Source organism: Paraburkholderia sp. CHISQ3 (assembly GCF_030464945.1).
Lineage (GTDB): Bacteria > Pseudomonadota > Gammaproteobacteria > Burkholderiales > Burkholderiaceae > Paraburkholderia > Paraburkholderia megapolitana.
Genome location: NZ_JALPRG010000004.1, coordinates 1 through 57,671, shown reverse-complemented (window position 1 = coordinate 57,671; position 57,671 = coordinate 1). Strand labels below are relative to the sequence as shown.

Annotated in this window: 43 protein-coding genes and 2 pseudogenes (1 of these 45 running past the window's edge); 27 read left to right on the top strand and 18 right to left on the bottom strand. The window is 61.2% G+C overall.

Annotated elements, in window-relative coordinates:
• The 7 genes from M0D65_RS10160 to M0D65_RS10130 all read left to right on the top strand — a co-directional run.
• Positions 1–361: the 3' portion of a hypothetical protein gene (locus tag M0D65_RS10160; protein ID WP_266252557.1), read on the top strand. It extends 50 nt beyond the left edge of the window; only the last 361 of its 411 coding nucleotides appear in the window; its start codon lies off the left edge, out of view; its stop codon occupies positions 359–361.
• A gap of 271 nt (positions 362–632) precedes the next feature.
• Positions 633–1,886: an NHL repeat-containing protein gene (locus M0D65_RS10155; RefSeq protein WP_266252556.1), complete on the top strand. Its 1,254-nt coding sequence runs from the start codon at positions 633–635 to the stop codon at positions 1,884–1,886.
• 282 nt (positions 1,887–2,168) lie between these two features.
• Positions 2,169–4,589, top strand: coding sequence for a GH92 family glycosyl hydrolase (locus M0D65_RS10150; RefSeq protein WP_266252555.1), 2,421 nt, complete (start codon positions 2,169–2,171; stop codon positions 4,587–4,589).
• A 164-nt stretch (positions 4,590–4,753) separates the two neighbouring features.
• Positions 4,754–6,682: an SPFH domain-containing protein gene (locus tag M0D65_RS10145; RefSeq protein ID WP_266252554.1), complete on the top strand. Its 1,929-nt coding sequence runs from the start codon at positions 4,754–4,756 to the stop codon at positions 6,680–6,682.
• A 62-nt stretch (positions 6,683–6,744) separates the two neighbouring features.
• Entirely contained in the window at positions 6,745–7,788 is a 1,044-nt protein-coding gene (gene hflC / locus M0D65_RS10140) for a protease modulator HflC (protein WP_266252553.1), read from the top strand.
• On the top strand, positions 7,785–8,927 hold the full coding sequence (locus tag M0D65_RS10135) for an SPFH domain-containing protein (protein ID WP_266252552.1): 1,143 nt from the start codon (positions 7,785–7,787) through the stop codon (positions 8,925–8,927). Before hflC ends, M0D65_RS10135 begins: the two co-directional genes overlap by 4 nt.
• On the top strand, positions 8,924–10,918 hold the full coding sequence (locus M0D65_RS10130; RefSeq protein ID WP_266252551.1) for a cation-translocating P-type ATPase: 1,995 nt from the start codon (positions 8,924–8,926) through the stop codon (positions 10,916–10,918). The genes M0D65_RS10135 and M0D65_RS10130 overlap by 4 nt, the downstream gene beginning before the upstream one ends.
• A 45-nt stretch (positions 10,919–10,963) precedes the next feature.
• Here the strand turns inward: M0D65_RS10130 and M0D65_RS10125 are convergent, their stop codons facing one another.
• Genes M0D65_RS10125 through M0D65_RS10115 form a run of 3 tightly spaced genes read right to left on the bottom strand, consistent with a single transcriptional unit; the run spans position 10,964 to position 14,435 of the window.
• Positions 10,964–11,938, bottom strand: coding sequence for an alpha/beta fold hydrolase (locus tag M0D65_RS10125; RefSeq protein ID WP_266252943.1), 975 nt, complete (start codon positions 11,936–11,938; stop codon positions 10,964–10,966).
• An 8-nt stretch (positions 11,939–11,946) separates the two neighbouring features.
• Complete coding sequence (locus M0D65_RS10120; protein ID WP_266252550.1) at positions 11,947–13,533, bottom strand: NAD(P)/FAD-dependent oxidoreductase; 1,587 nt, start codon at positions 13,531–13,533, stop codon at positions 11,947–11,949.
• Complete coding sequence (locus tag M0D65_RS10115; protein WP_266252549.1) at positions 13,530–14,435, bottom strand: SDR family oxidoreductase; 906 nt, start codon at positions 14,433–14,435, stop codon at positions 13,530–13,532. The genes M0D65_RS10120 and M0D65_RS10115 overlap by 4 nt, the downstream gene beginning before the upstream one ends.
• Before the next feature lie 169 nt (positions 14,436–14,604).
• Between M0D65_RS10115 and M0D65_RS10110 the strand changes: the two genes are divergently transcribed.
• The 3 genes from M0D65_RS10110 to M0D65_RS10100 all read left to right on the top strand — a co-directional run bounded on the left by M0D65_RS10110 (position 14,605) and on the right by M0D65_RS10100 (position 17,878).
• On the top strand, positions 14,605–15,636 hold the full coding sequence (locus M0D65_RS10110; RefSeq protein WP_266252548.1) for an AraC family transcriptional regulator: 1,032 nt from the start codon (positions 14,605–14,607) through the stop codon (positions 15,634–15,636).
• A 103-nt stretch (positions 15,637–15,739) separates the two neighbouring features.
• Positions 15,740–17,041 carry an MASE1 domain-containing protein gene (locus tag M0D65_RS10105; protein WP_266252942.1) on the top strand — a complete coding sequence of 434 codons (1,302 nt, stop codon included), beginning with the start codon at positions 15,740–15,742 and terminating at the stop codon, positions 17,039–17,041.
• Between the two features lie 21 nt (positions 17,042–17,062).
• Positions 17,063–17,878 carry a carboxylesterase gene (locus tag M0D65_RS10100; protein WP_266252547.1) on the top strand — a complete coding sequence of 272 codons (816 nt, stop codon included), beginning with the start codon at positions 17,063–17,065 and terminating at the stop codon, positions 17,876–17,878.
• Positions 17,879–17,918: 40 nt separating this feature from the next.
• On the opposite strand, the gene M0D65_RS10095 is transcribed toward M0D65_RS10100, so the two are convergent.
• The gene (locus M0D65_RS10095; RefSeq protein ID WP_266252546.1) at positions 17,919–21,209 is read right to left on the bottom strand and encodes an efflux RND transporter permease subunit; all 3,291 of its coding nucleotides are present in this window, start codon (positions 21,207–21,209) and stop codon (positions 17,919–17,921) included.
• 395 nt (positions 21,210–21,604) lie between these two features.
• Between M0D65_RS10095 and M0D65_RS10090 the strand changes: the two genes are divergently transcribed.
• Entirely contained in the window at positions 21,605–21,910 is a 306-nt protein-coding gene (locus tag M0D65_RS10090; RefSeq protein WP_266252545.1) for a carboxymuconolactone decarboxylase family protein, read from the top strand.
• A 77-nt stretch (positions 21,911–21,987) separates the two neighbouring features.
• Here M0D65_RS10090 and M0D65_RS10085 read toward each other — a convergent pair whose 3' ends face one another.
• The 4 genes from M0D65_RS10085 to M0D65_RS10070 form a co-directional block, all read right to left on the bottom strand.
• Complete coding sequence (locus M0D65_RS10085) at positions 21,988–22,410, bottom strand: EF-hand domain-containing protein (RefSeq protein ID WP_266252544.1); 423 nt, start codon at positions 22,408–22,410, stop codon at positions 21,988–21,990.
• A gap of 37 nt (positions 22,411–22,447) precedes the next feature.
• Complete coding sequence (locus M0D65_RS10080) at positions 22,448–24,199, bottom strand: peptidase S10 (RefSeq protein ID WP_266252543.1); 1,752 nt, start codon at positions 24,197–24,199, stop codon at positions 22,448–22,450.
• Positions 24,200–24,428: 229 nt separating this feature from the next.
• Complete coding sequence (locus M0D65_RS10075; protein WP_266252542.1) at positions 24,429–24,836, bottom strand: EF-hand domain-containing protein; 408 nt, start codon at positions 24,834–24,836, stop codon at positions 24,429–24,431.
• Positions 24,837–24,913: 77 nt separating this feature from the next.
• Positions 24,914–26,497 carry a peptidase S10 gene (locus tag M0D65_RS10070; protein WP_266252541.1) on the bottom strand — a complete coding sequence of 528 codons (1,584 nt, stop codon included), beginning with the start codon at positions 26,495–26,497 and terminating at the stop codon, positions 24,914–24,916.
• A 674-nt stretch (positions 26,498–27,171) separates the two neighbouring features.
• On the opposite strand from M0D65_RS10070, the gene M0D65_RS10065 reads away from it, so the two are divergent.
• Positions 27,172–28,869: a CocE/NonD family hydrolase gene (locus M0D65_RS10065; RefSeq protein ID WP_266252941.1), complete on the top strand. Its 1,698-nt coding sequence runs from the start codon at positions 27,172–27,174 to the stop codon at positions 28,867–28,869.
• A 185-nt stretch (positions 28,870–29,054) separates the two neighbouring features.
• Entirely contained in the window at positions 29,055–30,200 is a 1,146-nt protein-coding gene (locus tag M0D65_RS10060; protein WP_266252540.1) for a dienelactone hydrolase family protein, read from the top strand.
• Between the two features lie 22 nt (positions 30,201–30,222).
• On the opposite strand, the gene M0D65_RS10055 is transcribed toward M0D65_RS10060, so the two are convergent.
• Entirely contained in the window at positions 30,223–31,218 is a 996-nt protein-coding gene (locus M0D65_RS10055; RefSeq protein WP_266252539.1) for a LysR family transcriptional regulator, read from the bottom strand.
• Positions 31,219–31,405: 187 nt separating this feature from the next.
• Here M0D65_RS10055 and M0D65_RS10050 point away from each other — a divergent pair, with 187 nt between their 5' ends.
• The 6 genes from M0D65_RS10050 (at position 31,406) to M0D65_RS10025 (ending at position 38,544) form a co-directional block, all read left to right on the top strand.
• The gene (locus M0D65_RS10050) at positions 31,406–31,612 is read left to right on the top strand and encodes a 4-oxalocrotonate tautomerase family protein (protein WP_091012995.1); all 207 of its coding nucleotides are present in this window, start codon (positions 31,406–31,408) and stop codon (positions 31,610–31,612) included.
• A 114-nt stretch (positions 31,613–31,726) separates the two neighbouring features.
• The gene (locus tag M0D65_RS10045) at positions 31,727–32,569 is read left to right on the top strand and encodes an oxidoreductase (protein WP_266252538.1); all 843 of its coding nucleotides are present in this window, start codon (positions 31,727–31,729) and stop codon (positions 32,567–32,569) included.
• Positions 32,570–32,613: 44 nt separating this feature from the next.
• The gene (locus tag M0D65_RS10040; protein WP_266252537.1) at positions 32,614–33,879 is read left to right on the top strand and encodes an MFS transporter; all 1,266 of its coding nucleotides are present in this window, start codon (positions 32,614–32,616) and stop codon (positions 33,877–33,879) included.
• Positions 33,880–33,904: 25 nt separating this feature from the next.
• The gene (locus M0D65_RS10035; protein ID WP_266252536.1) at positions 33,905–34,975 is read left to right on the top strand and encodes a nitronate monooxygenase family protein; all 1,071 of its coding nucleotides are present in this window, start codon (positions 33,905–33,907) and stop codon (positions 34,973–34,975) included.
• A gap of 72 nt (positions 34,976–35,047) precedes the next feature.
• Positions 35,048–35,458 (top strand): VOC family protein, encoded by a 411-nt coding sequence (locus M0D65_RS10030; protein ID WP_266252535.1) that lies wholly within the window; start codon positions 35,048–35,050, stop codon positions 35,456–35,458.
• A gap of 611 nt (positions 35,459–36,069) precedes the next feature.
• The gene (locus M0D65_RS10025) at positions 36,070–38,544 is read left to right on the top strand and encodes a GH92 family glycosyl hydrolase (RefSeq protein WP_266252940.1); all 2,475 of its coding nucleotides are present in this window, start codon (positions 36,070–36,072) and stop codon (positions 38,542–38,544) included.
• A gap of 29 nt (positions 38,545–38,573) precedes the next feature.
• Here the strand turns inward: M0D65_RS10025 and M0D65_RS10020 are convergent, their stop codons facing one another.
• The 4 genes from M0D65_RS10020 to M0D65_RS10005 all read right to left on the bottom strand — a co-directional run bounded on the left by M0D65_RS10020 (position 38,574) and on the right by M0D65_RS10005 (position 43,555).
• The gene (locus M0D65_RS10020; RefSeq protein ID WP_266252534.1) at positions 38,574–40,148 is read right to left on the bottom strand and encodes a DHA2 family efflux MFS transporter permease subunit; all 1,575 of its coding nucleotides are present in this window, start codon (positions 40,146–40,148) and stop codon (positions 38,574–38,576) included.
• Between the two features lie 46 nt (positions 40,149–40,194).
• Positions 40,195–41,421, bottom strand: coding sequence for an efflux RND transporter periplasmic adaptor subunit (locus M0D65_RS10015; RefSeq protein ID WP_266252533.1), 1,227 nt, complete (start codon positions 41,419–41,421; stop codon positions 40,195–40,197).
• A 54-nt stretch (positions 41,422–41,475) separates the two neighbouring features.
• Positions 41,476–42,945: an efflux transporter outer membrane subunit gene (locus M0D65_RS10010; protein ID WP_266252939.1), complete on the bottom strand. Its 1,470-nt coding sequence runs from the start codon at positions 42,943–42,945 to the stop codon at positions 41,476–41,478.
• A 97-nt stretch (positions 42,946–43,042) separates the two neighbouring features.
• A complete protein-coding gene (locus M0D65_RS10005) occupies positions 43,043–43,555 on the bottom strand; it encodes a MarR family winged helix-turn-helix transcriptional regulator (protein WP_266252532.1) in 513 nt (170 codons plus the stop codon).
• A gap of 284 nt (positions 43,556–43,839) precedes the next feature.
• Here M0D65_RS10005 and katG point away from each other — a divergent pair, with 284 nt between their 5' ends.
• Both katG and M0D65_RS09995 read left to right on the top strand, forming a co-directional pair.
• Positions 43,840–46,023, top strand: coding sequence for a catalase/peroxidase HPI (gene katG, locus M0D65_RS10000; protein ID WP_266252531.1), 2,184 nt, complete (start codon positions 43,840–43,842; stop codon positions 46,021–46,023).
• A gap of 405 nt (positions 46,024–46,428) precedes the next feature.
• Complete coding sequence (locus tag M0D65_RS09995) at positions 46,429–48,474, top strand: beta-propeller fold lactonase family protein (protein ID WP_266252530.1); 2,046 nt, start codon at positions 46,429–46,431, stop codon at positions 48,472–48,474.
• Positions 48,475–48,573: 99 nt separating this feature from the next.
• Here the strand turns inward: M0D65_RS09995 and M0D65_RS09990 are convergent, their stop codons facing one another.
• Positions 48,574–49,191, bottom strand: coding sequence for a dihydrofolate reductase family protein (locus tag M0D65_RS09990; RefSeq protein WP_266252529.1), 618 nt, complete (start codon positions 49,189–49,191; stop codon positions 48,574–48,576).
• 268 nt (positions 49,192–49,459) lie between these two features.
• Between M0D65_RS09990 and M0D65_RS09985 the strand changes: the two genes are divergently transcribed.
• Both M0D65_RS09985 and M0D65_RS09980 read left to right on the top strand, forming a co-directional pair.
• Positions 49,460–50,599 carry a hypothetical protein gene (locus M0D65_RS09985; protein ID WP_266252528.1) on the top strand — a complete coding sequence of 380 codons (1,140 nt, stop codon included), beginning with the start codon at positions 49,460–49,462 and terminating at the stop codon, positions 50,597–50,599.
• Between the two features lie 272 nt (positions 50,600–50,871).
• Positions 50,872–51,369, top strand: coding sequence for a hypothetical protein (locus M0D65_RS09980; protein WP_266252527.1), 498 nt, complete (start codon positions 50,872–50,874; stop codon positions 51,367–51,369).
• A gap of 139 nt (positions 51,370–51,508) precedes the next feature.
• On the opposite strand, the gene M0D65_RS09975 is transcribed toward M0D65_RS09980, so the two are convergent.
• On the bottom strand, positions 51,509–53,524 hold the full coding sequence (locus M0D65_RS09975) for a carbamoyltransferase C-terminal domain-containing protein (protein ID WP_266252526.1): 2,016 nt from the start codon (positions 53,522–53,524) through the stop codon (positions 51,509–51,511).
• Positions 53,525–53,686: 162 nt separating this feature from the next.
• Here M0D65_RS09975 and M0D65_RS09970 point away from each other — a divergent pair.
• A pseudogene (locus tag M0D65_RS09970) lies at positions 53,687–54,025 on the top strand (DDE-type integrase/transposase/recombinase); the annotation flags it as partial.
• 222 nt (positions 54,026–54,247) lie between these two features.
• On the opposite strand, the pseudogene M0D65_RS09965 reads toward M0D65_RS09970, so the two are convergent.
• Both M0D65_RS09965 and M0D65_RS09960 read right to left on the bottom strand, forming a co-directional pair.
• A pseudogene (locus tag M0D65_RS09965) lies at positions 54,248–54,412 on the bottom strand (ISNCY family transposase); the annotation flags it as partial.
• A gap of 37 nt (positions 54,413–54,449) precedes the next feature.
• The gene (locus M0D65_RS09960; RefSeq protein WP_170275762.1) at positions 54,450–54,602 is read right to left on the bottom strand and encodes a hypothetical protein; all 153 of its coding nucleotides are present in this window, start codon (positions 54,600–54,602) and stop codon (positions 54,450–54,452) included.
• A gap of 158 nt (positions 54,603–54,760) precedes the next feature.
• Here M0D65_RS09960 and M0D65_RS33110 point away from each other — a divergent pair, with 158 nt between their 5' ends.
• The 3 genes from M0D65_RS33110 (at position 54,761) to M0D65_RS09955 (ending at position 56,170) form a co-directional block, all read left to right on the top strand.
• A complete protein-coding gene (locus tag M0D65_RS33110) occupies positions 54,761–54,898 on the top strand; it encodes a BPSL0067 family protein (RefSeq protein ID WP_367619329.1) in 138 nt (45 codons plus the stop codon).
• 11 nt (positions 54,899–54,909) lie between these two features.
• A complete protein-coding gene (locus M0D65_RS33105; protein ID WP_367619328.1) occupies positions 54,910–55,335 on the top strand; it encodes an STY0301 family protein in 426 nt (141 codons plus the stop codon).
• Between the two features lie 403 nt (positions 55,336–55,738).
• Positions 55,739–56,170 carry an energy transducer TonB gene (locus M0D65_RS09955; protein ID WP_266252525.1) on the top strand — a complete coding sequence of 144 codons (432 nt, stop codon included), beginning with the start codon at positions 55,739–55,741 and terminating at the stop codon, positions 56,168–56,170.
• A 1,320-nt stretch (positions 56,171–57,490) separates the two neighbouring features.
• On the opposite strand, the gene M0D65_RS09950 is transcribed toward M0D65_RS09955, so the two are convergent.
• Positions 57,491–57,671, bottom strand: a 181-nt coding sequence (locus M0D65_RS09950; protein ID WP_266252524.1) for a transposase, incomplete at its 5' end; no start/stop codon positions are given.

Here is a 57,671-nt window from a genome sequence, read left to right as displayed (position 1 = left end):
GGTGCCTGCGTTGCTGACCCCGGCGTTTGCCACGCCAGCGTTGCAGGGTGGCTTCGTTCGGGTGGGCGAGCGCCTTGACCGCGTGCCGCCGCCCGCGCCCGGTACACCGTCGCTGACACCCGATCTGACCCAGAGCACGATCGTGAGTCATCTGCAGACGCTATTCGACAAGGCTGCCAATCCGTCGACGCATCTGATGACGAAGCAGGGTGCACTCGCTAGCGGCTGGGGATGGGCCGCGAGTCATTTCGGCGAGATCGACCGCCAGAACAAGGGCGCAGTGAGCTTCGGCGACGTGCTCGATTACCTCAATGGACATTCGAATTCGCCGATGATCTTGCGCCCTGTGCAGGGCACATGAAATATCCGCACCCTGACGACGGGTTAGACGGCAGGGTGCCTTTTCTGGAAATTCTCATAACGGTGCTGCACGGCTGCTGTGATTGCTCACGCGCCTCATGCCGCGCTACTAATTGCGCAAACCAATCATGAAATTGTTCCCGCTAAGTCCCCTGGCCGCCGCCGCCCTGAGCGTGGTCCTTGCTGCCTGTGGAGGTTCGAACTCACCCGGCACGTCCCCGTCGACATCGTCAGGACCACCGACAACAACGTCAACCTCGGCGGCACCCCCTGTGTCGCCATGGCCCGGCTTCACCGTCAGCGGAACCGTTGCCGGGCTGTCGGGCGGGGAGACGCTCACGTTGCTGGACAATGGTTCGGATAGCCTGACGCTGACCGGCAACGGCGCGTTTACCTTTGCGGCGCTCGTTCCCGCAAACATTAAAGCCGGCTACGTGGTGACGGTAGGTTCGCAGTCACCGACAATCTACTGCTCGGTCAACAACGGTAGCGGCTCGGTGACGGCCAACGTGACCAACGTAGCGGTGATCTGTGCGCCTGCCACGTACTCCGTCTCGACGTTCGCGGGTTCGCTGGCGTCCGGCGCGACCGACGGCACTGGCTCTGCCGCTTCGTTCAACGGCCCCGCTGCTGTGGCGACGGACACAATCGGCAACGTCTACGTGGCTGACAGCAACAACAACACGATCCGCAAGATCACGCCGGCTGGCGTGGTCACCACGCTGGCTGGTTCCGCGACGGCGGGCTCGACAAACGGCACGGGTGCGGCCGCCTCGTTCAACGGTCCGTTTGGCGTAGCGGTGGACGCAAACGGCAACGTGTACGTGACCGATAGCAACAACAACGAGATCCGCAAGATTACGGCGGCTGGCGTGGTCACCACCCTGGCCGGCTCCGGGGCGGTCGGCTCGGCCGACGGCACCGGCGCGGCTGCCTCGTTCAGCAATCCCAATGGCGTGGCGGTGGATGCCAGCGGCAACGTCTACGTGGCCGATAGTGGCAACAACAAGATCCGCAAGATCACACCTGCGGGCGTGGTCACTACACTAGCCGGCGCTGGAGCCGCCGGCTCGGCTGACGGCAGCGGTCCGGCCGCCTCGTTCAACTTCCCGGGTGGCGTAGCGGTGGATGGCACGGGCAACGTCTACGTGGCCGATGTCAGCAACAACGAAATCCGCAAGATCACGCCTGCGGGTGTGGTCACCACACTGGCCGGGTCCCCGGCATTGGGCTCGACCGATAGCACGGGCTCGTCCGCCTCGTTCAACGGTCTCTTTGGCATATCGGCGGACGCAAGCGGCAATCTCTACGTGGCCGATAGCAACAACAACCTGATCCGCAAGGTCACACCGGCGGGCGTGGTCACTACACTGGCCGGGTCCACGAAGTCTGGCTCCGCCAACGGCATCGGTAGTGCTGTCTCGTTCAACGATCCGTTGGGTGTTGCGGTGGATACCAGCGGCAACCTCTACGTAGCCGATATCGCCAACAACGAGATCCGCAAACTGACACCTCCCGCTCCGTAAATCGGACGAAGGCGTCGCCAGGATCGACGCCTTCGTCCGAAACGGCATCGCTGCGCTAACGCCGCAGGTGTCGCAAGAAGTGACCACTCGATATTCCGCATGCATGAGTCATCACCGCGTTTTGGGAAGACGCGGTTGACTCGTGCGAATCAACCCGTCTACACTCAGCCGCATACTCTAACCGATTGAATATAAAGAGATTGTTTAGCACACCTGCTAAACATCGGCGAGACGTTTCGTTTAGCGAATGTGCTAAACGAAATTGAAAAAGCGGAGACGACAGTGAGAAAAATCAGGGAGATTATCTTTGCGCTATCCATGGCCAGTGTGCTTGCTGGTTGCGGTGGCGATGTTCATTCCATCAATGGCGCGGTGAAGACGCCGGTGGCGGTCGGTGGCGGTGCGGCTGCGGCAGCACCGGCTGCGGGTGGTACAACTAGCGGTACAACGGTTGGCCCAACGGGCAGCGCAGCCACACCTACTGCTTCCCCGGCGCCCGTTGCACAGGCACCTGTCGTCATGCAACTGACGCAGTACGTCAACGAGCGGATCGGGACGAACAACGGCGGCGGTACCTCGCTTCTTGCTGGGCTGCCGGCTGGTATGGTCCAGTGGGGACCCGATACGCCGAACCCAGGCGGTATCAACCAGTGGACCACGACGGGGTACTTCGACGGCGCCACGACGATCAGCGACTTCAGCCTCACGCATCTGAGCGGTACCGGTTGCCACGATGGCGGCGGTGGGCTACCGGTCATGCCGGGCACGGCAAGCGGAAGCTCCGGCGCGTTTTCCTCGACGAACGAAACGACGAAGCCCGGCTACTACGGCGTGACGCTTAACAACGGTATTCATACGGAACTGACGGCGACGCAGCGCAGCGGGCTCGGACGTTTTACGTGGCCCGCGGGCCAGTCGGCACAACTGACGTTGACCGCTCAGTCGGAGGATTATTCGTCCGGTGGCAAGATTGCCTGGGGTGGCAAGAGCGCGCCAGCGACGGTATCGGGGTCGTTCTCCGGCGGCAATTTCTGTAACGACGGCCAGTCCTACACCGTCTATTTCTACGCGACGTTCGACCAGTCGTTCACGGCTAAAACACAGGGCTCGAAGGCTACGTTGACGTTCAAGCCAGTAGCCAGTACACCGCTCGTCGTGAACATGCGCGTGGGTCTTTCCTACACCAGCGTTGCCAATGCGCAGGCAAACCTGCAGCAGGAGCAGGGCGGCACGAACGGCGCCCTGGTCGCGTTCGATACCGCCGTGGCAAACGCTGACGCCGCATGGAATACGCGGCTGAACACGATCCAGGTAAGCGGCGGCAGCGCAAGCGATACGACCAAGTTCTACACGGCGCTGTACCACGCCTCGCTTGCGCCGTCCGTGATCAGTGATGTGAATGGAAACTACCCGGTGTTCGGCAGCTCGTCTGGACTCGATGCGAGCGGCAAGCCGGGGCAAACCGGCAAGAACAGCGCGGGCCAGACCCGCGTGCAGTACACGACGTTCTCGAGCTGGGACACATACCGTTCACTGATGCCGTTACTTGCAGTGATTGCTCCGCACGACGTTAGCGACATGATGCAGTCGCTCGTCAACGACGGCCTTGCGTGTGGCAACGCATTCCCGCAGTGGATCGAAGGCACGAACAACAGCAACGTGATGCCCGCCGATACCGTGTCGACCATCGTCGCTCAAAGTTATCTATACGGCGCAACCGATTTCGACACCGCCTCCGCACTCAAGATCATGCTCAACGACGAGACCAACCCGTCGGCCGAATGCGTGGGTATCGCCGTGCTACCAGGCCTGAGCGATTACACGAAGCTCGGTTATCTACCCGACGACGACAACATCGTCGTCGATTCGAGCCACTCCAACGGCACGTCATCGACCACGCTCGAATACGCAACCACCGATTTCGCCGTCTCGCGTTTCGCACAGGCAATGGGCGATTCGGCGAACGCAACGATGTTGCTTGCACGTTCGCACAGCTGGGTCAATCTGATGAAGCCGGATGCGACCCAGGTGAACAACGTGTCGGTCACGCAGTTGCAGCCGCGCAACCAGGACGGCAGCTGGCCGCCCTACACGTCGTCGGACCCGGTCGAGGGAACGGCCGAAGAATATACGTGGATGGTGCCGTTCAACATCGGCGGCCTCTTCAACATGCTCGGCGGCGACCAGGCGGTAATCAGCCGGCTTACCGCGTTCGAGCCGCAGCTCGTCATGACCAACGAGCCGATGTTCGCCACGCCGTGGCTCTACAACTGGACGAGCCGCCCCGACAAAACCCAGGCAGCCGTGGCCAACATCGCCGCGACCCAGTACCTGGCCACGCCGTCCGGCTTGCCGGGCAATGACGATGAAGGCGCGACATCGGGCTGGTTCGTCTGGGCGGCACTCGGCCTGTATCCGGTCATTCCCGCGGAACCCGGCTTCACGGTCGCGAGTCCGCTCTTCACGAACGAGACGATCTACTTCGGCAACGGCAAAACGCTGACGATCACCGCCAACACGCCGCAAACTTACATCCAGTCGATGAAGGTCAACGGCGCTGCGTACAACAGCACCTGGCTGCCATTCGACACCGTAAAAAACGGCGCAACGATCGATTTCAATCTGGGCGCGATCGCACCGGTCCCGGCATGGGGCGCGTATCAATCGGCACAACCGGTCCCGCCTTCGCCAGGCGGTGCCTAACCGCTGCTACGACCGCGGGCTCCGGTCGCTCGAACGGAGCCCGCACGATTTGCTTGAGTTTCGCACTCCGGCACGCTAAATTCGGCTCGCCTGCCACAGGCGATGCCCAATCAATCCTGACAAGCAACATACAGACAGTACCGGTCAGGTGAAGCCCACCGGGGATGTCCATGCCGCATGAGTTGCAAGGCGACAACGAGCACACGCACAGCGATACGGTTGGCGCTGCGCGGATGACATCGATCAGCCTGGCGCTGGCGGTATTGCTCGGCGCTCTGCTGTTTGTTCAGGGTGTCTGGTTCGATACCCGCTGGTGTGCTGCGCTATCTAGCGCATGGTTCAACGTGCTGGCGGTTGCGCTTGCCGCGCGACTGGCGAATGTCGGCGTGCCCAACGTGGGTTACGCGCACGATCCGCTGCCGCTGCCACATTCTCTCTCTGTCTGGCGACTTTCCTGGTGGACCGCCACCGGCGCTGCCGTACGCGCGGCCTTGCGTGCGATCCGCTGGCAACCTCTGGCCGTGCTGGCATGCGCGGCGCTCTCGGTCTACGTGGCGTGGCTCGCGTGGAATCCGCCGATCCGGCTGGTTCTTGCAGCGGCCCTGCAACCGCCTGAAGCGGCGCTCGTGCTATCGGTTGCCGCGCTGGCGCTGGCCTTCGGCACGCTGGTCGCCGAGCTGTTCCAGTCGATGCGTGCCGAGCGCGGGCGCGCATCGGCATCGCTGGCCAATGTGCTGCGCGTGGCGCTTGCGGTTGCGCTCGTGGCTGCTGCGTCGTCGGCATGGCTTGCTTACGCGAACGTTTCCTCGCGCTGGCCGCTGCGCATCGCGGCGGCTTTCAGTGCGGCAATCGCGATCGAATTCGCACTGCGCGCGGTGCTCTCATGGTTCGCTCCGCCACGTACACGCGAAGGCGATGCCGGCATACCCGACAGTCTGCTGGCAAGCCTGCTGCGCTGGCGGCCTTCGCCGCTCGCGCGTTTCAGCACCGAGTTGCGCAAGCGTTACGGTATCGATCTGCGGCAGAACTGGGTGTTGCTGAGCTTCGTGCGCCTGCTGCCCGCAGCGTGCGTCACGGTCGGCGTGTGCGCATGGCTGCTCACCGGCATCGCGATCCTCGGGCCGGATCAGCGCGCGGTCTACGAGCGCTTTGGCGCACCGGTATCGGTCTGGCAACCCGGTTTGCATGTCGGGTTGCCGTGGCCGTTCGGCACGACCCGCACGATCGATAACGGCGCGGTTCACCAGGTCGTCGTCTCCGGTTCGCTGGCGGACAGCAGCATCGCCGCGCCGCGCGTTCCCGCCGATGCTCGCACACCTGAAGTGTTCAACCGTCTGTGGGACGTCGCGCACCAGGGCGAGACAAGCCAGGTGATCGCGGGTGGAAGCGGTGACCGGCAGAACTTTCAGACGGTGAACGCCGATGTGCGGCTCGATTATCGGATCGGTTTGTCCGACGCCGCTGCGCGCGCGGCGTTGTATCGCGTCGCGGATGTGCCCGATACGGTGCGTGCCATTGCCAATCGCGAGGTGGTGCGCTACCTCGCGTCGCATACGCTCGAATCGCTGCTCGAAACACGTCAGACCGCCATGGCCGATAGCGTGAAGCACGCGATCCAGGCGCAACTCGACAGCGCGGGAAGCGGTATCGATGTGGTCGCGGTGATCATCGAGAGCGTGCATCCGCCGGCAGGCGCATCGGTCGCGTATCACAGTGTGCAGGCAGCGCAGATTCTCGCTCAGGCGAGTGTCGCGCAGGCGAGCGGTGCCTCAGCGCAGGCGCTTGGCGAGGCACAGCAACAGGCCCATTCGGCCACCGCGCGAGCGGATGCGGAGGCGGCGGAGATTACGTCTGCCGCACGGGTACAGCAGACCAGTTTCAGCGCCGACATGGCGGCGGCTCAGGTGGGCGGTCCGGCGTTCGCGTTCGAGTACTACCTGCATGGCTTACAGAAGGGCCTGCTGAATGCGCACGTGACGATCATCGACGACCGGCTGATGGACGGCAATCGCGCGACGCTCGACTTGCGGCCGTACGGCCCGGCCGGTGCCACCGCTGCCACAGACACAGCCGGCAAACACAGGATCTACTGACACATGCGCCGCTCATCGGCACAGACTGTTCTGCTGCACACAGCGTTGCATCGGGAGATATCGTGAGTCTTCATCGTTCGCATGCACACGGTCACCACCACCATCACGGCGCCGACGACGATCATGATCACGGCAGCGCATCGGCGGGTGGGGGCGGCTACTACTGGCGCATCGCGCTGTGCGTGCTCTGCGTCGCTGCGGCATTCGCGGTGGCGAGTTTCATCCAGGTGCAGGCGGGCGAAGCGACGGTCGTCACGCGCTTCGGCGAACCGGTACGCGTGCTGCTGGAACCGGGGCTCGCGTGGCGGCTGCCCGCGCCGATCGAAGCGGCCGAAGCGGTCGATCTGCGCATGCATACGACGTCGAGCGGCATGCAGGACGTCGGCACGCGCGATGGTCTGCGCATCATCGTGCAGGCGTACGTTGCGTGGCGCGTGCCGGCCAACGCGAACGACGTCGGCCGGTTCGTGCGCGCGGTGCGCAACGAACCCGATGAAGCCGCGCGCCAGATCCGCTCGCTGCTCGGCTCCGCGCTGCAAACCACCTCGGCTGATTTCGATCTCGCGTCGCTCGTGAATACCGATCCGGGCCAGGTGCGTATCGCCGCTTTCGAAGAAGAATTGCGCCGGCAGGTCGACGCACAGGTCTACGCGGCCTATGGCGTGCATGTCGAGCAGGTCGGCCTCGAGCGACTGACCTTGCCGGCGGTCACCTTGTCCGCAACCGTCGAGCGCATGCGCGCGGAACGCGAGACGGTAGCCGCACAACGCACCGCGGATGGTCGTCGCGAAGCGGCACAGATTCGCTCGGACGCTGATCGCGACGCGCGCATCGCGATCGCCGATGCGAATGTGAAGGCCGCGGAAATCGAAGCGTCGTCGCGCAAGGATGCGGCAGCGATCTACGGCAAGAGCTACGCGGGCGACCCGCACCTCTACACGATGCTGCGCTCGCTCGACACGCTGAACTCGGTGATCGGCGCGAACACGAACCTGATCCTGCGCACCGATGCGGCGCCGTTCAACGTTCTGGTGCAGGGGCCTGGTGGCCTCGGCGTCGGTGTCGGTGCACCACCGCCGACGAAGAACGGCAAACGTACGCCATGAATTCGACCACCGAGACCGCCAACACTCCGTCGCTCGGACCGGGCGCCCAGGCGGTGCGCGTCGCGTTCTGGTTCATCGCGGCGATCACGGTGCTGGCTGCGTGCATGTGGGCCGCGTCGAACATCCGGCGCATTCCCGCCGACAGCCGCGCAGTCGTCATGCGTTTCGGTGCCTTCGTGCGGACTCAGGATGCAGGCTTGCTGGTCGCATGGCCGCGGCCATTCGAAAACGTGCTGCTGATACCGGGCAGTGCACGCGTGCTCGAGCAGCGCGTTACGTCGCTCGAACGAGACCCGCGCGCGAAGGCCTTCGATCCGACCGCAGCCGAGTTGGCCGCACCTGCGACGTCACTTGAAGCCGATGCGGCGGATGCTGCGCATACCGACGACGAAACAGCGCTGCTCGAGCGCAAACCGGTGTTGTCCGACGCGCTGGCCGGGTCCGGCTACGTGCTGACCGGCGACAACGGTATCGTCCAGTTGAGCGCGACGCTGTATTACCGCGTGGTCGACCCATATGCCTATGTGTTGCAGAAAGAGCGGCTCGACGCGGCGCTCGAGCGGATCGTTGCGGCCGCGGTCGTCGAAGTGACGGCTGCGCGCAACCTCGATGCGATTCTCGTTGCGCGCCCCGAGCGGTTGTCGGTGGATGCGCAGATGGCCGCGAAACGCGAACGGCTGCGTAGCGATATCGCGCAGGCCGTGCAGCGCCATCTCGACGCGTTGGCGGCGCAACACGCGGGCCTCGGTATCGAGGTAGCGCGCATGGACGTACAGGCGTCGTTCCCGGCCACAGCCGTCGATGCCTTCAACGCCGTGCTGACCTCGCTGCAAACTGCCGACCGGAATATCGCCGAAGCCCGCACAGCCGCCGAAACGATACGCCAGAACGCCCAGCAGACCGCCGATCAAACCTTGCAGAACGCTCAGGCCAACGCCACCGAACGCGTCGGCACCGCGCAGGCCGAGACCACCACGATCCTGCAACTCGAAACGCCGCTCGATAGCGAGCGCGACCCGGGCCTGCCGGCGCGCGCCTATCGCGAGCGCATCCAGCAGATTTTGTCGAAGGCGGGGCGCGTAACGACGATCGATCCGCACGATGCATCGAATCTGGTGCTGCCGGGGAAAATTCAATGAACGTGCAGAGCGAGCCCGTCGAAAGTGCGCTGGGCGATGCCGCCACGCTGGACGCAGGCGACAACGTGGACAACCACGCGGACGACAACCAACCTTCGATCGCACTGTCCGCGGCCGAACGGCGCGCAGTGACGCGACAGATCGCACTGGCGCTGCTCGCCGGCGGGTTGCTGGTGCTGTCGTTGGCGTGGCGCTATCTGGTGCCGGACGGTGCGCAACTCGCCGAGATTCTCGCTGGGCTCGCATCGCTGCTGGTCGCCGGGCCGGTGTTCGCAGGCGCATGGCACAGTCTGAAATCGCCCAGTCTGCACGGCGTCACCGACCGCCTGATTGCGCTCGCGATGCTCGCCGCGTGGGCGATCGGCGACATGACGACCGCGGCGTTACTGCCGATCGTCATGACCTTCGGCCATGCGCTCGAAGAACGCAGCGTGCTCGGCTCGCAGGAAGCGATTCGCGCACTCGGCCGCTTGACATCGGGCAAGGTGCGACGCGTGCGGGCCGACGGCTCGATCGAGGAAGTGGCCTACGAAGCGATCCGCGCGGGCGATCTGGTCGAGGTCGCAGCCGGCGCGCGGATTCCCGCCGACGGCGTCGTGCAGCGCGGCCGGTCCAGCGTCGACAACGGACCGATTACCGGCGAGTCTTTGCCGCTCGACGTCGATGAAGGGATTGCGGTGTTCGGCGGTGCGATGAATCTGGATGGCCCGCTGCGCATCGAGGTCACCCATGCCGGCGCGCAATCGACGCTCGGCAAGATCATCGAACTGCTGCAGCGAGCCGAGCAGGTCAAGCCGCCGATTACACAGGTGCTCGAGCGCTACATGGGCGCTTATCTCGCGCTCGTGCTGCTGATTGCGGCGATTGTCTGGTTCACGTCGGCCGATTCGTCGGCGATGCTCGCTGTGATCGTTGCCGCGTGTCCGTGCGCGCTCGTGCTCGCTGCGCCGTCTACGGCGATCGCGGGGATTGCGGTCGGTGCGCGGCACGGCGTGTTGTTCAGGAACGCGGCGTTTCTCGACAGGATCGCCGAAATCGATTCGCTGGTGATCGACAAGACGGGCACGCTGACGCATGGCGAGCTGCATGTGTCGAAAGTGTTCGCGCAACCCGGTGTCGATACCGCGCAAGCGGTCGGGCTGGCCGCGCGGCTGGGGGCGGGCAGTGCGCATCCGGTGAGCCGCGCGCTCGCGCGCTACGCGGCAGCGGCCGGGCACGATATAACGCCCTACGAGCGGACCCGCGAGTTGCGTGGACTCGGTGTGGTCGCCGAGACACCCGAAGGTCTAGCGGCGCTCGGACGCGCGGATCTGCTTGCGGAGCACGTCAACCCGTTGCAACCGCCTCCGGACGAGATCGACGGACCTTGTGTCGGACTCGCGTTGAACGGGAAACTGCTCGCGTGGTTCGGTTTCGCCGATGCGTTGCGCGCGGAAGCCGCCGACGCGCTCGCGAGCCTGCGCGAACTCGGTCTCGAACGACAAACCTTGCTGACCGGCGATCGCGATGCGGTGGCACACAAACTCGCCGCGCAGGTCGGGATCGATATCGTCGTCTCGCAGGCGCTGCCGCACGACAAACTCGACTACGTGATGCACGAACTCGAAGCCGGGCACCATCCGCTGGTGGTCGGCGACGGGCTGAACGACGTGCTCGCGATCAAGGCCGGCGCGACGAGCATCGCGATGGGCGAGCGGGGCATCGATATTGCGGTGGCGTCGGCCGATATCGTGCTGCTTGGCGACGATTTAAGGCGTATTCCGATGTGCATCCGCCTTGGCCGTCGCTGCCGCAGTACAGCGACGATCAATGCGGCGATCGGCCTGATCTGGACCGTCGAGATCATCGCGCTCGCCGCGTTCGGTGTGCTCGGTGCGGTGTGGGTGGCGATCCTGCATAACGTCGGGACGTTTATCGTGATCGCCAACGCGGGACGGTTGCTGCGTATCGATGAGGATGCGCCGGTGCGGGATCGTGGCAAGACGATGTGAGTTGCGAGCGGCCGAAGAATGAGTCGTGCTGCGGCGTCCCGGACGTTACGCGTTGGTGGTAGTCGCGTGAGACGCCTGTGTCGTCGTCGGCACGGTCACCAGCGTGCGTAGCCATTCCATCGTCATTTCAGGCTGCGTGATCGGTAGCATGTGGCCACCATCCACCAGATGCAGCGTCGCGTGGTCCACCTTGCGCGTTAGCGCTTCGCCGTGATGACGCCAGTCGAGAATCTCGTCGTCGCGGCCGTACAGCACATCTACCGGCACGCGCAGCGTCGGGTAACGACGTTCCTGCGCGGGCAGGTCGTCGTTCACCGCCACGAGGTCGGACGATGCCGCACGGAAACCGCGCGGGCGCAAACCCAGCAGGCCGCCGCCTTTCATCGCGAAGTCTTTCGGCGCCGCCTCGGGAGCGAACACGGCCTTCAGCGCTGCGGGACCGTTGCGGATACCGAGCGGCACCGCAAGCGTGACCGACACGATGCCGCGCACCCACGACGACGGGATCACCAGTTGAGTAAATACCCGAGGCGGCTCGATCATATGCGTGAGCGGTGCGATCAACGCGAGACGGCCGACACTGCGTGGATGGTTCAACCCGAGCGCGAGCGCAATCGCACCGCCCAGCGAATGACCGACGATCGTCGGCTTGTAGAGTCCGAGCACTTCGATAAACCGCGCGATGGTCTGCGCCTGCGCGGTAATCCCCGCCGACGAACCCGCACCGCGAACGGAATAGCCGGAGCCGGGCCGGTCCAGCACGATCACGCGATGTGTCTGTTCGAGGTCCCGTAGCGGGAGATACGCGAAGTTGTGCAACTGTCCGCTCAAGCCGTGAATGAATACGATCGGCGGGCCGTTGCCGCGGTCGACATAGTGAATCCGGTCAGCACCGATATCCACGAATTTGCCCCGTGGAGGAACCGCCTGTTCGACGCGACGTGCGACGTAGGCTGAAAACACCATGAGCCCGACGGCTACAAAAATGCAGATCGCAGCCGCGGCAATCAAGCCCAGCATCACGACCGTCATGATTGCACCTGCGCAGTCTGCTCCAGCACGGTTGCCGGCTGCTCGCGTCGCTCAAATTGCATCGCGCCGTCGCTCAGGGTTCCGAACTTCAACGATGCGAGATCGCGCAGATAGCTCTGAGGGTTATTCCATGGCTTGTGCAGCCCTTGCCGCGGCAGAATGTTCGCCGCACGCTGGATGTAGCCCGACGTCAGATCGACGGCCGGCAGCGCGCCGGCTTCGTCGTCGGGCAGCCGCGGCACGCAGCTATCGTAACCGTGCGACTTCATATGATTGATGAGCCGGCACACGTACTGCGCGATCAGCTCCGCCTTCAGCGTCCACGATGCGTTCGTGTAGCCGAACGACGACGCGAGATTCGGTATGCCGCTGTACATCATGCCTTTGTAGGAGACGGTATCGCTGAGCGACACGGGCCGTCCGTCGATGGAGACCGTCGCACCGCCCAGCATCTTGACTTTCAACCCGGTCGCGCTGACGACGATGTCGGCGTCGAGATGCTTGCCGCTGCGCAGTTGCAGGCCGGTTTCGGTGAACCGTTCGATCTCGTCGGTCACGATCGATGCCGATCCCGAGCGCACCGTCTTGAACAGATCGCCGTTCGGCACGAGACACAGGCGCTGGTCCCAGGGGTTGTACTTCGGCGTCATATGCGTGGCGACATCGAAGTCGGGACCGAGTTGCCGCGCAGCCGCCTTGATCAATAGCCGCTTGGTTTCTTCAGGCTTGCGTCGCGAGCGGTGGTACAGATAGGTCGTCAGCAACACGTTCTTGGTGCGCACGAGGCGATGCGCGAGTTTCGCCGGCAACCAGCTGCGCAGCTTGTCCGCGATCGCGTCGCGTGCGGGCAGCGAGAGGATATAGGTCGGCGAGCGTTGCAGCATGGTCACGTGCGCGGCTTCGGGAGCCATCGCCGGTACCAGTGTGACCGCCGTCGCTCCGCTGCCGATCACGACCACGCGTTTGCCCGCATACGCGAGATCGTCGGGCCAGTGCTGCGGGTGCACGACGCGGCCCGCGAACTTCTCCATATCGGCCCAGCGCGGCGCATGTCCTTCCTCATAGTCGTAGTAGCCGCTGCACATATAGAGAAACGAGCAGGTGTAGCGGATTTCGTCGGCGGCCGATGTGCCGGTTGCATCGCTGCGCTGCACGCGCACGGTCCAGCGCGCCTCCGACGAGTTCCAGTCGGCGCCGACCACGCGGTGGCCGAAACGGATCGACGAATCGATACCCAGCGCGTGCGCAGTGTCCTTGATGTAATCGAGGATCAGCCCGCCCTCGGTAATTGCCTTGTCGCCGGCCCACGGACGGAAGCTATAACCGAGCGTGAACATGTCCGAATCGGAGCGCACGCCGGGGTAGCGAAACAGGTCCCACGTGCCGCCCATCGTCTGGCGGCTTTCGAGGATCGTGAAGCGGGCCGACGGGCATTGGGTCTGCAGGTAATGGGCCGCTGCGACGCCCGACAATCCCGCACCGACGATCAGCACGTCGTAGTCGGTTTCGCTGCTGGTCGTGCGCGCTGCGCGTTGCCGTTGGTCCTGCGATGAAGCGGTACGCTCCAGGGTAGCGGGCGTCATGCGATGTCCTTGCGGGAGGGAAGAGCGGTCGACGCGGGACGCGCCGTGTGAGACTGGCCGCGGCGCTTCATCAGCTTGCGGTGAAAGCGCAGCACGTACCGCTGGTACGCGGAACCCAGCACGCGCGCGATGAGGTCCACGCGTCGTGCGTCCTGGCCGATCAGCACGCGTCGCGCGTTGCGTTCGACGCCGGCGAGTATCTGGCGTGCGGCATCGTCGGGCTGCGTCGCGTTGATCAACCGGTTGGCCTGACGCCGGTGAGCGTCCGCATCCTGTCCCGTCAGCTTCTTGATGCTGTCGTCGACGCGCGATGCCGTCGCGATGTTGGTCGCGACACCGCCCGGATGGACGCAGGTCGCGCTTACAGGAGCGCCCTCGAGTTCAAGCTCCATGCGCAGCGCTTCGGTATACCCGCGCACCGCGAACTTGCTCGCGTTGTAGGTGCTCTGCGTGGGCATCGCGATCAGGCCGAACAGGCTCGAGGTGTTGATGACATGACCCTCTCCCGACGCGCGCAAGTACGGCAGGAACGCCTGCGTACCGTGCACCACGCCCCAGAAGTTGATGCCCATGATCCATTCGAAGTCTTCGATTTTCGCGGTCTCGGCGGGGGCGGCCAGCGCTACGCCTGCGTTGTTGAAAATCAGATTGATGCGCCCGTGCGTTTGCGCTGACCGCGCCGTCCACGCGAATACCGCCGCGCGATCGGCGACGTCGAGCCGTTGCGTGGTCACGTGTACGCCATACGTGGAGCACGCCTTCAGCGTCTCGGCGAGCCCGGCTTCGTTGATGTCGCTCAACGCGAGATCGCAACCGCGCCGCGCCAGTTCGACGGCGAGACTGCGGCCCATGCCCGAGCCCGCACCGGTCAACGCCGCCACTTTCCCTTTAAAGCTCTTCATGTCGATCCTTCTGGTGAACCGTTTGATCGTCCGCAGCGATGCGCTGCGCATACCGTCCGTAGGCGCAATTGGCGATCATGGTGCCGCCGTAGTAGGAATCCCCCAATGGTGCGACGGGACAACTGCATTAGTATTTGGGCCAGATAGTGTTCTCTAAGGGTATCTCCCGATGAGCTTCTGGGACTTCACACGTGGCCCGGCGCGCACCCGTATGCTCTTCGACTACGGATGCTGGCTGGGCTTCTCCACCGCGGACATCCTCGGTGGTAGCGGTCTCTCGCCCGAGCAACTCGCTGACCCGAATGCCGCGCTGTTCGCCGAACAGGAATTGCAGGTGATCCGCAACCTGCTGAAGCTGACCGGCGCGCCGCCGCAACTCGGCGTCGAACTCGGCCTGCGATATCACTTCTCCGCGTATGGCGTGTGGGGTTTCGGTCTGATCAGCAGCGCGACGATGCGCGATGCGTTGCAGCTCGCCTTGCGCTTCCTGCCGCTGACGTTCGCCTTCACGATGATCGCGTATCACGAAGAAAACGACCTCGGCGTCATCACGTTCGGCGAACCGGATCTGGAGCGCGAACTGACACGCTTCCTCGTGGAAGGCGACATGGCTGCCGCGACTACGCTGCTCGCGGAAGTCGCTGGCCCGGACTTCCGGATCGAACGGATGACTTTCAAGGCGGAGCCGGTTCGCGGCCACAAGGTGCGAAGCGTACTCGGCGCGCCGCTGCATTACGCGGCGCCGTCGAACAGCGTCGCATTCCGGCTCGAGTATCTCGACCGGCGACTGCCGCATGCCAATCCGACCACGGCCGCGCAGTGCGAGCAGATGTGCGCCGACCTGATTGCGCGCCGACGCGCACGGTCCGATCTCTCGACGATCGTCCAGCAGTACCTCAACGTGCCCGGGCGACCTCCGCCCGATCTCGCTGCGATGGCTCGCGTCGTCAACGTGAGCGAACGTACGCTGAAGCGTCGCTTGAAGGACGAGGGCACGTCGTTCAGGATGCTGCTCGAGGAATCGCGTCGCGCGAGCGCCGAAGTGCTGCTCAAGGAACAGCGGCTCAGCATCGCGGACATTGCGGCGCAGCTCGGCTTTAGCGATGCGTCGACGTTCTCGCAGGCGTTCAAGCGCTGGCATGGCGTCGCCCCTAACGTTTACCGGCAGGCAATAGCGGGCGCACTGCAGGCGCCTCCTTGATCAATCCAGGTTCCGCGCGAAGGGCGCGCGGAGTATGCTGACACGCCAAAGTACGCCGGGTACTCCGAGTACGCTGCGCACGATTACCCTTCAGGACATCGCGATGGAAACCTCACGCTCCAGACCAGGACTCGCGGCCGCGTTGCTGTGGGCCGTGCTGTATCTCGCCGGCGGCTACATCTCGCACCTGTTCAACGGCCTGGTCCAGCAGACCGGTTATATCTGGTTGCCCGCCGGCATCGCGGTCGGCGCATTCATGCTGCGGCCCGTGCGGGAGTGGCCCGCAATTGGCGTTGCGTTCCTCGTCGCGCAACTGGTGCTGAGCGCCATCGAGCGGGGCAATCTGTTCAACGCGTTGCTGTTTGCGATCGACGAGGTCGGTGCGGCGGCGCTTGCCGTCTGGCTCGTGCAGCGCGTGCGCTTCTCGCTCGAAGGGCTGTATTTCCTGCGCTCCGTGATTCTGTCCGGGCTCATTGCGGGAGTGCTCGGGGCGCTCGGCGGGGCGGGCTGGTACGCGATCCTGAAGGGAGCATCGTTCTGGCAGGTCGGCTTCGTATGGGCCGCGTCGGACTTCGTCGGCGTACTGCTGATCACCCCGGTGCTCGCATCGTGGGCGCGCTTTCGCGCACACCGCTCGGGCGATCACGAACGGTTCGATGTGGTGCTTGGCGTCGTGACGTTCGTGCTGCTCGCAGTCGGCTCGGTCATGATCTTCAACGGCGACAGCACGGAGAAGTTCGGCCTCGGCGCAGGTTACGCGATGACCTACCTGCCGATGTTCCTGACCGTCGTGATCACGGTGCTGCTGGGCGGGCGTATCGGTTCGTTGTCGGTGCTCGTGCTGGCATTGATCGTCATCCTCCAGACGGCGCAGGGCAATGGCCCGTTCGCACTGCTCGACGAACATCACGGCCGTTCGCTGCTGGAAGCGCAACTGTATCTGGCTATCACGTCGCTGCTGGTGTTGACCGTCAGCACGTTGAAGACCAACCCAGAGCGCGCATACGAGCGCGCGGCGATCGTGCAAAACAACATGGAACTCGCGCTCGCGGGTGCCGGCCAGGTGGCTTATGTGCTCGACCCCCAGTCGGGCCGGATCGACTGGAGCGGCGACGTGCAGCGCGTGTTTGGTGTGGGCGCCAACGCGGAATCGCTGGCGAGCGTGCCGGACGTACTTGCACACGTTCATCCCGACGATCACAAGACGTTGCGCCACCACTGGCGCGTGGCGGCGGTTGACGAGAACCGTGCCGCGGTGTCGTTGCGCATCGTGTTGCCGGGCGGCGATACGCGCGTCGTCATCGATCATGGCGAACCGCTGCTCGATTCGAACCTCGACGTCACGGTGGTCGCCGGTATCTGGCAGATCGAGCGCGCGCGCCAGTACGCGGCGGCGGATCAGTAAGTCACGGAGCGCACGATCATCATGACCGGCCGCACCGGCGTTTTGCTGATCCACGGGCTCGGCGGGACGCAATACGATCTGGGTACGCTGCACAAGGCGGTGCGGCGGGCAGGCGGCGACGCGCACATGATCACGTTGCCGGGACATGGCACGCGTCCCGAAGACCTGGTCGACGTGCGCGCGGAGGCCTGGCTCGATGCAGTCACGCAACAGTATCGCGAGCTCGAGGCGCAGTACGACACGCTGCATGTGGCGGGCATGTGCATGGGTGCGCTCGTTGCACTGCTGCTGTGTCATCGCGTGCAGCACGCACGCGGCAGGCTCGCGTTGCTGGCGGCGCCCGTGTACATCGACGGCTGGTCCACCCCCTGGTACCGCGGGCTGCGCCACCTGTTGTATCTCGCACCGGGCGCCGCGGCGCGCATGCGCGTGGACGAGGGCGAACCGTTCGGCATCAAGAACCCGCTGATCCGCGCGATCGTGAAGAAGAAGTTCGAACGCGGCGACAATTTCCACTACCCGTGGGTACCGCTCGCGTGCGTGCGCCAGGTCGACCGGATGCGCGACTGGGTGCGCACGGCCGCGCCGGCAACACCGTGTCCGACGCTCGTCATGCATGCGCGTGAAGACGAACTGACGAGCCTGCGTTCGGCAGAATTCCTGCAGGCCGCGCTACCGGATGCGCGCAGTGTCGTGCTGGAGAACAGCTATCACATGATCTGCGCGGACAACGACCGCGACGTAGTGGCGCGTCATGTGCTGGAATTCTTCGGCTTCGATCCCGTCCATGCGGTGAGCCCCGCGATGGCGCGCAGGCAGGAGCAACGTACGGGTTAGCAGGTCTTCTCCCTACCCGTTGACAAGCGTTCGGCGAATCTCAACCCGGCGTGCCCGCTTCCGACCGTGCGACGCGACGACGCATCTGCAACCTGAGTCGCAACCGCTCCACATACAAATACACGATCGGCGTCGTATAGAGCGTCAGCAACTGGCTCACAATCAAACCGCCAACAATCGAAATGCCCAGCGGCCGGCGCAGATCTGCGCCTTCACCATGTCCCAGCGCAAGCGGCAACGCACCGAGCAGCGCCGCGCAGGTCGTCATCATGATCGGCCGGAAGCGCATCAGGCTCGCCTGATAGATCGCGTCGCGCGACGATAGTCCCTCGCGCGAGGCATCGATTGCGAAGTCCACCATCATGATCGCGTTCTTCTTGACGATGCCGATCAGCAGAATCACGCCGATCAAAGCCATGACCGTGAACTCGACGCGAAACAGCATCAACGCGAGCAGCGCGCCGACGCCTGCCGAAGGTAGCGTGGACAGGATAGTCAGCGGATGCGCGTAGCTCTCGTACAGCATGCCGAGGACGATATACACCGCGGCCAGCGCGGCGAGGATCAATAGAGGTTCGTCGGAAAGCGATTGTTGATACGTGCGCGCCGTGCCCGCAAAACTACCGTGTATCGACGCGGGCATGCGCAACTCGGCCATCGTCCGGTCGATCGCCGCCACGGCAACCGACAGCGGTTCACCGGGCGGCAGGTTGAACGAGATCGTAGTGGCGACGAAGCTGCCCTGGTGGTTCACGCCGAGCGGCGTGTGTCCCGGCGCAAAGTGTGCAAACGCGCTGAACGGGATCATCGTTTCGATCGCGGTACTGACCGAGGTGCCGGCAGACGCGCTTGAATGGCCGCTCGCCGCGAGCGAATTGATCGCGAGATTGCGTGCGGAATCGGCGGCGACTGTGGCAGCGGTCGCGGTGGTGCCCGTGGTGGTCGTAGTGCCAACCGTGCCGGCAACGGCATTGGTCGACTGCGTGCCACTCGGACTACCCGCCGACGTACTCACGTACAGGTCGTTTAGCGTCTCCGGATGCTGCCAGTACCGCGGCGCGACCTCCATGACGACGTAGTACTGATTGAGCGGATTGTAGATAGTCGATACGAGCCGCTGACCATAAGCGTCATAGAGCGTGTTGTCGATCTGCGCGGGCGTGATACCGAGCCGTGCAGCCGTCGATCGATCGATATCGACATCGGCCTCGAGTCCCGCCTGTTGCTGGTCCGAGTTGACGTCCTCGAGTTCGGGCACGCCTTGCAGTGCCTGTGCGAGCCGCGGCGCCCATTGGTACAGTTCCGCGCGCGAGTCGCCGAGCAGGGTGAACTGATACTGCGCGTTGCTCTGCCTGCCGCCGACGCGAATATCCTGCACGGCCTGAAGATAGAGCCGGCCGCCGGGCACCGCATTCAGTTGCGGACGCAGGCGTGCAATCACCTGGTCGGCGGTCTCGCGACGCTCCAACAATGGCTTGAGCGCGACGTACACCGAACCGGTATTGGTTTGCCTGCCGCCGGTAAACCCGACGACATTGTCCACCGCCGGATCGCCACCGATGATCCGCATGATCTGCCTGAGCTTCGGCTCCATCGCCTGGAACGAGATGCTTTGATCGGCCTGAATACCCCCGATCAGGCGCCCCGTGTCTTCTTGCGGAAAGAAACCCTTCGGAATCGCGGCGTACAGATAAACATTCAGCGCGATAGTCGCTACGAGCACACTCAACAAGAGCCGCGGGTGCTGCAACGACCAGTCGAGCGAGCGCGCATAGCCGTCGTACAACGCCTCTAACGGTCGCGCGAAAAACCGGCCAACCCGACCAACCCGACCGGCAGGCCGTGTGCCGCGCGTGCGCAACAGGCGTGAGCACATCACCGGCGTGACAGTCAGCGACACCACGAGCGACACGACGATCGCAAGCGACAGCGTGATCGCAAATTCGCGAAACAGCCGACCGATGATGCCGCCCATCAACAGGATCGGAATGAACACTGCGATCAGCGAGATCGAAATCGACAGCACGGTGAAGCCCACTTCGCGCGCACCGAGTAGTGCGGCCTGCATGCGCGACATGCCGGCTTCCATATGACGGGCGATATTCTCCAGCACGACGATCGCATCGTCGACGACGAAACCGGTTGCGATGGTCAGTGCCATCAACGACAGATTGTCGATCGAGTAGCCGAACAGGTACATGAACGCAAACGTGCCGACAATCGACACCGGCACGGCCGCGGTCGGAATCAGCGCGGCGCGTCCGTTGCCGAGAAAGACGAACACGACGAGTATCACCAGCCCGACTGCGATCAGCAGGGTTGCTTCGGTGTCGTGCAGCGATGCGCGGATCGTGGTCGAGCGGTCCGACGCTTCGACCACGTCGACGTCCGCGGGCAACGCTGGCTTGAGCTGACGGATCAGCGTGCGCACGTTATCAACGGTGTCGATGATGTTGGCGCCCGGCTGGCGGTACAGCATGACCAGCACCGCGGGCTGATTGTTGCGCGCAAGGCCGAGGTTACGCAGGTCTTCGACCGAATCGACGATCTCGGCCATGTCCGACAGTTTGACGCCCGCGCCGTTGCGGTACGCGATGATCAGATCCTTGTACTGGGCAGCGGCACGCGCCTGATCGTTGTCGTAGATCTGGTAGCGCTCGCCTTCGCTTTCGATGGCGCCCTTGGGGCTATTCGCATTCGCGGATGCGAGCGCCGCGCGCACGTCTTCGAGCCCGATGCCGTAGTGATAGAGCGCAGTCGGATTCAACTCGACGCGCACCGCAGGGTTAGCCGATCCATTGACGTCGACTTCGCCGATGCCCGGCAACTGCGACAGCGATTGCGCAAGTATTGTCGAGGCGAGATCGTAGAGTTTCGCGCGCGGCAACGTGTGCGAGGTGAGCGCAAGAATCAGGATCGGCGCATCGGCGGGATTGACCTTGTGATACGTCGGATTGCTTTTCAGGCTCGCGGGCAAGTCCGCACGCGCTGCGTTGATCGCGGCCTGGACATCGCGCGCCGCGCCGTCGATATCGCGATCGAGCCCAAACTGCAGCGTCACACGCGCAGAGCCGACGGAGCTTTGCGAGGTCATTTCGGTGACGTCGGCAATCGTGCCGAGGTGCCGTTCCAGCGGACTTGCCACGCTGTTTGCGACGGTATCGGGACTCGCGCCGGGCAGACTGGCCTGCACGGAGATAGTCGGAAAGTCGATCTGAGGTAGCGGCGCGACCGGTAGTCTGACGAAAGCAAACACACCTGCTAGCGCGACGCCCAGTGCAAGGAGCGTCGTCGCAACAGGGCGTTCGATGAAGGGGCGTGAGAGGTTCATCGGCGATCGTCAGGGCAGGGGGCGGGCAGCGTGCGACGATGCTAGGCAACCCACTGCGGATGCGGGTTACGGGTCTTTTTCCCGCAGTTACGCGGTAACAACGGAGAAATAATTGTCAGGTGCCGGGCCACCGGGCCGGTCGACGCTGCAAGGTTGGTCACGGCCGGTAATCGCAGCGCCGGCTAGCGTGCAATGTGTGCGTGCGCACAGAGCGAAAGACGATTGTCGGTTAAGCGTTGCAGGCTCCCGGCAAGCGGTCGGAATGCACGCTCGTACGGAACAGCCCGAAATTGAAAATGACCAGTAAGCAGCCGTCTTTAGCTGCGTAGGGGAGACAAAGCGCCATGGCCATTGCGGCATGGCATTTCACTAGGCGACAGCAGGAGGAACGACACATGTACGACATGAAGAACATGACGAAATTGCCCGCACTGGGTGCGAAGGCGTCGAGCGCGTGGGATGCGTTTGTTGCATTCGACAAGGCGGCGCTGGCCGATGGCGCGGTGCCGCGCAAGTACAAGGAACTGATCGCACTGGCCGTCGCGTTGACGACGCAATGTCCTTACTGCCTCGAGATTCATCGTGGCGCTGCGCTCAAGGCAGGCGCAACCGAGGCCGAACTGGCCGAAGTGACCTTTATCGCCGCAGCGTTGCGCGCGGGTGCCGCGATCACGCACGGCACACATCTGATCGAAGGATGAGAGCGAAGGCCGGCGCGTCGTTTGCGTATTGCCACGCAGCGATGCGCCGGACTGTGCGATTAGTGGCCGACTAGCGGCTACGAATTTGCGAACGCCGCACCCTTTTTGGCCTTGAGGTAACGCTTGAGGTCGTCGAAGCTCACATAACCGCTACCCGAGCGATCGATCGCGCTGAAGTGATCCGCGATATAGCCCCAACCCGAACGCTTTGCGTCAGCGAGCGAGAGAAGGTGGGTTGACGGGTCCGCGGCCGCGTCGAAACGCTGCTTCATGTTGGCGAGAACCTGATCGCGCAACGTTTGTCCCTCGGCTTCGGGGACTGCTGTGCCCACAGGGTCGGGGGGCGGTGTGCCGATCCGGTCACCTACCTTGAGCAACCGCATCGGCGCTTCGGCCTCGACACCGGTAGCGCCCACGTTCACATACGGATTCGCTAGCGCTGCCGCAACAGAAGTCAGACCGACTGCGGCCAGAAGCACTTTTAAGCAAAGAGTTTTCATTGCTGCCTCATTTCAATCGAAGTGAATGCTGTCGAAGTCAGTCCTGAAGCGCCACTGTCGACGCCGAACTAAAGAATGTGTCGATTGCCTGCTTCATCGGGTGTCGCGAGTCCTTCGTCAGGTAGATCATGTGGCCACCGGGGAATGCCTTGACGGGCACGGTCGCGGCCAGATCGGCTCCGCCGAGATCGAGCTCGCTCTGATGAAGCGGGCAAGCGAGATCGTGATACCCGTGGAATACGACCACTTTCAGCTTCGGATCGAGTGTGAGTGCATCGGTCAGATCCGGTAACGAGGTCGGGTGATTCGACTTGTCGCTACCGTGATTCCAGTCCCATCCCCAGTAGGGATCATCGGGCTCCACCGCGTACGCCGTTTTGCTCGTGTACTTCAGGAAGTTCGGCAGAAAGTCCTTGATCTGGTTCTGGAAGGCGAGATCGTTGTAGCTCTGCGCATCGTAGGTCGCGCTCTGCGGGATAGTGACCATACCGTTGTACCGGTCCATATGCGAAGCGTCGTTACCCAAACCGAGCTTGGTGATCATGCTCGATTCGAATTTCTGCGGTTGCATATTGAAGCTGGCTGCCCAGTTCGCGGTGCTGAGTCCGGTCTTTGCAGCCAGCAGACCGAACAGGGTTTGCTGGTCTTGAGGAAACGAGCTCGGGTCCTTCGGTTTCCATTTGCCGCTAGCAGTGTTCTGAAGATACGGCGACAGGGACGGAACCCAGTACTGTGCCGAGAACAAGCGCACCTGGTTGACGTAGTCGGGCAGTGCAAGTGTGCCGGCCAGCGGGTCGGTCGCAACTTTCTTCGAGAAGGCGACGGCACCATAACTCGGGATGAACCCTTCGCACGAGAAACTGCTGGAGCGTTCGCAGTTGGTCTTGTAGCTCAGGATCGGCGAATTCAGTATCACGCCCGTCAATGCCGGACCGCCTTGCCCTGGGCTACCTGCCTGCTCGAGCAGGTCCGCGACGATCGGCGTACGGATGCCGCCATACGATTCGCCGTACAGATACTTCGGCGAAGTCTGCCGTTTGTTGACCGCGATATAGCGCGTAATGAAGTCGCGGAAGGCCTTGGTATCCTCGTCGACACCCCAGAACTCGCTGTTCTTGTGCGGCGCGATCGCTTCCGAAAAACCGGTGCCCGGTGCATCGACAAAAACCAGATCGCTGTCGTCGAGCATGCTCACGTCGTTGTCGACCATAGGGAAACTCTTGGGCTGCGTTTGCAACTGTTCAGGCGTAAAGCTGGCCTCGTCGACCTGAAACGTTTTCGGCCCCCACGAACCCAGATGCAACCAGATCGTCGACGAGCCCGGTCCGCCGTTCCAGAAGAACGTGACCGGACGCTTGCCGAGTGGCTGGTTGTCCTGTGTGTACGCGACATAGAAGAACGACACCTCTTTATCGGCCGGTTTGGATGCATCGGCATTCGGTGCGATCGCTGTCAAATGACCCGCCGTCGCCGTGTAGCTCACGGTCTTGCCGTTGAGCGTCATCGTGTGATGCGTGACGGCGGCCTGATCGAAGGCACTGTTTGCAGGCAACCCGTCATCGGGATCGGTGCTGTACTGATTCGGATCCGCATAGGCCTGATCGGCTGCCACCGCGGGCGTACTGGCCGGAGCGGGCGCGGCAGGGCCGGGTTGCTGTGGGCTGCCTGCCGCCTGATTCGATGCCGGATTACTCGCGATCTTGTTGTCGCCACCGCATGCGCTGAGCAGCGAAACGAGCAGACCGAATGCACATCCATAGCGAGCGTAATGAATAAGTCTGTCGACCATTCCAGAACCTCTAAGTTATGTTGAGTAGTTGTACGCGGCTTCTACGCGATGTGATCTGTGACACGCGTTTGATGAGCCGTACGCCGATCGATGTTCGTGCAAGGACCGGCTCTCCGATAACCGGTCCTTGCGATCTTGTTCTAAAGACGAATGCGAAATGAAAGGGGACCAGTCGGGCTCCGGAAATTTTCACTCGTGTGTCAACTGTGTGAGTTCGGAGCCCTGACAATTACATCCGGGCACCCATGCCGCGCATGTAGTTGGCGATTTCGTCGAAGCTGACGGTGCCGCGGCCGGCCTTGTCGATCTGGCCGAAGTGATTGACCAGATAACCCCATCCCGCGCTGCGGGCCTGGTCGACGCTGATTCGACCGGTGTGGTCCGTATCGGCGGCGTCGAAGCGTTGCTTCAATTGCGTCAGAACATGCGCATCCAGCGCCCTGCCCGACAATGCGGGCTGGCTGGAGCGCGGTACACCCGGCTGCACGTGAATCTGTTCGGGCGAGCGCGCCGGACTTTGTGCGCTATCCGGTGCCGATGCAGCACTGTCGTCGCTACCTGCTTGCGCCCACTGAGGAACACAAACCATGGCGCCGATCATCGCGATCGACGCCCACACACCACGAGAATTCTTCACTGAGTGCTCCTTGTTCGAATCTGTTTTGCCGGCGCGAGACGACGTCGAAGAGGTCGCCTCGCGCTTCGATAGCCGGATCAACGAACGGCGGTGCCGGTCGCGTTGTAGAACGTATGCAGTTCGGTCTTCATCGGTGCGCGCGAGCTTTCGTTGAGGTACGTCATATGCCCGCCTTCGAAGAGCCGCACGCGCAGATTCGGCACATTGCCCATCCGGCCCAGTTCCATTTCGGTCTGGAAGTACGGACAGTTGAGATCGTGATAACCATGCATGACCAGTACTTTCAGCTGCGGGTTCTGCGCGATGGCGGAGGCAAGGTCAGGTACCGAATCGGGCTGCGGCAGGCCGTCGTGCTGCCAGTCCCAGGTGTCGCCCGCGGACATCGAGTAGTCCGTCTTCACGCTGTAGCCCAGCCCTTGCGGCAGGTACGTCTTGATCTGGTCGGAGAACGCGTTGTCGTAGTAGCTGGTCGGAGCGCCACCCGTGAGTGCATTGAGCCGGCCGTCGTTGACGTCGACGGCATAGCCCGGTTTGATTTTCGAGCGATACGTACCGGGGTCCATGTTGAAGTTGTCGAGCCAGACCTGCGATGCGAAGCCCGTGTAGCCGGTCAGTTGCGCGAGCAGGCTGCCCGATGGTGGTGTCTTGCTCGCGAGGAACGACTTGACGGCGGGCTGATACGAGCCCGAGGCGAAGCCTTGCAGTTGCTGAATGTAGGTAGGCAGCGTGGTGGTCGAGGGCTTGCTGCTTACGCCGTAGTAGGTGGACACCGCGCCGAAGCTGGGCAGAAAGCCGGTGCAGTCGGTGCCGTAACCGGTATCGCACGCGGTGTTGTAGTTCATGATCGGCGAATTCAGCACGACCCCCGCGAGATCGACACCGGCGGTTTCCAGCATGTTCGCCAGCACCGGTGTGCGGATCCCCGCATACGATTCGCCGTAGAGATACTTCGGCGACGTCTGCCGCTTATTCACCGCGATGTAACGCGTGATGAAATCGCGGAACAGTCGCGCGTCCTCGTCCACGCCCCAGAACGTCTGGTTGGTATTCGGCGCGATGGCTTCGGAATAGCCCACGCCGATCGCGTCGATGAAAACCAGATCGCTGTCGCTGAGCAGAGTGTCGGGACTGTCGACGAGCGGGAACGATTTCGTGCTGGCATCGGGTACGTGGGTAACGATGCGCTTCGGTCCCCATGACCCCAGGTGCAGCCAGACGGTTGCGCTGACTGGACCGCCGTTGAAGAGGAACGTCACAGGGCGGCTGCCTGGCGGCTTGCCATCGGCCGTGTAGGCGACATAGAACACGGAAGCCTCGGCTTTACCGTTGGCGTCGCTGGCGGTCAGATGCCCGGTGGTGCCGGTGTAGGTCAGCGTCGAGCCGTCATTCAACTTGAGACGACGATGGACTACGGCTGCGCGCTCGGCTACGGGAGCGGTCAACGAAGCATCCGCCGCGGAGGAGTAGCTGAGTGGATCGCTGTACGGCTGGTCGGCGGCTAAAGACTGCTCCGGTGTGCTGGGTGTGGACGGCGTGCTGGGCGGTGCAGCGCTCGCCGGCGCGCCGGGTTGCGTGGACGCGGTCGATGTCGATGAGCCGACGTCCCCGCCGCACGCGGCTATCAGCATCGTCGTCAGCAACAGTGCGAACGGCAGTCGCATGCGTTGTCTTGATGAAGCTTGAATACCCCGGTCTTTATTCGTTGTCTCTCGTGTGCCGGTACCCGGGCGCATTGGAATCCTGTCGACCATTCCAGAACCTCTAAGTTATGTTGAGTAGTTTTAAGCAGGGGCCGCGCGACGATCGATGCGCGTGCAACGACCGGCTTCTCCAGTAGCCGATCCTTGCGGTCCTGTACTAAAGACGAATGCGAAATGAAAGGAGACCAGTCGAGTGCCAAAGATTTTTTTGCCTGACTCTCAATCCGCATCGTTCGCAGCAGCGCTTGAGAAATATTTAGTTTTCCGACTGGCCCTGGATGAGTGCCCGGACGTCTTTACACGCATCGCCCGTGAAGACCCGATCCCAGTGCGCTCGTCAGGAGTGACAAAGAGGAGGGGAGTCGCAGGCGCCAGAACCAACGAAAACAACCGGAGAGCGTATGAATCATGCGGAATGGCTGCCATTGCGGCTGACGCGGAAAACCGCCGCGTCGATGCTGATCACCCTGATGTCACTGACTGCGTGCGGAGGCGGGCATGACGTATCGAGTGTAGCCAGCAAGGCTGCCGCTACGCCGCCGCAAACCATCACGACGACACCGGACCCCGCACCGTTCAAGCCGCCTGTGCCGACCGCCGGCGTCGGCGCGCAGTTTGCGAGCTCGCCGACCGGCATTACCTATCCTGCGCTGAACACGCTCTATCCGGGCCATGACGGCCCGACGGTGGACGACGGCATGGTCTTGCCGTGGCTATCGATGCGCGCGCCGAAGAAATACAGCGTGACGGTGGAAACGCCGTTCGATACCGATCACGACGGCAAGAAGGATCGCATCGCGCTGCGCATCGTGCAGCCTGCGGAAGTCGATGAAGGACTGAAGACGCCGGTGATTGTTCGACCGTCGGTCTACTACGCGGACCCGGACTATGCGGCGAACGAACGCGAGCCGTTCCTCGGCGAAGAGGAATATATCCGCATGGGATTCACCGTCATTTATGCGGACTCTCTTGGTACCAATCTCTCCGATGGTTGCTGGTCGGTGATGGATTCGACTGAAGGCCAGGCGATGGCCGCTGTGGTTCGCTGGCTCACCGGCGACAAGTCGGCGCCCGGTTTCGACGACAAGGGAAATCCGCTGGCTGCGAGCTGGTCGACGGGGCACGTCGCGATGGAAGGCATTTCCTATGGCGGCACTTTGCCGTCGATGGTCGCGATTACCGGCGTTCCTGGTCTCGAGGCGATCGTACCGGTGGAGGGAATCAGCAACGGCTACGATTACTTCCGCTACAACGGTGTGATCTCCGACGTGATCGGCACGATTGGGCTCACCGACTACCTCGCGGCGGAGCAATCGACCCGTACCGCCAAGGCATGTGCATCGTTCTATCAAACGCTTTCTACCGAGTCCGACGACGCGACGCTCGCCTATAACGACTTCTGGAAAGCGCGCAATACCCTGAAGCACGTCGATCAGATCAAGGCGGCGACTCTGGTCACGCAGGGGCAGGACGACAACAACGTCAAGACGAAGAACGGCGTGCAGCTGTACGACACGTTGTACAAGTTGAAGAAACCCGTTCAGCTCTGGTTGCATAGCCGTAACCACGATGATCCGGTCTGGCAGAAGGAGTGGGCAAAAGAAGTGCTGCTCTGGTATTCGCGCTATCTGTTCGGTGTGAATAACGGTGTAGAAACCCAACCGACTTATGCACGCGAAACTCCGGCAGGCGATCAGCCGACCGGTGGTTCCGACACGAGCAGCAATCCGGACAACAATGGCAACACGTTAACCGGACACTGCAAGGACGGACACAACCCGAGAGACTGTATTCCGACGGGAGAGCTGATCGTGAAGGAAAGCGCGTGGCCGACTACGACGACGACGCCGTATTACCTGCGCGGGGATGGCACGACTGGTGGGTTGTTCACGTCGAATCCGTCGGAAGGCGTCGACAGCCATGCTGTGAGCTTCGATAGCAAGAACACCGTGACGTATACGAGCGCGCCGCTCGCCAATGCAACACGGTATGCCGGCACGATCATGATTGTCGTGACCGGGAAATTCTCGCCGGCTGTGACGGACGTTAAGGCGACGCTGTCTGTGGATGGTAACAACGTGACTTATGGGTGGGCTAATCCGCAGTTCTACAAGGGCCTCGAGCATCCGCAGCCGATTGTGCCTGGCACGAACTACAGCTTCGCGCTGGAGATGATGCCGCGGGACTTCACGGTGTTACCGGGTAGCAAGATCGCTCTGAAGCTCGAAGGCTTCAACGGCACTGCTCAGGTGACGCTCGATCTGGATCACACGGCTGTGAATATGCCGGTGGTGCCGAAGGCGAATGTGGTTGAGGTGATGAAGCTGAATTGATCGGTATGGTTTGCGATTGGGGAACCGCACGGAGGTGCGGTTCCCTCGTTGCTTTCGCGCACGGCGGTGACGCGCCTTGTTCAATCCGATTAGATCGCCTGCGGACTTTATTTCATCGGCGCGACGGGTTTCCGCTGGATTCTCTGTTTAACTGGGCACGTTACGTGATTTGTCCCGGGATGCACATGGAACCCTGCACCACCGCCACCTGCTTGCACAAGCGTTTCGCGTCACACAGCCGTTCCGTTCTGTCGATTACCCTGTCGACTCTAATACTCGCCCTGACAACAGCCTTTCACTCGGCAACCGCAGCAAGCCTGCGCGACGAATCGGTGATGGTGCCCAAAGGTCACGGCCTGTTCCACGTCGAACTGCAGACGCAGATTTACGCGCCCACCGGCGATGGTCCGTTCCCACTCGTCGTCATCAACCACGGCAAAGACCTGGGCAACCCGCATTTCCAGCAGGCATCGGCTTACTACGGACAGGCACTCGAATTCGTCAGGCGTGGTTACGCGGTGATCGTCCCCATGCGCCAGGGTTTTGCGGGCTCGGGCGGCTTCTATCTTGACAGCAGCTGCAACGTCGAGGACAACGGACTTGCTCAGGCCGACGATGTGCTGGCAGCGATTGCGTATGCCCGGACCTTGCCCTACATCGACGCGACACGCATCGTCGTAATGGGCCAGTCGCACGGCGGGCTCGCCACGATGGCATTAGGCGCGCGCAATCCACCCGGCGTACTCGGTCTCGTCAACTTCGCGGGTGGCCTTCACTTTGAGAACTGCCCGGGGTCGCAGCGCAATCTGATCAACGCGTTCGGCAGTTACGGCAAGGAAACGCGTGTGCCTTCGTTGTGGATGTACGGCGATAACGACTCGCTGTTCCCGCCACCGCTCGTACAACAGATGCTGTCGGCCTATACAGGGGCAGGAGGCCATGCGCAGTTGATCGACTTCGGCACCTTCGAAAGCGACGCTCACGCCATGTTCGGTTCATACGCGGGCACATCGATATGGCTGCCCGCAGTCGCGAAGTTCTTTCGCTCGCTCGGACTACCGTTCGACGTTCGCTCCGATCTGCGCGCCGACACCCACGGACCGGACGTGGAGGATGTGCGCGCAGTACCGTATCTGAAGGAAGATGGACGCGCGGGTTATCGACGGTTTCTGTGGATGGCGCCGCCCCGGGCGTTCGCCTTGTCGACCGATGGACATTGGGCGTGGCGCGTCGGCAAGGATGCCTCCGAACAGGCGCTGGCAGCCTGCTCGCAACACAGCAACACGCCATGCGAGCTTTACGCGGTCGGTCAGGAACTCGTCAAGCACTGACAACCAGGAGACGAGAAACGAGCTAGCGGCGCGAAGCTGCCGGCTTGGTCGACGTCTCCGGTTTCGCGCGCCTCGCCTTGACCGGAGAAGTACCCGCCGCAGCCTGCAAACGGCCGATCTCTTCCATCATGAAGTCAATGAACGCCCGCACCCGCAGAGGCAATAAACGTCCGTGCGGGTAGAGCAGGCTATAAGGCCGCGAGCGACCGCCAAACGGCTGCAGCACCTCAACGAGCGTCCCATCGGCCAGATCTTTCTCGACGACGAACCGGTACGCCTGAAACAACCCGGCACCCGCCTTCGCGAGCGTCACACCGGCGAGTACGTCTTCCGAGCACGAATAGTTGCCGTTCAACGACATTTCCTTCTCGTGCCCATCCTCGTTGAACAGCCATGAAATCCGCCGCCCGCTGCTGGGCAGATCGAACTGGATGCACTCGTGCTGTTCGAGCTCGGCGAGCGTACGCGGTACGCCCGCGCGCTTCAAGTAGGCGGGGCTCGCGACCATCACGAGCGGCGCATCTTCGAGCAGCCGGACGATCATCGTCGAGTCCGGTTGTGCGCGCACACGAATGGCGAGATCGTAGTTCTCGTCGTGCAGATCGACGTTGCGGTTTCCCACGTGCACTTCGAGCTTGATCAACGGGTACTTCGCGCGAAAGGCCGGGAGCATCGGCAGCAGGCGGTGATGACCGTAGGTGGTCGGCGCAGTGATGCGCAGCGTGCCGCCCGGTTGCGCCTGTTCGCCCGTGACGTTGCGCTCCGCCTCGACGAGCTGGTTCAGCGCCTGACTGCATTCCTCGTAGTAGGACTTGCCGCTTTCAGTGAGCCGGATGCTGCGGGTCGAACGCACAAAAAGACGCACGCCGAGGCGCTTTTCGAGCCGCGCGATCGATCGGCTGACCGCGGCCGGCGTGACGCCACCGGCGAGAGCGGCGGACGTGAAGCTGCCTGCTTCGGCGGCAAGGCAGAACAACTCAATGCTTCCTAGCTGGAGATCGTCGAAATATCGTTTCATGACTCTTCGGAAAGACGCCAGGTCGCGTCGAGTTGGAGGGCACTCTTTACACCATGTATCAAGAGAAGTGTACCAACACCCGTTTATCGCTTCCATCAGTATCAATAGAATTCATTTCAGGCAGTCGCGTGCGCGTTTCAGAATCCATCCCGCTTGAACAGCGGAAACAACCGAACGGAGTCGAATCATGCCATTCGTCAGCATTCGTATCACCCGCGAGGGTGTGACCGCGGAGCAGAAGGCTCAGGTCATCAAGGAAGTCACCGATACGCTCGAGCGTGTGTTGCACAAACCGCCCGAGTGGACCCACATCGTGATCGAGGAAGTCGACACGGATAACTGGGGTTTCGGCGGCCGGACGACGACGGCCATTCGCAAGGAACAGGCCGGCTAGCGTGCCTGCCACGGCCCGGGAGCGATCTCCGGGCCGTGGCGCTTCTAGCCGGCCGAAACCGACCGATAACCGGCCGATACCGCCACACGATCGCGCAGCAACCAGGAGTACGCAATGGGCGAATCCACAACGAAAACCTTTCTGATCACCGGTGCGAGCGCCGGTTTCGGTCGGGCTTTCGCCGAAGCGGCGTTGGCGGTGGGACATACGGTGGTCGGCACGGTGCGCCGCGAGGACGACCGGATCGAGTTCGAAGCGCTGCATCGGGAGCGCGCGAAAGCCGTGATCATCGACGTCACGCGTTTCGATGCGATCGAACCGATGGTGCGGCAGATCGAAACGGAAATCGGTCCTATCGACGTGCTCGTCAACAACGCGGGCTACGGTCACGAAGGCATTCTCGAAGAATCGCCGATGACGGAGTTGATCCGGCAGTTCGAGGTCAATGTGTTCGGTGCGGTGGCGATGATCAAGGCCGTGCTGCCGGCGATGCGTCAGCGACGCAGCGGTCACATTATCAACATCACCTCGATGGCGGGCTATATCAGCATGCCGGGTATCTCGTTCTACAGCGGCAGCAAGTTTGCGCTGGAGGGCATCAGCGAAGCGCTGAGTGCCGAAGTCGAGGGACTGGGCATCAAGGTCACTGCGATCGCACCGGGTTCGTTTCGCACCGAATGGGCCGGGCGCTCGATGGTGCGCTCGGGACGTTTCATCGCGGACTACGACGCGGTGTTCGATCCGGTGCGCGAACGTCGGCGGCAATACAGCGGTCATCAGAGCGGCGATCCGGTGCGGGCCGCGAAGGTGCTGCTCGAGATCGTCGAATCCGACGATCCTCCCACGCATCTGTTGCTCGGCAGCGATGCGTTGCAGCGGGTCAAGGCACGACTGCGTTCGCTCGGAAACGAGATCAAGGCGTGGGAGCCGCTGTCCCGTTCCACCGATTTCACGTAATTCGTATCGATAGCCGCCGCGTTCCAGTCGGCAAGGTAAAGGACATGTCAACTCAAGCCGATCAACCCGCATACGGTCTGGGGACGCCTGCCAGTCGACCGGGCTATGCGGAGCGCAATGTCACGCACTGGCGGCGCAATCTCGCTGTCTGTGTCTTCGGTTCCTTCACGACGCTGGTCAGTCTCAGCATGTTGCTGCCGTTTCTGCCGCTGTATGTGCAGCAACTCGGCGTGACGTCGCCGTCCGCCGTGATCCAGTGGTCGGGGGTAGCGTTTGGTGCGACGTTCTTTGGCACTGCCGTCACGGCGCCCGTGTGGGGACACCTGGCCGATCGCTATGGGCGCAAACCGATGCTGATTCGCGCAGCCATCGGCATGGCCGTCGTGATGTCGCTGATCGGGGTCGCGCACAACGTCGTCGAACTGGTCGTGCTGCGGCTCGCTGCGGGCCTGGTCGGTGGATACGCATCGGCGGCGATCGTGATGATCGGCACGCAGGCGCCGCGCGAGCGGGCCGGCTGGGCGCTCGGCATACTGTCGACCGGTGCGCTGACAGGCAACCTCGTTGGCCCGCTGGTGGGCGGTTTTCTGCCGACGTGGGTCGGGATTCGCGGAACGTTTTTTGTCGGCGGGGCGATGATTGCGGTGGCCGCTGCGGCGACGATCTTTCTGATTCGCGAGGACTTCGACCGCCAGTTCGATGCGAAGAGCAAGGCGCCGAAGACGAGCGCACCGATGAGCACGGCCGATCGCAACCGCATCGGCGCGCTGCTGGTAACCGCGATGATGGTGCTGCTCGCCAACATGTCGATCGAACCGATCATCACGGTGTTCATCGGGCAGCTCGGCGTGGCAAACGATCACGTTGCGCGCACCGCCGGCATCGTGATGGCCGCTTCGGCGTTCGGCAGCCTGTTGACCGCCGCGCGGCTCGGGGCGCTGGCGGATCGGGTCGGTAGCTGGAAGGTGATCATCGGCTGTCTGCTCGCAACCGGACTCGTGATGGTGCCGCAGGCATTCGTGACACACTGGTGGCAACTCGCTGCGTTACGCGGGCTGATGGGCATGACGATCGCCGGGCTGCTTCCCGCGATCGCAAAGCTGATGCGGCAGACGGTGCCTGAACGGAGCACGGGCAAGGCACTCGGGTATCTGCAATCGGCCCAGTTCACCGGACAGGTGGTCGGTCCGTTGATCGGCGGACAGATCGGCGCGCATGTCGGCCTGCACCAGGTGTTCTTCGTAACCGGTTCATTATTGGTGCTGTGTGCTGCGTTGAATCAATGGGTTCAGTCGCGCAGCGCCCACTAAACGACAGATATTCAGGAGCTTTGTCATGGCATCTTCATCGTCGCAACCGCTACTCGAACTGCTCGATATCGAATGGCCGATCATCCAGGCACCGATGGCCGGGATCTCGACGCCCGCGATGGCGGCGGCCGTGTCCAACGCGGGGGGACTCGGTTCGCTCGGCCTGGGTGCCGCGACCCCGGCAAGTGCCCGCGAAATGATTGCCGCGGTGCGCGAGCGTTCCAGCCGGTCGTTGCACGTCAATATGTTTTGCCATCGACCGGCGCAGGCCGACGCTGCACGCGAGACCGCGTGGCTCGAGCGGCTGCGTCCGGAATTCGAGCGGGTGAAGGCAGAACCACCAGCTGCGATTCGCGAGATCTACAAGAGCTTTCTTGTGGATGAAGAGATGTTCAAGGTTCTACTCGAGACGCGGCCGAAGGTCGTGAGTTTTCATTTCGGCGTGCCGTCGCGCGGATGGATTCAGGCATTGCGCGAAGCCGGCATCGTGCTGCTTGGCTCCGCGACGAATCTGCGTGAGGCGCGTCTTGCGGTGGCGGCCGGCGTCGACGCCGTAGTGGCTCAGGGTTATGAAGCAGGGGGCCACCGCGGCATGTACGACCCGGATGGCGCCGACGAGCAGCTCGGGACGATGGCGCTCGTGCGGATACTTTCGCGCGAACTCGACGTGCCTGTGATCGCTGCCGGTGGAATCATGGACGGTGCGGGCATCGCGGCGGCGCTGCGGCTCGGCGCGAGCGCAGCGCAACTCGGTACGGCTTTTGTGGGCACGGACGAGTCCGCAGCAGACGCGGGATACCGGGCCGCGCTGTTCAGTAGCGCAGCACAGCACACGGTGATGACGCGGGTCATCTCAGGACGGCCGGCGCGCTGCCTTGCTAACCGCTTCACCGCATTTGGCGAAAACGTCGCGCCGAACGACGTGCCAGCTTATCCGATCGTCTATGACGCGGGGAAGTCGTTGAACGCTGCTGGCAAGGCGGTCGGCGAGTTCGGCTATGGCGCTCAATGGGCGGGGCAAGGTGCGCCGCTGGCCCGCACCATGCCGGCTGGAAAACTGATGGCCGAATTGATCGCCGAAATGTCGGAACGTTGATGGCGTCAAGGACGATCTGCAGGCAAGAAAGCAGATCGACTGCAACCTCTATCATCTCGTGAGATTTCCATCATGACGAACACACCTCTGACACTCGGCGTCGATCATATCGGGCTGACAGTTCGCGATCTCAAAGTCACGCGCGATTTCTTTGTCGATTGTCTCGGCTGGAACCAGGTTGCGGAGCGACCCGAGTACCCAGCTGCTTTCGTGTCCGACGGACACACCGTGCTGACGCTGTGGGAAGTGCAGAACCAGCAGGGCCGCGTGGAGTTCGACCGTAAAAGTAACGTCGGTCTGCATCATCTTGCGATGAAGGTCGGCAGCGAAGCAGCGCTCGAAGAAATTTTCCGGCGCGTATCGGCATGGCCCGGTGTCGTCGTCGAGTTTGCTCCGGAGAATCTGCGGCAGGGACCGAAGCGGCACACGATGGTGTATGAGCCGGGCGGCATCCGGCTCGAGTTCGATTTCGATCCGCGGTAGTGAAGCGCACACGCTATCGTTCGCGACTCATGATGCATATCGAACGATAGCGTGACATGGCCGTGATTCGTTAAAAATCCACCACATCTTCATCGAAACTGCTGATCCCATCAGCAGGATTCCTACGTGCTAGCGACCGGATCGCCCTGACGTCGCTAGCGTGATTGTGCCAATCGATCTCATGTTTATCTAAACACACTAAAAATTAGGGAAGTCTCCCGTGGTATGCCCACGTTTATTCAGACATTCTCCCCCCTGTATAAATGCTACGGACGTCTGATCGAATCATCAGTCGCCGGTCAATTGAAGCCATAGACGCAATATCTTTTGCAACGATAAACAGCCCGGGCACGGGAGAAAAAAGATAGCGACGGTCTCAGGGAGCGAGGATTATGCACAACACATGGAAACTGACGGGCACGCTGCTGGGGGTCTGCGCCAGCGTTGTCTCATGCGGCGGTGATTTGAATCCCGTCTCGCGCACATCGGTGAATAGTGCGCCACTCGCCCAGGCGCCAACCGCCCCCAGTTCGAACGGAGCAGCAACGCCGGTGAACGACGCAAGCCCTGCGAGTGTCGCTCCCGGACCGATCGCTCAGAGCGTCGATCCGATGCTGGTTCTCAAGAGCGTCGATCCCATGATCGGCACGGGAAATCTCGACATTTCAGCAGACTGGAGCAGTGGAATTCGTGGGCACGGGCATGTCTATCCCGGTGCCACCGTTCCGTTTGGCATGGTTCAGCTGGGGCCCGATACGACTGGCGGACCTAGCGCCTTGCCGTACGACTGGGATCGCACCTCCGGTTATCAGTACGACGATCCCTATATCAGCGGATTCGCGCATACGCATCTTTCAGGTGCGGGGATTGGTTCGGGTGGAGAGGTGAATTTTCTGCCGACGCTTGCGCCTGTCGACAAAGCCACGTTAGCCAAAATCAACGGCACGTCGGTCACCTACAACGCGCAGTTCAGTCACGCAGACGAGAGCGCGGCACCGGGATACTACAGCGTTCGCATGTCGCCGAAGGGGACCGGGAACCCGCCCTGGAACGTGCAAGGCGCCACGATTCTCGCGGAAATGACTGCGACGTCGCATGCAGGCGTACATCGCTATACCTATTCCCCGAGCGCGACGACGCAAAAGTGCAGCATGATTGTGAGCATCGCCAATCCGATTGGCGGTTCGCTGCAGAGCGGCAAGATCCAGGTCGTCGACAACCAGACGATCTCCGGTTGGCAAATCACCAACAACTGGGCGGTCAATAAACCCACTTACTTTACGGCGCATTTTTCGCAGCCATTCGATCCCAACGTTCAATACAGCGCGGACGGCAGCACGGCATATCTGACGTTTGTCACAGCCGCAGGAGCATCGAATGCAGTCGTCACGGTCAATGTCGGTATCTCGCCGTCCAGCATGGCCGATGCGGCAGCCAACCTCGCCACGGAAGTGGGTAAGCAGACGTTCGACCAGGTGAAAGACGCCGCTCAACACACGTGGGCTACTGCACTCAATCGCGTCCAGGTAAAGGGCGGGACTGCGGATCAGAGGACCATGTTCTATACCTCGCTCTATCACGCGATGCTGGGGCCGACGCTCTATAACAATGCCGATGGCAGCTACGTCGGCACGGACTCGACCAATAACAGCAACACCAATCCGCCAATCACGAGCAAACACGCCAATCCCGGGTTCGACTATTCTTCTTCGTTCTCGCTATGGGATACGTTTCGCGCCCAGTCACCGTTGATGACCCTGGTTCAGCCGGAAAGAGTCGATGGCTGGGTGAAGTCGTTGCTGACGCAGTTCAAACAGAACGGTAAGGGCGAATTGCCGGTCTGGCCACTGGCGCAAACGGAAACGTTCACGATGGCAGGCCATCCCGCAATCCCGATGATCGCCGATGCTTATCTGAAAGGGATCACGACCGCAAACATCGATGACATCTGGACTGCGTTGACCACGACGCAAAGCGCGAGCGCGCACGGGTTCGACGAGTATCGGAACAGCGGGTACGTTTTTTCCGGTGACAACGCGTCTGTGTCCACGACTCAGGACTATTCATTCGACGACTGGGCCACGGCTGCGGTCGGCAAGGCAGCCGGCAAGGACGCGTCCGCTTACCAGACTTATCTGAAACGAAGCCTTAGCTACGCTCATGTCTACAACCCAGCCAAACTTAACGGCTGGATATTCGCGACGCCGAAGAGCAGTTCCGGGGACTGGTCGTCTGGTTTCGATCCCACCGCCGCGGAAAAAACCGACTACTCCGAGGCGAACTCATGGATCGATACGTGGAACGTATTCCATGATTTCCCCGGCCTCATCGCGCTGCTCGGCGGCAAGAGTCAGGTCGAGGCGCAACTCGACAAAACGTTTGCTGCGAACAACCCGCTCAGCTTTCTCAACGGGCAGGGCTTCCCGGATCTGACTGGCCGTATCGGCGAGTTCGTGGCGGGCAATGAACCGGCCAATGAAATTCCCTATCTATACGATGTCGTCGGCCGCCCGTCGAAAACGCAGGATGTCGTTCGTACCGTGATGGACGACATGTACTCGCTCACCCTGACGGCACGCGACACTGCGGACCTGAGTGCGGCCAGTCTGAAGGTCGCGCAGGGCGATCCGCGCAGGGTTCGGGCGTCGGCCATTCCTGGCAATGACGACTTCGGCCAGTTGTCGGCGTGGTACGTCCTGTCGGCGATGGGTATCTATTCACTCAATCCCGTCGGCGGGGTGTACTACTTCGGCACGCCCCTGTTCGCCGAGGCGGCAATCAGCATTCCTGTTGCGAACGCCACTGCCAACGGCAACGCGCTGACGTTTGGCCAGTCGCACTCGTTCACGATTACGGCGCACACCGCGAATGGCGAAGCGCCGTCGACGAGCAACCGTTTCGTGCAATCGGTCACGCTCAATGGCACCGCGTTGCATCGTCCGTACGTCACGCACGATGAAATGCGTGCTGGCGGAAAGCTCGATTTCGTCATGGGATCAACGCCGAACGATGCGTGGGTTGCGTCCTGGAACGGACAGGACCCGAACACAGCATTCGCGCCGTCAACCGTTTTCGCGGTGAAGTGATCAATCGTCACCGCGTGCCTTGTACGCGTTCAATGCGCACCGGCCGCCGCATCGGCGCCGCCACCGCCTTTCGCCGGTCGCGTGATCCAGATCAACGGAATGATCACGATGAAGATCACCGCCGAGATGTAGAACACGTCGTCGAGTCCGAGCATCGCAGACTGATTGTTCACGGTGGAATCGAACAGCGCGTGCGCGGACTGCACATTCAGATGCAGCAGCGATTGAGTCGAATCGATCCAGTGGTTAAACAGCGGATTGTTGGCGTTAGCCTGCTCGGTGAGCCGCGTGTGATGCAACACAGTCCGGTTGTTCCACTCGTTACTCGCGAGCGACGTACCGACTGCACCGCAAAACACCCGCGCGAAATTCGACAGCCCTGCGGCCGCGGGAATGCGATGAGCCGGTTGGCCGGACAGGATGATGGCGGTCAGCGGCACGAAGAACAACGCCATCGGGATACCTTGCAGCAGCGTCGGCAGTACGAGATGCCATGTATCGATGTCGGTCAGATATTGCGAACGCATGAAGAAGACACCCGCAAACCCGGAGAACGCAAGTGTTGCAATAACGCGTGCATCGAGGCGCCCCATGATGCGACCCATCGCTGGTGCTAGCAGTACCGCGAAAATGCCGAGCGGCGCGGTGACTAACCCTGCATCGACGGAGCGGTAGTTCAGATACTCCTGCATCCACTGCGGCAGCAACACGAGATTGCCGAAAAAGACCGCATACGCAATCGAGATCGCAATCGTTCCGCCCAGGAAGTTGCGCTGCCCGAAGAGCCGCAGATCGACGATCGGATTCTCTTCGGTTAGCTCCCACATCACGAAGAACGCAAAGCTGATCAGCGCAACGATGGCGAGCACGACGATGGTCGTCGAATTGAACCAGTCGAGGTCCTTGCCCTTGTCGAGCATCACTTGCAACGACGCGACCCACGCGATTAGCAGACCGAGTCCGACCACATCGATCGGCAGCTTGCGGGTTTGCGTCTCGCGGCTGCGGTAGATCGACCATGTCACGCCGGCCGCAAAAATGCCGACGGGGATGTTGATATAGAAGATCCATGACCAGTTGTAGCTGTCGGTGATCCAGCCGCCGAGCAGCGGCCCCGCGATCGGGCCGACGGTGGCGGTCATGGCCCACAGCGATAGCGCCGTCGCCGATTTATGTTTCGGATACGAGCCGAGCAAAATAGCCTGCGACAGCGGAATCAGCGGGCCGGCTACGACGCCTTGCAGCACGCGTGCGCCGAGCAGGATCGGCAACGTCGGCGCCATGCCGCACAGCCACGACGCGAGCACGAATGCGAGGATCGCGCCGACGAACAGCTTGACCTGACCGATGCGCTGCGTGAGCCAGCCGGTCAGCGGAATCGATACGGCGTTGGCGGCGGCGAACATGGTGATGACCCACGTGCCTTCGTCGACGGATACGCCGAGGTCGCCGGAGATGTTCGGAATCGCCACGTTGGCAATCGACGAGTCGAGCACGGTCATGAACGTGGCCAGTGCAACGGCGATTGTGGCAAGCACGAGCTTGCCGCCTTGCAGTGGGGGAGGTGCGGCGGGTGCCTGAGCGGGTGCATGAGCCTGAGCCATGGGAAGTCTCGTAGGGTGTCGATGTTGAGGTCGATGTCGAGGTTGCTTACATCACCTTCGAACCGGTCTTTGCCGCATGAGCGACCACCTTTTGCGCGGCACCGTTCGTCCCTGCGTTTTCGGCGATGATGCGGGCGATCTCCGCGTCGGCCTCGTCGCCGTAGTTCTCGAACACGCTGGTCTGATACACGGTGTTCTTTGCGCTCGCCAGTTCGCTGCCCGAGTCGTCCTTGATATTCACGTCGACCTGCATCGACAGGCCAATGCGCAGCGGGTGCTGCTCGAGTTCCTGCGGATCGATCGCGATACGCACCGGCAGGCGCTGCACGACCTTGATCCAGTTGCCGGTCGCGTTCTGTGCAGGCAACAGCGAGAACGCCGAGCCGGTGCCGGCTGAGAAGCCGACCACTTTGCCGTGAAACACCACCGATGATCCATACGCATCCGCAGTCAGTTCAACCGGCTGGCCGATGCGGATGTGCTTCAGTTGCACTTCCTTGAAGTTCGCGTCGATCCACACACCGTTCAACGGCACGACGCCCATCAGCGGCGTGCCCGGCGACACACGCTGGCCTACCTGTACCGAGCGTTGCGCGACATAGCCGGTGACCGGCGCGGGCAACGTGTTGCGTGCGTTCGCGAGGTACGCGTCGCGCACTCTCGCGGCCGCGGCCTGCACATCCGGATGACCCGCGATCGTTGTATTGGCCGTCAACGCGCGGTTTGCAGCGAGTTGCTGCTGCGCGGCGTCGAGCGCGGCTTCCGCGCTTTTCACAGCATCGCGGGCGTGCGAGATGTCTTCCTGCGATACGGCGCCCGTACCGGCAACCGTCAACCGACGCCGCAGATCGTCCTGCGCACGCGACAGATCCGACTGGCGGACGGCGACCTGGGCGAGGTATTGATCGTCGTTGGCGAAGAGACCACGTACCTGACGCACCGTCTGCCCCAGGTTCGCTTCCGACTGCTGGAGCGCGACGCGCGCATCGGCGGGATCGAGTACGACGATCGGATCGCCGGCCTTGACGGTCTGCGTGTTGTCCGCGTTCACCGCGATTACCGTGCCGGTCACCTGCGGCGTGATCTGTACGACGTTGCCGTTCACGTAGGCATCGTCGGTGTCTTCATGGAAGCGGGCGACGAGGAAGTAGTACAGACCGTACGCAATCGCGGCGATCAGGATCACGATGACGAGTAACACCGTCATGCGTTGGCGTTTGCCGTTGTTGGTGGCCGGTTGAGTGTCGGCGGCAACTTGTTGCGGGGTGTTCATGGTGGACTCCGTACGCTTTCAATCTGTGTCGTTCGTTGGGAAGAAAATTCGGCTTCAGTTCGCTGCGCGCTGGGGCGTATTTGCCGCCGCGACCGGGCCATCGCCCGGCACCACGAGACCGCTCTGCGTTGCATCGAAACCGCCGCCGAGCGCCTTGATGAGGCCGATCTGCATATCGCGGCGGGTCATCTTGAGTGTGGTCACCGTCTGTTCGGCGGCAAGGCGGTTTTGATCGGCGCTCAGTACCTGCAACTGTTCTGTCAGTCCGGCCTTGTAGCGGATCGTGGCGAGCTGGTACGCCTTGGTCGTGGCATCGAGTGCGCGCTGCGCGTCGCCCATCTGTTGATCGATCGAACGGATCGACGACACCTGGGTTGCCGCATCGGTCAGCGCGTTGATCAAGGTCTGGTTGTAGTTCGCGACATCGAGATCGAAGTCGGCATAGCGACCCTTCAGTTGCGAGCGCAACTCGCCCGCGTCGAAGATCGGCAGATGCACGGCCGGGCCGAACTGCGCCTGGCGGCTCGCGGAAGTCAGGAAGCGCCCCCAGCCGAATGCATCGAAACCGAAACCCGCGGAGAGATTGATGTCCGGGAAGAACTCAGCCTTCGCCTCTTTCACGTCATGCATGGCCGCTTCGACCTGCCAGCGCGCCGCGACGATGTCCGGGCGACGCGACACGAGGTCGGCGGGCAGGTTGTCCGGCAGTGCAACTGTCGCACCGGTGCTCAGCACCGGCTCGGCAATCTGCAAGCCGCGATCGGGACCCTTGCCGAGCAGCGCGCCGAGTTGATAGCGGGTAGTCGTGATCTGGCCGTCGAGGTCGCTCAGGTTCGAACGCGTCGTCGCGATGTTGCCGACCGCGGTCTGCTTCTCGACATCGGTGTCGAGACCGGCGCTGACGCGGCCGTTGGTGATCCCGCTGATGTCTTCGCGATTGCGGATTTCACGCTGGGCGATATCGCGCAACGCATACAGCTGCGCCAACTGGTTGTAGGTACTGGCCACCGATGCGGCCAACGTCACGCGAGCCTGTTGCACGTCGGCTTCAGCAGCCTTAGCCTGCGACACAGCCTGGCCAAGCCGCTGACGATTCTTGCCCCACAGGTCGAGATCCCACGACGCGCTGGCGAGCGCGTTGTTCTCGCTATACCAGGTGCCGCCGTAAGGAGGCGGGTAGAGCCCGTTGGTCGAAAATAGCTCGCGATTCCACGAATAGCTCGCATCGACCTTCGGCGACAGCGCTGAACGCGTGCTTTCGATATACGACGAAGCCTTGGCAAGACGCGCCTGGGCCTGTGCGATCGACGGGCTGCCCTCGAGCGCTTCGGCGATCAGCTTCGGCAGTTGTGGATCGCCGAACTGATTCGCCCAGTCGAGCGATGGCCATTGACCGCCCTCGGCGGGCAGGCTCTGCGTCGACTCGACCTGCGCCGGCGACACGATCTGCTTGTCGCTCTTGATACCGATGTAATTCGCGCACCCTGTGAGGGCGAGAGCCGTCATTGCAGCCGCGAGAACCATCCGGCGCGACAGCCCGGCCGCGGATAGCGAAAGACGCCGCGTCGCCGGATCTCGCGTATGAAAGCGTTGCTTAATAGTGGACATGGCAATTAAATTCTTACGAATTTCTATCAAAATTGGTTGCTGTAACATGATTTATCCCGATCGATTGAGCGTGGTTGGCGAGCAGGCGGCGCAGCATGTTTTTTAGAAATCCGACTTCCTCGGGCGTGAAGCCGGACAGCATCCGGTCGAGCACGTCGTTGAAAATGGCGGGCATCCGCGCCGCAATAGCCTGGCCGTCCGGTGTCACCGCGAGCCGGACGACGCGCCGGTCCGTCGTGCTGCGTTCCCGGGTCAGCAGCTCGCGTTGCGCAAGGCGATCGATCAGGCGCGTGACCGCACTGGCGTCGGTACCGAACTCCCGTGCGAGCTCGACGGCGAGGACGCATCGGCCGCTGGCGACCATGTACAGCGTGCGTCCCTGAGTGGCCGTAATGTCGAGTTCGGCGAGGGTGCGCTGCGTGACGAGGTGCGTCAGTGCCGAGGTCACCCGGCCAACCAGGTAACCCACGTTTTCACCCAGCTCGTAGTCGCCGATCGCGGACGAGGGAGGAACGATTTCGGTCATTTTCGAAGTGCCTAATCAATAGTTGCCTAGGCATTATAGTGATACAACCGAGAATTGCCGCAGAGATTTGTTGCCGAAGCTAGAACACACAGTTGCAATTCGAGGCACCGCGAACCCGTCTACGCGGCGCTGTCCTTAGCTTTTCTGTAGCGTCGCCATGAAATAAACCTATTTCCACCCTAAGATGAGGGCCATTAGGATGTAAGAGTTGCCGCATTGAGCGGCCGCGTCGTGCGAGCGCTCAATGCGGCCGACTGGCCACGCATGATCAACGGAGGAGACGTATGTCGACTGAAGCAAAATGCCCTTTCAAATTCACCGCTGGCGGCGGCACGACGAACCGCGAGTGGTGGCCCAATGAGTTGCCACTGAAACTCCTGCGCACGAATTCATCGCTGTCCGACCCATTGGACCAGGGTTTCAACTACGCCGAGCAGTTCAAGAGCCTCGACCTCGCAGCAGTGAAGAAGGACCTGCTCGCGGTAATGACGGACTCGCAGACCTGGTGGCCAGCCGACTTCGGCCACTACGGGCCGTTTTTTATCCGCATGGCATGGCACAGCGCCGGCACCTATCGCACCGGCGATGGCCGCGGCGGTGCGGGCTCCGGCCAGCAGCGCTTTGCACCGCTCAATAGCTGGCCCGACAACGTCAGCCTCGACAAGGCGCGCCGGTTGATCTGGCCGGTCAAGCAGAAATATGGCCAGAAAATCTCGTGGGCCGACCTGATTGTGCTGACGGGTAACGTCGCGCTCGAGTCGATGGGCTTCAAGACGTTTGGTTTTGCCGGCGGCCGCGAAGACGTGTGGGAACCGGATGAAGCCGTCTACTGGGGCGCCGAAACGACGTGGCTCGGCGGCGACAAGCGCTACACGGGCGTGCGCGATCTGGAGAATCCGCTCGGCGCCGTGCAGATGGGGCTGATCTACGTCAATCCGGAAGGCCCGAACGGCAATCCCGATCCGCTCGCAGCAGCCGTCGATATTCGCGAGACGTTTGCGCGCATGGCGATGAACGATGAAGAAACGGTCGCGCTGATCGCCGGCGGTCACACGTTCGGTAAAACGCACGGCGCTGGTCCCGCGTCGCACGTTGGGCCTGAGCCGGAAGGCGCACCTATCGAGCAGCAGGGTCTCGGCTGGAAGAGCGACTTCGGCACTGGCGCGGGCAAGGACGCGATCTCGAGCGGTCTGGAAGTGATCTGGACCAGCACGCCGACGAAGTGGGGCAACGAGTTCTTCCACAACCTGTTCGGCTACGAATGGGAACTGACGAAGAGCCCGGCGGGCGCGCATCAATGGACGCCGAAGGGCGGTGCAGGGGTCGATACCTTGCCAGACCCGTTCGACCCGGCGAAGCGTCGCACGCCGTCCATGCTGACCACCGATCTCTCGTTGCGATTCGATCCCGCGTACGAAAAAATCTCCCGGCGTTTCCACGAGCACCCGGAGCAGTTCGCCGATGCATTTGCGCGCGCATGGTTCAAGCTGACGCATCGCGACATGGGTCCGCTCGCGCGTTATCTCGGCCCGGAAGTGCCGGCTGAAGAACTGCTGTGGCAAGACCCGATTCCCGCGCTCGATCATGTGTTGATCGATGAGCAGGACATCGTTGCGTTGAAGGGCAAGATCCTCGCGTCTGGGTTGTCTGTGTCGGAACTGGTGTCGACCGCCTGGACGGCGGCATCGACGTTCCGCGGTTCGGACAAGCGCGGCGGCGCTAACGGTGGCCGCATTCGCCTCGCACCACAGAAGGATTGGGAAATCAACCAGCCGGCTCAGTTGGCAAAGACGCTGGAGACGCTAGAAGGAATCCAGAAGGCGTTCAACGGTGCGCAGTCCGGCGGCAAGAAAGTCTCGCTTGCCGATGTGATCGTGCTGGCCGGCAGTGCGGGCGTCGAGCAGGCCGCGAAAAACGCCGGCCACGCGGTGACGGTTCCGTTTGCACCGGGACGCATGGACGCGTCGCAGCAGCAAACCGATGTGGAAGCCTTCTCGGTGCTTGAACCGTTTGCAGACGGTTTCCGCAATTACGTGAAGGGCAAATCCACGGTATCGGTTGAGTCGCTGCTCGTCGACAAGGCGCAACTGCTGACGTTGACCGCGCCGGAACTGACCGTGCTGGTCGGCGGGCTGCGCGTGTTGAATACCAACTACGGACAGACGCAACACGGTGTCTTTACGAAGCGACCCGGGACGCTCACTAACGACTTCTTCACGAACCTGCTCGACATGAGCACGGAGTGGAAGCCGGTGTCGGATGCCAACGACGTGTTTGAAGGTCGCGATCGTGCCACGGGTGCGGTGAAATGGACGGGCACGCGGGTCGATCTGATCTTCGGTTCGAACTCACAGCTGCGGGCGTTGGCCGAGGTTTATGGAAGCTCGGATGCGCAGGAGAAGTTCGTTCGTGACTTCGTCGCGGCCTGGGACAAGGTGATGAATCTCGATCGTTTCGATCTCAGATAGTGGGCGCTGGCGATAGACCTTAGTGGTCTTTCCTGTATCGAAGTAGAACGGCTGATCGCGAGATCGGCCGTTTTTATTGGGCGGTCGTTTCTCGACATGTCGGGTATCGGGAAAGACCTTGTAAGACCGCAGGAATGGCATACACTCCGTTGCTGGAAATCTGCAAAGCATAGGAATTCCCGTGCGGCTAACGCTGCGCCGACAAAACAAGAAGAGTAGCCACGTACGAGGTGAGTCGCGGTTGTCGCCGATCGGGCACAGCCGACTTTCGGGTATCTGCCGGAGCACATGACACCGGCAGACCCGCTCCTTTCGTGGATGCCGACAACAATGTCCAGATATCCGGTTCTTGCAGTCCTTGCAGCCTTTTCTTTGGGTCTTGCTGCTTGTCACGGGGGAGGGAGTGTGACTAGCACCCCGGTGAGCACGCCGGCGCAGACCTATCTCGTCGCCGGGAATATCACCGGACTGAATCCAGGCGGCGCAGCGATCACGCTCATCAATAACGGGAAGGACACCGTCACGCTCAATGCGAACGGGGGTTTTCAGTTTCCGACGTCTCTCGCCAATGGTGCGACGTACTCCATTACGCTGGCCAGTCAGCCCGCGGGCGAGACGTGTACCGTCGCGAACGGCACTGGAACTGTCAACGCAGGTAACGTCACCTCGATTTCGGTGAGTTGCAGCGCGATCCCGGCGGCGCAGTACACGATTGGCGGCAATGTGGCGGGGCTGACTGCCGGTGCATCAGTCACGCTCAAGAATAACGGGTCGGACACGGTCACCGTGTCGGCTAACGGTTCGTTTGTCTTCCCGGTGTCGCTTGTCAATGCCGCGGCTTATGACGTGACGGTCGGCACGCAGCCTACGGGCGAGACCTGTACCGCGAGCCAGGCGCTTGGCACCGTGAACAACGCCAATGTCGCGAACGTCAGCGTGGTGTGTACGGTGAATGCGCCGAAAACCTATACCGTCGGTGGAACGGTATCCGGTCTCGGTACCGGTGCATCGGTGACGCTGCTCGACAACGGCTCGGATGCGACGACCGTTGCGGCCAACGGCGCGTTTACGTTTCCCACGGCGCTGCAAGGCGGCGCCTCCTGGAACGTGACGGTAGGGACGCAGCCTGCGGGCGAGACGTGTGTGGTTAGCAGCGCGAGCGGTACGCAGATCGCGGCCAACGTGACGGGCGTGACAGTGACATGCAGCCCGAACCCGACGTATTCGATCGGCGGGACGGTGTCGGGGTTGCGTACCGGCGCATCGGTGGCGCTTCAGGACAACGGCTCGGACACGCTGACGGTGGCGACCAACGGCAGTTTCGTTTTTGTCACGCAGTTGCTGGGTGGTGCGGCGTACAACGTGACGGTCTCTACTCAACCCGCGGGCGAAACCTGCACGGTGACGAAGGGCAGCGATACCGTCAGTGCGGCCAACGTGACGTCGGTGAGCGTGACCTGTGTGCCGGCCCAGTTCGTCTATGCAGTCGAGTCGGCCGACAAAGTCTATGGGTACTCTGTCGATCAGACGACAGGGGCGCTGACCCCTGTCGTGGGAAGCCCGTTTCCGAGAGCGGGTGATCCCAGCGGTATCGCGATTACCCCGACGGGAGCGTTCGCGTACGTCACGTTGGCAGGCAGCAACGCGGTGGCCGGGTTCGCGATCGATCCCGTCACCGGTGCATTGACCCCACTGCCCAGCGGCCCGTTTGGCACGGGTGCCGATCCGCACGCAATCGCGGTCGCTCCGTCCGGGAAATTCGTCTACCTGACCAATCTCAACAGCAACAGTGTGTCGGGCTATTCGATCAATGCCGGCACCGGGGCGCTCACCCCGATTCCGGGAGCGACGGTCACTACCGGTAATTCGCCATACTCGATCGTGGTCGATCCCAGCAGCAGGTTCGTGTACGTCGGAAACTACAACGACGCGAACGTTCAGGGTTACACGATCGACGCTACGACCGGTGCATTGACTCCGATGGCTACTACGTTTCCGGGCGGGGCTCATCCCTTTTCGATTGCGGTCAATCCTGCGGGAACCCTCGTCTATACGGCGGATGCCGACAGCGGTATTTCCGGCTGGTCGATCGATCAGACGACGGGAACACTGACGTCGATCGGTCTCGTAAGCAGTACGCGGTCCTCGACCATCCAGATCAATCCTGCCGGAACGGTGGCGTACGCTGACGGCGAACTAGGAGGGGGCGTTTATGCCTACACCATCGGCTCAGGCGGAGCACTCACGATCATTCCCGGTAGTCCCTTTACGTCGGCGAGCAGTATCGACGGCATGGCGATTTCCACGTCGGGGAAATTCCTCTATGTCTCGTCCTCTGGCGGGGGCGTGTACGGCTCCAGTATCAATACAACCACTGGCGTCGCGACCGTCATTCCGGGGAGTCCGTTTGCGGCGGCGAGCAACACGCAATCAGTCGCGATTACGCCTTGAGGGGTGCTTCGCGTGATGCACCTGTCGCGTACGTCTGTACGTAGAGGTTTGCTCTGATCGGTGGCGCGGGTAGGGGTGATCGGTCGTAGTTGGACAGCATCAAGCCGGCCGATAAACCTGCGCCACCGAACCGAGCGGAAAAGTTTTCGAGCTGACCAACGTGAGCGGTCTCGGTGCGGGCAAATCTGAGAAGATCGGCACGCCTTTGCCCAACGCAACTGGATGAACGAGCAGGGCGTATTCATCGACCAGGTTCTGCGCAATGAGGCTACGCGCGAAGGCCGCGCCTCCGAGGGCGATGATCGGCTTGCCGTCCTCAGCCTTCAGCCGGTTGATCTCGTCGGCCAGGTCGCCGCTGGCCACGTAGGCCTGTGCCCAGCTTTCCGCACCGGGTTGAAATTGTCCGGTTTGCGCCTGGGCCTCTCCGGGTTCTATGGTCGTGTCGGCCGCCTTCAGGATCGCCGGTCCCTGTTTTGAAAAGACCGCCTTGGGGATCTGGTTCATCGGCGGCGCGAACACCATGGTGGAAGTGGGCCAAAAGGTAGCCATGCTCCGAAAGGAGCTGCTGCCCATGATCAGGAGACTCGCGTTCCACAAGTTCTCCACCCTCCACGCCACCGCTTCCTCGTCACCGGTAAATACCCACTTGATGTCGCCATTGGCACCGCTGACAAAGCAGTCGAGCGATACGGACATCGTCAGGATCAACTTTCTCATTGCTTTCTCCTTGCCCTGGTGGTGTGCCGGGGATGGCCCGGCTTTCACTATCACGACGAACGGCGGGACTCGAATTCGACACGTCGTCAAAAAATTGGCATCGGTTGCGATGGGCGCACGAAATATCGCACAACGCTCACAAAATTCAACAATCGTCGGAATCCATCACCTCTATATTTCGAACGACTGTCGATTCATGCCTATAAAACAACCATTCACGAGCGGGGAGTCCTGACCCGGGAAGCGGGTTGCCAACAATGAGACCCCTATGCAAGTCACATCGAAGAAATATTCCCGCATATACGATGGAAAGCCGATGCAGGGTGCCGTTTCATCACGGAAGGCACTCTGGGTATTGATGATCTGCCTGCCCCTGTCGGCCTGTGGTGGCGACTCACCTGGCAACGTAGCGTCAGCAGCAAAAACGTCGAAGACGTCAGCGGCATACAGCAAGGGACTCGCCATACCGCCGCGCCTGCAATGGGAGGGAAACTATGGCTATTGCGGTGAAGTCTCGATGATTTCGGCGGGGCTTTACTATGGGCAATATATCTCCCAGTACGACGCACGCGCGATCGCCAGCAAAAATACGCCGCAGTACAAGGAGAACAGCCAGTTGCTGCCAGGCGTAAACGATGCGTACGCTGCCACGCAGATGCATCTCAAAGCGATCGAGTGGGATGCAGCGGCCGAGACCGACACCAACAGCTTTCTCGCGTGGGTTAAGCAGAATGTGCTGGCCGGTTACCCTGTGATCATTGCTATTTATACCAATCGGTATCTGTTTGCTGGTTCCAGCAATCCCAATGCGGGCGATCCGGAGTACGACCATGTCGTGCCTGTCACCGGTATTGCGTCGAAACATCCACTGACGCGTCCCGCCACCTACTTTGGCGATGACGTCATCACCTTCAACGACGACGGTCACTGGACCCCGAAGGGCAAACCGGGCTACGTTTTCAGTTACTCGTTCGACGACTTCCAGAAAAACCGTGCACAAGCCAATGCGCCGACAGGCTCCGTGTATTCGCTGCCCAATAACGGCACGAACTACGGCATTGCGATCACCGGTGTTATCGATCGGGACAATGAAACGGTGCCTGTTCGCTTGACTGTTAACCGCAACTACGAGAAACCCGACATCAAGCCCGGCTCCGGTCTGCGCCCGGCATCCATGCCGTTGATCCTGAAGGTGGAAGTTTCTGGTCTCAAGCCGGACGTAGCGTACAAGTTGTATCGCTACAACCGGATGGACGCCGTTCCGGATGGCGCATTCAATGCGCACGCGTCGCAAGCCGATAAACAGTGGGACATCGACATTGCTTCGGGATCGACCTATGTCGTCACCGAAGCGATTCAGTCCAGTGATGTTTCGGTTTATCGGGCGGTTGCTGCGGACGCGAAGTAGATCGGCGCGTACCATTGGACAAAGACGCCGAAGCGGTAGTGGTGTTCACAGTGTTGAACGTCGGCCGGGAAGATCCGCGGGGGAAAGACGATGGCGCGATTGATGTCTGTCAATGTTGGCCTGCCTCGCGATATTGAGTGGAAGGGCCGCACCGTTCAAAGGGAATGTGGTTATCGACGCCTAGAACTGCCATACAGGTGCCAGCCGGATGCCAGCCGGACACGATATGCGGCGTCGAGAAGAAGCGTACTGAAAACGTGAAGTGAGACTACATGGAACGGGATGGATTGATATCGGGAGCATCGTGGGAGCGTGTCGTCGGTAGCTACTTCGCCAGCGTGACTGCAGGGGCCCTAACGGTAGTTGCGGCGATCGAACTGAGCAGGATCACGAGTTTCGAGAGCGCGACGAATTTTAGTCTGCAGCACAAGGCTGTCGACCTGCTAACCATGACGGGAATCGAGTTCGTCCTGATATGGGTAATCGGGCTCGCGACTATGGCAATTCCCTGTGCGCTTCTTTCGATGATTGCACGGGCATTCGCGATTCGTTGCTGGGTCTTCTACGCGGTTGCGGGGATAGCCGTAGTGATGCTGGTGATATGGGTGAATACTGCATTTATCGACGTACCTAACCAGTACTCCAGTCCCGATGGCGATACGCCGCTTACCGTACTTCAGGAGCTACTGACGGCAGCTCGATATTTCGGGTTGGCTGGTGGCGTCGCTGGTCTTACGTTCTGGAGATTGGCTGGTCGTTACTACTGGTAACGGAGTCGCGGATCACAGGCTACGAGCGCCTTGAGAAGAAACAACGCGAAGGATCACGGTAAGCGGCTGTGCATCTTCCGCTACGCGCTCCTCCGCGCTGGTTTCAACGGCGTGACGTTGTCTTTGGGAATCGCACTGGCTATTTTCTGGCCGCCGCCTTCGGGCGTAGATTGATCATTCGTAGGGACCAGAGGGCATCGAATTCAGCTATCAAGCTTTCTCGCGTTGCACTTCGCTCACTTCGCTCGATCAACTCATCGATTGTGGCTTCGCCATCCGCGAGTTCCAGTAACGCGTGCGCGTCCTGGGAAAGCGATTGTTCTTCGGCAGTCACCATATTGACGAGGGAAAGAACCGGAACGGCGGTGGAACTGCCGGCGTAGGACTGGGCCTTCTTGAGATATATGTGGCCGGGAATTGCAACAGTGAACTCACCAAAGCGGTTTCGCCAGGTCGGCTTTCTCGCAATCAGATAGTTATCGACCACAAGGTAGTTCAGTTCGGTGGTAAAAAAACATGCGAATGCATCTTGAACGGAATCGATGATCGGTTCGGCGTTGTTGTTAAAAGAGGTATTCAACAGGACCGCAACACCCGTTTTCTCGCGGAACGCATTGATCAATTCCCAAAAACGCATATTGGTCGATTTGGAAACGGTTTGAACCCTTGCGGTCCCGTCAATATGGGTCACCGCACCAAGCCGAGGCGACGACCGCCTTGTTCGAAGCACGAACGTCATATATGGGAAATTTACCTGAGCTTTTCCCACTTCGAAATATTCCGCCACGTACTCTTCCAGCACGGAAGGTGCGAACGGACGATACGCCTCTCGTTTCTTGACTATGGCATTGATAATCCGTTTGTTCTCTTCCGGGCGGGGATCGGCCAGAATACTTCTATTACCCAAAGAACGTGGACCGAATTCCGAGCGCCCCTGAACCCATCCGATCACCGCTCCATCAGCGATCAGGGACGCAACTTCTTTCGAGCGATCGGTAAGCTCGACAACATCGGCAAATGCACTCCAAAGCGAAACCTCATTCTTGATTTCTTCGTGAGGTCCAATATCCTTTCCTAGAAAAACATGCGGCAAAATCGTTTGTCTGCTTTCCGTCCGAGAATTTCGATCGATTTCGAGGGCAGCTCCCAGCGCGCAACCCGCATCGTGCGCGGCCGGTTGTACGAAGATCTCGTCAAACATTCCCTCATATAACAACTTCCCATTCATGCTGCAGTTATGCGCCACGCCGCCTGCGAGAGCGAGATTTCGCATCCCGGTGTGCTGCTGGAAGTGGCGGGCTATATGAAGGCCGATAGTCTCGAGTACATCCTGCAACGCAGCGGCAATGTCTTTGTGCTCTTGCGTAAAGGCTTCACCTTTCTGCCGCGGCGCCGCGCCCGGACCTAGCGCCTCGAGAATTGCATGGGGGATTTCAAAGAAATTAAGGTCGTACTCGCCATCCGGCTTCAGGGAATAAAATTGATCGAATATTGGTTTGAAGCGATCTGGATTTCCGTACGGCGCAAGACCCATCACCTTATATTCATCGAACATTCTATAACCAAGCAACTTGATGACATGATCGTAGAAGAGTCCAAGCGATTGGGATCGTGAATAGCTGTGAATCTTTTGCAGCTGACGGTCGTTGCTTAAATACACGGTCCCCGAATCATAATTTCCGAATCCGTCTAATGTTATGATCAGGCCTGTATCGAACGTCGACATCGCAAGCGCGCTGACAGCATGACACTGGTGATGATCCACAAAATGTATTTTATCGCTGTCGATATCAACATCGAGATCCGCACTCAGATTGTCACGGAAAAATGCCCTTATTGATTTCATGGGCGGCAATTTTCCGTTGTGCAAATACATGTCTCTTATAATGAAATCGGTGAATGATTCATCGTTATAATATGCAAATGCATCGACATCGGAAGCGCGCACTCCGTGGATATCCAGACAGGCACGTATCGCCTGCGAAGAGCGTTTGTTGGAATGCTTGATGCGATCCAGTCGCTCCTGTTCTATGGCCGCGACTACCACTCCGTCTTCTACAAGAACAGCCGCCGAGTCGTGCCCCAGTTGAGTATCATGCGGATACATCACATCATGGACGTTATTTATTCCACCACTAAACCCGATTGTGAGCATTTTATAATCCCGCACTCTGAAGTTTAAATAGCAATCAAGACGAACCGCCCCCGATCTGGCGGAGGCTCGAATGGAGCCATGAATAAATCGAACAAGTTTTCTGCTGAAGTTCGCGAACGGGCCATACGCGTAGTGCAAGAGCTTTGCGGCGAGCATCCCTAACAGGGCAAGACTGACCGGCCGAACCAGCTCCGGGTTTCAGATTTCACCTACGTTTCGACGTGGCGGGACGGGCGCTATGTCGCGTTCGCGATCGACATCTTCGTCCTGCGCATGGTCGGCTGGCGCGTGAGTTCATCGATGACCACAGACGTCGTCCCAGATGCACGCTTTACAACACCACAACGGAAGTACGTTGATCCAACACTCCGATAGGAGACCTCAATACATCAATACAACGAACGACTAGCCGCGGCCGGCATCAAGCCATCCGTCGGTAACAACTGGGGCAATGCACTGGCCTGGGCGATCAATGGCCTGTACAAGGCCGAACTGATTTATCCGCACGCTCCACGGAAAATTCGAAATTCACGGAGCGGTTCAATGCTCAAGAATCCTACAGTTGCCCCTAGACAGCGTCAACGATCCAAATTGCAACTTTCGCCGACCTGTCGTGTGATTCGGGTACAAATATCAACTCGACGTTTGCGAGCGCGATCGTGGTGTTCCTGAACGTTTTCGACCGGGCAGGGCGCCGGTGCAAGACTTGACGTTGTGATGGTGCTGGTCGAACCACGGGTGATCGCTGCCATCTATCTGGACCAGTTCGCCCCGGCGCGCGCGCCGTACCCGCGGCGGGTAGATCTTCGGTGGACGTTGCCGGCGTGGGATCCATAAGCCGGCATCCGTCATCAGATGCCGCACGGTTTCCTTCGACAACGTGATCCCACTGGGTAAACCCCGCCTATGTGAGCGGCAGGGCGGGCTAGTGCCAGATGAGGAATGCGTAAGCGCAGGTAGCGAGGGCGGCGGCCGTGATGATGATGAGGCCGGTTGCGGTCCATCCAGCTTCATAGGCTGTCTTGCCGGATAGCCAGGCCGCGATGATGGGCACACCATAGATGATGGGTTTGTACATGGTGTGGCGCTCTCCCTGTGTGTGTCGCTGGTTATGTGACGCGCGGCGCGATTTTAACGGTCTGAGAAATTCGGATGCGGCGCGATCGGAAGAATGGTCTACAAAAGCGAACTAACCGGGGGTGATTTGTGCCTGCATGAAAGGAGGGGGCATGCATCGTGGTAATGGATCAGTGGACCGGCGATACCACCAAGCCGACCATTTCGTCGCGAAGAATATGTCCGAAGGGAAAACTCGAAAACGGAACCTACGTTGACCCAAGTAATAATGCTGACGCGTACTTCATAGTCGAGTAAGGGGGAACGGCGTGAATGGTAGATCGGTTCAGGTGAAATTGCTGGCTTTGACCGTCCTCGCGGCGTCTGTGCCTGCAGCTCGTGCTTATGAATTAGTCTGTCCGGCGATGGTTTCGGCTGTAGCTGATGTCAAGGGTGCTCCGGACGGTTGGTCTGTGTCGCAGCGTGCTGACGGGCTTTGGGTTGATGGCTTGATCGTAACGGACGGACCGCCGGCTGACAGGGGGGATTTGCAGCCCGAAGAGGGCAAGAGAGGCGCGGTGACCTGGGACTTATCCGGCGATCATGGTAGGCAGTCGTACTGGGCGTCGTGCAGCTACGGGAAATGGTTGGTGCTTCTGTCGAAGAAACTTCCAGATGGGATTTCGCGGTGTTCTAGCGGACCGTTAAAGGTTGACTCATCGAACAATCCGGTGATGCGCCTGGAGTGCAAGTGATTGTGAGTGTGCTTGTAGATGAGATGGCCCCGCGATGCGGGGCTTTTTCATTGGTGGTTATGCAACGATGCCCCGGCGCGAGTCAATGCTGCGCCGCGTTTAGAAGTATCTATATCTGTTTTCGAAGCTCACCCGTCGTGATGCGTGCGAACGCTGCGTCGCAACGCTTGCAGCTGTAGTGTTCTTCAAGGACGCGATGGTTGTTCGTGTCCCTGCCAGCATTTGTGAGATGTTTGTGTGCGTCGGTCGTCGCTGGTCGACCATGAAGGTCGGCACAGTCAGGGCAGGGTTGAATCCAGAGATCCACTGGACAGCTGCGAGATCTTACGCCGGTTGTGCCAAACGACGGGTTCCGTTCGGGTAGTGTTCTGGTTTTGCGGAAAAACCGGCAGGAAAATCAATCATGAAATATCGCATCGTCGTCGTGCTCGCTGCTCTCGTGATGGGGGCATGTTCGTCGCCTCCCCAGGCAACGATTCAGGATGTAGCTCAGAGTCGTCCGGAACAGAAGCTACAGGTAGCCAGTAAACAGACATGGGTGCACCCTGACGGTCGCAAATGTATTGTAAATCGAGCGATGTACCCGACTGCGTCGCAGCATGCGGGTGAGCAGGGAGTTGTTAAGGTGAGAATCTCCCTGGATCCGATGGGCATCGTTGAGGAACTCAAGATCGTTCGGAGCAGTGGATACCCTCTTCTTGACCAGGCCGCGATGGCCGAATTCACAGGCATGACGTGCGATCCCTTGATGGTTGATGGGAAACCGTCTCGCGAGTCCTACACCATACCGGTCGCGTTTGCGCTTCATGGCGGCCCAGGGCATACCTCGCAATGATGAAAACGCGGGCAGTTTCCTCCGGTAACCATGGGACGTTGATGCGAAAACTCTGCGTATTCCTTGCTCTTCTCACGATCGCGTCGGAAGCGCTCGCCGTCTCCAGCGAGACTGTTCTTTACGGGTTGGGATATGGCTATTTTGTCGAGTCGCCTCGCGCTCGATTCGGAATGGGGCGTCTAGAAGATATTCGGACGACGCAGGTACGCGGTGCGGTGGAATGTTTTGAGCGACCTGCAGCGGAAGCGTTGATTCAGTACGTCGAGGGCTTGCCAGGGGACGTGCTGAGTAAGCAGTCGCGCTCTATCCCGGCTAGGTGGCTACGATTGCCCTGCTCGCTGTCTCCGGGATACAGCGACGGAAGTTCACCCGTGGAGATCCCCGCACTTGAGTTTTAGCGTCTAGCGTCAGGAGTGTCCGGCACGTGATCGGAGCGAAAGATGGCTGCGGTGCGTCTGCGAAGTACGGGCGGTTATCGCGCGGCTCAGCGCGGCCCGCCGGACCGAGTAGCGGGTAGTAACGCGGGCAAGGAAACGAAGGCATTGCGGCTCGGCGGGCAACCCCTCACTACAAAGCCGCTGTTGTAGGGCGTTGGTGAACCGCTGTGGCTTGTGAGTGAGGCGCGCGGGCGCCATGCCGCAAGCGAGCCCGTGGGCCGCAGCGGCAGGGCGCGCGAAGCGCGCCCCTAAACTTGTACCTCTAACACTTAACGGACACGGCCTTTCCACGGTCGTTTGCACATGCAATAGCAGTGGTTAAAGTTCATTCGTCAGCTACGATGTGTTCCTGCTCATTCACCGCAGGACGCGATCATATGAGATTGGCTCACGTCACGCTTGTCGTCGCCTTTACGCTCGCCAGCCTCGCAACCGGAGCCCAAACAACCACGGAGATCCGTCCTTCTCAGCAAGACCTTGATCGTATGGCGGTCCTCGGCCGAATGAAATTACTACCGCCGCCGGCTACGGGGCAGCAAGTCACGCCGCAGGAAGTCGTGCCCCAAGACGACAGACTCCGGGAGGCCACGCAGCAAGCCGCGCGCGACGCTGCCGCAAAATACAGACAGTGGCAGACATACTGCGACGCAATTCGCAATCCGCCTGATCCATCGTTAGTTCGAATTGAACCGCAATGCACTTCGCATGGCTTTTGATCCGTGCAGCGTTTCTAGGGAAGGTCTGCAGAACTCGTTTTCTGAGTGCCGATCGTTTTGCTGATTAAATCCCATGCGTGATTAGAGTCTGCTGGCATGGGCGTCGCGGCTGCTGAACCGTTCCGGTCCCCGGCTGCGGAGGCTGTGGGCCTCAGCAACCGGCCGTTTCAGATCTTATGCAAAGCCTTGCGCGCCATCCACAGGTTGGCCAGCGCAAACAGCGTCGTGATCTGGGCCGTGTTCTTCATCAACCCACGGTACCGTGTTTTTGTGTAGCCAAACTGCAGCTTGAGGACACGGAACGGATGTTCAACCTTGGCGCGGATTCCAGCCTTCAGACGTTCGATC

Coding starts and splice junctions, on each gene's coding strand:
- M0D65_RS09980 (WP_266252527.1), top strand. CDS start 50,872: ATGGAACGGGATGGATTGATATCGGGAGCATCGTGGGAGCGTGTCGTC.
- M0D65_RS10115 (WP_266252549.1), bottom strand. CDS start 14,435: ATGAAGAGCTTTAAAGGGAAAGTGGCGGCGTTGACCGGTGCGGGCTCG.
- M0D65_RS10035 (WP_266252536.1), top strand. CDS start 33,905: ATGGCATCTTCATCGTCGCAACCGCTACTCGAACTGCTCGATATCGAA.
- M0D65_RS10110 (WP_266252548.1), top strand. CDS start 14,605: ATGAGCTTCTGGGACTTCACACGTGGCCCGGCGCGCACCCGTATGCTC.
- M0D65_RS10070 (WP_266252541.1), bottom strand. CDS start 26,497: ATGCGACTGCCGTTCGCACTGTTGCTGACGACGATGCTGATAGCCGCG.
- M0D65_RS10055 (WP_266252539.1), bottom strand. CDS start 31,218: ATGAAACGATATTTCGACGATCTCCAGCTAGGAAGCATTGAGTTGTTC.
- M0D65_RS09955 (WP_266252525.1), top strand. CDS start 55,739: ATGAAATATCGCATCGTCGTCGTGCTCGCTGCTCTCGTGATGGGGGCA.
- M0D65_RS10010 (WP_266252939.1), bottom strand. CDS start 42,945: ATGGTTCTCGCGGCTGCAATGACGGCTCTCGCCCTCACAGGGTGCGCG.
- M0D65_RS09985 (WP_266252528.1), top strand. CDS start 49,460: ATGCAAGTCACATCGAAGAAATATTCCCGCATATACGATGGAAAGCCG.
- M0D65_RS10005 (WP_266252532.1), bottom strand. CDS start 43,555: ATGACCGAAATCGTTCCTCCCTCGTCCGCGATCGGCGACTACGAGCTG.
- M0D65_RS10045 (WP_266252538.1), top strand. CDS start 31,727: ATGGGCGAATCCACAACGAAAACCTTTCTGATCACCGGTGCGAGCGCC.
- M0D65_RS10040 (WP_266252537.1), top strand. CDS start 32,614: ATGTCAACTCAAGCCGATCAACCCGCATACGGTCTGGGGACGCCTGCC.
- M0D65_RS09990 (WP_266252529.1), bottom strand. CDS start 49,191: ATGAGAAAGTTGATCCTGACGATGTCCGTATCGCTCGACTGCTTTGTC.
- M0D65_RS10135 (WP_266252552.1), top strand. CDS start 7,785: ATGAATTCGACCACCGAGACCGCCAACACTCCGTCGCTCGGACCGGGC.
- M0D65_RS10030 (WP_266252535.1), top strand. CDS start 35,048: ATGACGAACACACCTCTGACACTCGGCGTCGATCATATCGGGCTGACA.
- M0D65_RS09975 (WP_266252526.1), bottom strand. CDS start 53,524: ATGCTCACAATCGGGTTTAGTGGTGGAATAAATAACGTCCATGATGTG.
- M0D65_RS10060 (WP_266252540.1), top strand. CDS start 29,055: ATGGAACCCTGCACCACCGCCACCTGCTTGCACAAGCGTTTCGCGTCA.
- M0D65_RS10145 (WP_266252554.1), top strand. CDS start 4,754: ATGTCCATGCCGCATGAGTTGCAAGGCGACAACGAGCACACGCACAGC.
- M0D65_RS10100 (WP_266252547.1), top strand. CDS start 17,063: ATGACCGGCCGCACCGGCGTTTTGCTGATCCACGGGCTCGGCGGGACG.
- M0D65_RS10105 (WP_266252942.1), top strand. CDS start 15,740: ATGGAAACCTCACGCTCCAGACCAGGACTCGCGGCCGCGTTGCTGTGG.
- M0D65_RS10025 (WP_266252940.1), top strand. CDS start 36,070: ATGCTGGTTCTCAAGAGCGTCGATCCCATGATCGGCACGGGAAATCTC.
- M0D65_RS10125 (WP_266252943.1), bottom strand. CDS start 11,938: ATGCTGGGCTTGATTGCCGCGGCTGCGATCTGCATTTTTGTAGCCGTC.
- M0D65_RS10020 (WP_266252534.1), bottom strand. CDS start 40,148: ATGGCTCAGGCTCATGCACCCGCTCAGGCACCCGCCGCACCTCCCCCA.
- M0D65_RS10050 (WP_091012995.1), top strand. CDS start 31,406: ATGCCATTCGTCAGCATTCGTATCACCCGCGAGGGTGTGACCGCGGAG.
- M0D65_RS10080 (WP_266252543.1), bottom strand. CDS start 24,199: ATGGTCGACAGACTTATTCATTACGCTCGCTATGGATGTGCATTCGGT.
- M0D65_RS10095 (WP_266252546.1), bottom strand. CDS start 21,209: ATGAACCTCTCACGCCCCTTCATCGAACGCCCTGTTGCGACGACGCTC.
- M0D65_RS10015 (WP_266252533.1), bottom strand. CDS start 41,421: ATGAACACCCCGCAACAAGTTGCCGCCGACACTCAACCGGCCACCAAC.
- M0D65_RS10090 (WP_266252545.1), top strand. CDS start 21,605: ATGTACGACATGAAGAACATGACGAAATTGCCCGCACTGGGTGCGAAG.
- M0D65_RS10130 (WP_266252551.1), top strand. CDS start 8,924: ATGAACGTGCAGAGCGAGCCCGTCGAAAGTGCGCTGGGCGATGCCGCC.
- M0D65_RS10085 (WP_266252544.1), bottom strand. CDS start 22,410: ATGAAAACTCTTTGCTTAAAAGTGCTTCTGGCCGCAGTCGGTCTGACT.
- M0D65_RS09960 (WP_170275762.1), bottom strand. CDS start 54,602: ATGTACAAACCCATCATCTATGGTGTGCCCATCATCGCGGCCTGGCTA.
- katG (WP_266252531.1), top strand. CDS start 43,840: ATGTCGACTGAAGCAAAATGCCCTTTCAAATTCACCGCTGGCGGCGGC.
- M0D65_RS10120 (WP_266252550.1), bottom strand. CDS start 13,533: ATGACGCCCGCTACCCTGGAGCGTACCGCTTCATCGCAGGACCAACGG.